58 protein-coding genes and 5 pseudogenes (1 of these 63 running past the window's edge) are annotated in these 54,851 nt (G+C 60.3%); 35 read left to right on the forward strand and 28 right to left on the reverse strand.

Features of this window, described 5'->3' with window-relative positions; translation table 11 throughout:
- The 5 genes from ACQKPZ_RS01710 to ACQKPZ_RS01730 all read right to left on the reverse strand — a co-directional run.
- Positions 1-374, reverse strand: a 374-nt coding sequence (locus tag ACQKPZ_RS01710) for an electron transfer flavoprotein subunit beta/FixA family protein (protein WP_427535176.1), incomplete at its 3' end; no start/stop codon positions are given.
- A gap of 53 nt (positions 375-427) precedes the next feature.
- Complete coding sequence (locus ACQKPZ_RS01715) at positions 428-1,624, reverse strand: CaiB/BaiF CoA transferase family protein (protein WP_427535177.1); 1,197 nt, start codon at positions 1,622-1,624, stop codon at positions 428-430.
- A gap of 55 nt (positions 1,625-1,679) precedes the next feature.
- Positions 1,680-2,843 (reverse strand): acyl-CoA dehydrogenase family protein, encoded by a 1,164-nt coding sequence (locus ACQKPZ_RS01720; protein ID WP_427535179.1) that lies wholly within the window; start codon positions 2,841-2,843, stop codon positions 1,680-1,682.
- 71 nt (positions 2,844-2,914) lie between these two features.
- Positions 2,915-3,511: a thiamine pyrophosphate-dependent enzyme gene (locus ACQKPZ_RS01725; protein ID WP_427535180.1), complete on the reverse strand. Its 597-nt coding sequence runs from the start codon at positions 3,509-3,511 to the stop codon at positions 2,915-2,917.
- Positions 3,499-4,029: a thiamine pyrophosphate-binding protein gene (locus tag ACQKPZ_RS01730; RefSeq protein WP_427535181.1), complete on the reverse strand. Its 531-nt coding sequence runs from the start codon at positions 4,027-4,029 to the stop codon at positions 3,499-3,501. The genes ACQKPZ_RS01725 and ACQKPZ_RS01730 overlap by 13 nt, the downstream gene beginning before the upstream one ends.
- A 508-nt stretch (positions 4,030-4,537) precedes the next feature.
- Between ACQKPZ_RS01730 and ACQKPZ_RS01735 the strand changes: the two genes are divergently transcribed.
- Positions 4,538-5,461: a LysR family transcriptional regulator gene (locus ACQKPZ_RS01735; protein ID WP_427535183.1), complete on the forward strand. Its 924-nt coding sequence runs from the start codon at positions 4,538-4,540 to the stop codon at positions 5,459-5,461.
- Between the two features lie 277 nt (positions 5,462-5,738).
- Entirely contained in the window at positions 5,739-7,109 is a 1,371-nt protein-coding gene (locus ACQKPZ_RS01740; protein WP_427535184.1) for an MFS family transporter, read from the forward strand.
- 39 nt (positions 7,110-7,148) lie between these two features.
- Here the strand turns inward: ACQKPZ_RS01740 and ACQKPZ_RS01745 are convergent, their stop codons facing one another.
- A complete protein-coding gene (locus ACQKPZ_RS01745) occupies positions 7,149-7,463 on the reverse strand; it encodes a DUF7693 family protein (protein ID WP_427535185.1) in 315 nt (104 codons plus the stop codon).
- 124 nt (positions 7,464-7,587) lie between these two features.
- Between ACQKPZ_RS01745 and ACQKPZ_RS01750 the strand changes: the two genes are divergently transcribed.
- The 3 genes from ACQKPZ_RS01750 (at position 7,588) to ACQKPZ_RS01760 (ending at position 9,298) form a co-directional block, all read left to right on the forward strand.
- Positions 7,588-8,409: an NADPH-dependent oxidoreductase gene (locus ACQKPZ_RS01750; RefSeq protein WP_427535187.1), complete on the forward strand. Its 822-nt coding sequence runs from the start codon at positions 7,588-7,590 to the stop codon at positions 8,407-8,409.
- A 216-nt stretch (positions 8,410-8,625) separates the two neighbouring features.
- Positions 8,626-8,922: a hypothetical protein gene (locus tag ACQKPZ_RS01755; RefSeq protein ID WP_427535188.1), complete on the forward strand. Its 297-nt coding sequence runs from the start codon at positions 8,626-8,628 to the stop codon at positions 8,920-8,922.
- Positions 8,923-8,977: 55 nt separating this feature from the next.
- Entirely contained in the window at positions 8,978-9,298 is a 321-nt protein-coding gene (locus tag ACQKPZ_RS01760) for a hypothetical protein (protein WP_427535190.1), read from the forward strand.
- Positions 9,299-9,661: 363 nt separating this feature from the next.
- On the opposite strand, the gene ACQKPZ_RS01765 is transcribed toward ACQKPZ_RS01760, so the two are convergent.
- Together ACQKPZ_RS01765 and ACQKPZ_RS01770 are read right to left on the reverse strand one after the other, a co-directional pair.
- Positions 9,662-10,363: an MOSC domain-containing protein gene (locus ACQKPZ_RS01765; protein WP_427535191.1), complete on the reverse strand. Its 702-nt coding sequence runs from the start codon at positions 10,361-10,363 to the stop codon at positions 9,662-9,664.
- Positions 10,360-10,926, reverse strand: coding sequence for a MarR family winged helix-turn-helix transcriptional regulator (locus ACQKPZ_RS01770; protein ID WP_427535192.1), 567 nt, complete (start codon positions 10,924-10,926; stop codon positions 10,360-10,362). The genes ACQKPZ_RS01765 and ACQKPZ_RS01770 overlap by 4 nt, the downstream gene beginning before the upstream one ends.
- A gap of 115 nt (positions 10,927-11,041) precedes the next feature.
- Here ACQKPZ_RS01770 and ACQKPZ_RS01775 point away from each other — a divergent pair, with 115 nt between their 5' ends.
- The 3 genes from ACQKPZ_RS01775 to ACQKPZ_RS01785 are packed head-to-tail and all read left to right on the forward strand — an operon-like array spanning position 11,042 to position 11,828.
- Positions 11,042-11,272 (forward strand): thioredoxin family protein, encoded by a 231-nt coding sequence (locus ACQKPZ_RS01775; protein WP_427535193.1) that lies wholly within the window; start codon positions 11,042-11,044, stop codon positions 11,270-11,272.
- Positions 11,273-11,282: 10 nt separating this feature from the next.
- On the forward strand, positions 11,283-11,534 hold the full coding sequence (locus tag ACQKPZ_RS01780) for a DUF2024 family protein (protein WP_427535194.1): 252 nt from the start codon (positions 11,283-11,285) through the stop codon (positions 11,532-11,534).
- Between the two features lie 15 nt (positions 11,535-11,549).
- The gene (locus ACQKPZ_RS01785) at positions 11,550-11,828 is read left to right on the forward strand and encodes a Rho-binding antiterminator (RefSeq protein WP_427535195.1); all 279 of its coding nucleotides are present in this window, start codon (positions 11,550-11,552) and stop codon (positions 11,826-11,828) included.
- Between the two features lie 8 nt (positions 11,829-11,836).
- Here ACQKPZ_RS01785 and ACQKPZ_RS01790 read toward each other — a convergent pair.
- Positions 11,837-12,060, reverse strand: a pseudogene (locus ACQKPZ_RS01790) (SDR family NAD(P)-dependent oxidoreductase); the annotation flags it as partial.
- 4 nt (positions 12,061-12,064) lie between these two features.
- Here ACQKPZ_RS01790 and ACQKPZ_RS01795 point away from each other — a divergent pair.
- A pseudogene (locus ACQKPZ_RS01795) lies at positions 12,065-12,163 on the forward strand (GlxA family transcriptional regulator); the annotation flags it as partial.
- 21 nt (positions 12,164-12,184) lie between these two features.
- Here ACQKPZ_RS01795 and ACQKPZ_RS01800 read toward each other — a convergent pair.
- Complete coding sequence (locus ACQKPZ_RS01800; protein ID WP_427535197.1) at positions 12,185-12,832, reverse strand: HAD family hydrolase; 648 nt, start codon at positions 12,830-12,832, stop codon at positions 12,185-12,187.
- Between the two features lie 928 nt (positions 12,833-13,760).
- Here ACQKPZ_RS01800 and tnpA point away from each other — a divergent pair.
- The 6 genes and pseudogenes from tnpA (at position 13,761) to ACQKPZ_RS01830 (ending at position 18,016) form a co-directional block, all read left to right on the forward strand.
- Entirely contained in the window at positions 13,761-14,081 is a 321-nt protein-coding gene (gene tnpA, locus ACQKPZ_RS01805; protein WP_400728269.1) for an IS66-like element accessory protein TnpA, read from the forward strand.
- Positions 14,078-14,413 (forward strand): IS66 family insertion sequence element accessory protein TnpB, encoded by a 336-nt coding sequence (tnpB, locus tag ACQKPZ_RS01810; protein WP_400728266.1) that lies wholly within the window; start codon positions 14,078-14,080, stop codon positions 14,411-14,413. Before tnpA ends, tnpB begins: the two co-directional genes overlap by 4 nt.
- Before the next feature lie 63 nt (positions 14,414-14,476).
- Positions 14,477-16,024, forward strand: a pseudogene (gene tnpC, locus ACQKPZ_RS01815) (IS66 family transposase).
- Positions 16,025-16,137: 113 nt separating this feature from the next.
- Positions 16,138-16,668, forward strand: coding sequence for a DMT family transporter (locus tag ACQKPZ_RS01820; protein WP_427535198.1), 531 nt, complete (start codon positions 16,138-16,140; stop codon positions 16,666-16,668).
- Positions 16,669-16,811: 143 nt separating this feature from the next.
- Positions 16,812-17,531: a hypothetical protein gene (locus ACQKPZ_RS01825; protein WP_391125969.1), complete on the forward strand. Its 720-nt coding sequence runs from the start codon at positions 16,812-16,814 to the stop codon at positions 17,529-17,531.
- Positions 17,532-17,593: 62 nt separating this feature from the next.
- On the forward strand, positions 17,594-18,016 hold the full coding sequence (locus ACQKPZ_RS01830; protein ID WP_391137251.1) for a VOC family protein: 423 nt from the start codon (positions 17,594-17,596) through the stop codon (positions 18,014-18,016).
- 7 nt (positions 18,017-18,023) lie between these two features.
- On the opposite strand, the gene ACQKPZ_RS01835 is transcribed toward ACQKPZ_RS01830, so the two are convergent.
- Entirely contained in the window at positions 18,024-18,929 is a 906-nt protein-coding gene (locus ACQKPZ_RS01835) for a LysR family transcriptional regulator (protein ID WP_427535423.1), read from the reverse strand.
- Positions 18,930-19,067: 138 nt separating this feature from the next.
- Between ACQKPZ_RS01835 and ACQKPZ_RS01840 the strand changes: the two genes are divergently transcribed.
- Positions 19,068-19,292, forward strand: a complete 225-nt coding sequence (locus ACQKPZ_RS01840; protein WP_427535425.1) for a hypothetical protein — start codon at positions 19,068-19,070, stop codon at positions 19,290-19,292.
- Between the two features lie 50 nt (positions 19,293-19,342).
- Here ACQKPZ_RS01840 and ACQKPZ_RS01845 read toward each other — a convergent pair whose 3' ends face one another.
- From ACQKPZ_RS01845 to ACQKPZ_RS01855, 3 genes are all read right to left on the reverse strand, one after another.
- Positions 19,343-19,654: a hypothetical protein gene (locus tag ACQKPZ_RS01845; RefSeq protein WP_427535199.1), complete on the reverse strand. Its 312-nt coding sequence runs from the start codon at positions 19,652-19,654 to the stop codon at positions 19,343-19,345.
- A 20-nt stretch (positions 19,655-19,674) separates the two neighbouring features.
- On the reverse strand, positions 19,675-20,610 hold the full coding sequence (locus ACQKPZ_RS01850; protein WP_427535201.1) for a hypothetical protein: 936 nt from the start codon (positions 20,608-20,610) through the stop codon (positions 19,675-19,677).
- 100 nt (positions 20,611-20,710) lie between these two features.
- Positions 20,711-22,702, reverse strand: coding sequence for a KAP family P-loop NTPase fold protein (locus ACQKPZ_RS01855; protein ID WP_427535202.1), 1,992 nt, complete (start codon positions 22,700-22,702; stop codon positions 20,711-20,713).
- Positions 22,703-23,525: 823 nt separating this feature from the next.
- Between ACQKPZ_RS01855 and rfaD the strand changes: the two genes are divergently transcribed.
- Complete coding sequence (rfaD, locus tag ACQKPZ_RS01860) at positions 23,526-24,557, forward strand: ADP-glyceromanno-heptose 6-epimerase (RefSeq protein WP_427535203.1); 1,032 nt, start codon at positions 23,526-23,528, stop codon at positions 24,555-24,557.
- 118 nt (positions 24,558-24,675) lie between these two features.
- On the opposite strand, the gene ACQKPZ_RS01865 is transcribed toward rfaD, so the two are convergent.
- The 4 genes from ACQKPZ_RS01865 to paaY form a co-directional block, all read right to left on the reverse strand.
- Positions 24,676-25,890, reverse strand: a complete 1,215-nt coding sequence (locus ACQKPZ_RS01865; protein ID WP_427535205.1) for a type II toxin-antitoxin system HipA family toxin — start codon at positions 25,888-25,890, stop codon at positions 24,676-24,678.
- Positions 25,890-26,234 carry a helix-turn-helix domain-containing protein gene (locus ACQKPZ_RS01870; RefSeq protein ID WP_427535207.1) on the reverse strand — a complete coding sequence of 115 codons (345 nt, stop codon included), beginning with the start codon at positions 26,232-26,234 and terminating at the stop codon, positions 25,890-25,892. Before ACQKPZ_RS01870 ends, ACQKPZ_RS01865 begins: the two co-directional genes overlap by 1 nt.
- 133 nt (positions 26,235-26,367) lie before the next feature.
- Positions 26,368-27,291: a phenylacetic acid degradation operon negative regulatory protein PaaX gene (gene paaX, locus ACQKPZ_RS01875; RefSeq protein ID WP_427535209.1), complete on the reverse strand. Its 924-nt coding sequence runs from the start codon at positions 27,289-27,291 to the stop codon at positions 26,368-26,370.
- A gap of 77 nt (positions 27,292-27,368) precedes the next feature.
- Positions 27,369-27,968 (reverse strand): phenylacetic acid degradation protein PaaY, encoded by a 600-nt coding sequence (gene paaY, locus ACQKPZ_RS01880; protein WP_391125602.1) that lies wholly within the window; start codon positions 27,966-27,968, stop codon positions 27,369-27,371.
- Between the two features lie 345 nt (positions 27,969-28,313).
- On the opposite strand from paaY, the gene paaF reads away from it, so the two are divergent.
- The 16 genes and pseudogenes from paaF (at position 28,314) to ACQKPZ_RS01960 (ending at position 44,410) form a co-directional block, all read left to right on the forward strand.
- Positions 28,314-29,087 (forward strand): 2,3-dehydroadipyl-CoA hydratase PaaF, encoded by a 774-nt coding sequence (gene paaF, locus ACQKPZ_RS01885; protein ID WP_391125605.1) that lies wholly within the window; start codon positions 28,314-28,316, stop codon positions 29,085-29,087.
- 33 nt (positions 29,088-29,120) lie between these two features.
- A complete protein-coding gene (gene paaG / locus ACQKPZ_RS01890; RefSeq protein ID WP_427535211.1) occupies positions 29,121-29,912 on the forward strand; it encodes a 2-(1,2-epoxy-1,2-dihydrophenyl)acetyl-CoA isomerase PaaG in 792 nt (263 codons plus the stop codon).
- Between the two features lie 2 nt (positions 29,913-29,914).
- A complete protein-coding gene (gene paaH / locus ACQKPZ_RS01895) occupies positions 29,915-31,432 on the forward strand; it encodes a 3-hydroxyacyl-CoA dehydrogenase PaaH (protein WP_427535213.1) in 1,518 nt (505 codons plus the stop codon).
- Complete coding sequence (gene paaI / locus ACQKPZ_RS01900) at positions 31,425-31,865, forward strand: hydroxyphenylacetyl-CoA thioesterase PaaI (RefSeq protein WP_391125614.1); 441 nt, start codon at positions 31,425-31,427, stop codon at positions 31,863-31,865. Before paaH ends, paaI begins: the two co-directional genes overlap by 8 nt.
- Positions 31,858-33,078: a 3-oxoadipyl-CoA thiolase gene (gene pcaF / locus ACQKPZ_RS01905; protein WP_427535215.1), complete on the forward strand. Its 1,221-nt coding sequence runs from the start codon at positions 31,858-31,860 to the stop codon at positions 33,076-33,078. Before paaI ends, pcaF begins: the two co-directional genes overlap by 8 nt.
- Positions 33,079-33,199: 121 nt before the next feature.
- A complete protein-coding gene (gene paaK, locus ACQKPZ_RS01910; RefSeq protein ID WP_427535217.1) occupies positions 33,200-34,519 on the forward strand; it encodes a phenylacetate--CoA ligase PaaK in 1,320 nt (439 codons plus the stop codon).
- 277 nt (positions 34,520-34,796) lie between these two features.
- Entirely contained in the window at positions 34,797-35,786 is a 990-nt protein-coding gene (gene paaA / locus ACQKPZ_RS01915) for a 1,2-phenylacetyl-CoA epoxidase subunit PaaA (protein WP_427535218.1), read from the forward strand.
- Between the two features lie 25 nt (positions 35,787-35,811).
- Complete coding sequence (paaB, locus tag ACQKPZ_RS01920; RefSeq protein WP_004374528.1) at positions 35,812-36,093, forward strand: 1,2-phenylacetyl-CoA epoxidase subunit PaaB; 282 nt, start codon at positions 35,812-35,814, stop codon at positions 36,091-36,093.
- Between the two features lie 8 nt (positions 36,094-36,101).
- Positions 36,102-36,860, forward strand: a complete 759-nt coding sequence (gene paaC, locus ACQKPZ_RS01925) for a 1,2-phenylacetyl-CoA epoxidase subunit PaaC (protein ID WP_427535220.1) — start codon at positions 36,102-36,104, stop codon at positions 36,858-36,860.
- The gene (gene paaD / locus ACQKPZ_RS01930; protein ID WP_427535222.1) at positions 36,847-37,380 is read left to right on the forward strand and encodes a 1,2-phenylacetyl-CoA epoxidase subunit PaaD; all 534 of its coding nucleotides are present in this window, start codon (positions 36,847-36,849) and stop codon (positions 37,378-37,380) included. The genes paaC and paaD overlap by 14 nt, the downstream gene beginning before the upstream one ends.
- 15 nt (positions 37,381-37,395) lie before the next feature.
- Complete coding sequence (paaE, locus tag ACQKPZ_RS01935) at positions 37,396-38,472, forward strand: 1,2-phenylacetyl-CoA epoxidase subunit PaaE (RefSeq protein ID WP_391125632.1); 1,077 nt, start codon at positions 37,396-37,398, stop codon at positions 38,470-38,472.
- A gap of 230 nt (positions 38,473-38,702) precedes the next feature.
- A complete protein-coding gene (locus ACQKPZ_RS01940; protein ID WP_012272262.1) occupies positions 38,703-39,011 on the forward strand; it encodes a DUF485 domain-containing protein in 309 nt (102 codons plus the stop codon).
- Positions 39,002-40,570: pseudogene (locus ACQKPZ_RS01945) on the forward strand (cation acetate symporter); the annotation flags it as partial. The gene ACQKPZ_RS01940 and the pseudogene ACQKPZ_RS01945, both read left to right, overlap by 10 nt.
- Before the next feature lie 39 nt (positions 40,571-40,609).
- Positions 40,610-41,842, forward strand: a complete 1,233-nt coding sequence (locus tag ACQKPZ_RS01950) for an OprD family porin (RefSeq protein ID WP_427535427.1) — start codon at positions 40,610-40,612, stop codon at positions 41,840-41,842.
- Positions 41,843-41,879: 37 nt separating this feature from the next.
- Complete coding sequence (gene paaZ / locus ACQKPZ_RS01955; RefSeq protein ID WP_427535224.1) at positions 41,880-43,934, forward strand: phenylacetic acid degradation bifunctional protein PaaZ; 2,055 nt, start codon at positions 41,880-41,882, stop codon at positions 43,932-43,934.
- 176 nt (positions 43,935-44,110) lie between these two features.
- Positions 44,111-44,410 (forward strand): hypothetical protein, encoded by a 300-nt coding sequence (locus ACQKPZ_RS01960; protein WP_427535225.1) that lies wholly within the window; start codon positions 44,111-44,113, stop codon positions 44,408-44,410.
- Positions 44,411-44,434: 24 nt separating this feature from the next.
- Here ACQKPZ_RS01960 and ACQKPZ_RS01965 read toward each other — a convergent pair whose 3' ends face one another.
- Entirely contained in the window at positions 44,435-46,057 is a 1,623-nt protein-coding gene (locus tag ACQKPZ_RS01965) for an ATP-binding response regulator (protein WP_427535226.1), read from the reverse strand.
- Positions 46,058-46,173: 116 nt separating this feature from the next.
- Between ACQKPZ_RS01965 and ACQKPZ_RS01970 the strand changes: the two genes are divergently transcribed.
- Entirely contained in the window at positions 46,174-46,800 is a 627-nt protein-coding gene (locus ACQKPZ_RS01970) for a LuxR C-terminal-related transcriptional regulator (RefSeq protein WP_427535227.1), read from the forward strand.
- A gap of 21 nt (positions 46,801-46,821) precedes the next feature.
- On the opposite strand, the gene ACQKPZ_RS01975 is transcribed toward ACQKPZ_RS01970, so the two are convergent.
- The 7 genes and pseudogenes from ACQKPZ_RS01975 to ACQKPZ_RS02005 all read right to left on the reverse strand — a co-directional run bounded on the left by ACQKPZ_RS01975 (position 46,822) and on the right by ACQKPZ_RS02005 (position 52,056).
- A complete protein-coding gene (locus ACQKPZ_RS01975; RefSeq protein ID WP_403201927.1) occupies positions 46,822-47,091 on the reverse strand; it encodes a DUF6555 family protein in 270 nt (89 codons plus the stop codon).
- A 122-nt stretch (positions 47,092-47,213) separates the two neighbouring features.
- Positions 47,214-47,765: an ATP-dependent Clp protease proteolytic subunit gene (locus ACQKPZ_RS01980; RefSeq protein ID WP_427535229.1), complete on the reverse strand. Its 552-nt coding sequence runs from the start codon at positions 47,763-47,765 to the stop codon at positions 47,214-47,216.
- Positions 47,766-47,873: 108 nt separating this feature from the next.
- Positions 47,874-48,461 (reverse strand): nucleosidase, encoded by a 588-nt coding sequence (locus ACQKPZ_RS01985; RefSeq protein WP_427535230.1) that lies wholly within the window; start codon positions 48,459-48,461, stop codon positions 47,874-47,876.
- Positions 48,462-48,577: 116 nt separating this feature from the next.
- Positions 48,578-48,703 (reverse strand): annotated as a pseudogene (locus tag ACQKPZ_RS01990) (general stress protein); the annotation flags it as partial.
- 203 nt (positions 48,704-48,906) lie between these two features.
- A complete protein-coding gene (locus tag ACQKPZ_RS01995) occupies positions 48,907-50,190 on the reverse strand; it encodes an NTP/NDP exchange transporter (protein WP_427535429.1) in 1,284 nt (427 codons plus the stop codon).
- A gap of 4 nt (positions 50,191-50,194) precedes the next feature.
- Positions 50,195-51,103, reverse strand: coding sequence for an aldo/keto reductase (locus tag ACQKPZ_RS02000; RefSeq protein WP_427535231.1), 909 nt, complete (start codon positions 51,101-51,103; stop codon positions 50,195-50,197).
- A gap of 89 nt (positions 51,104-51,192) precedes the next feature.
- Positions 51,193-52,056 carry a Dyp-type peroxidase gene (locus ACQKPZ_RS02005; protein WP_427535233.1) on the reverse strand — a complete coding sequence of 288 codons (864 nt, stop codon included), beginning with the start codon at positions 52,054-52,056 and terminating at the stop codon, positions 51,193-51,195.
- 184 nt (positions 52,057-52,240) lie between these two features.
- On the opposite strand from ACQKPZ_RS02005, the gene ACQKPZ_RS02010 reads away from it, so the two are divergent.
- The gene (locus tag ACQKPZ_RS02010) at positions 52,241-53,140 is read left to right on the forward strand and encodes a bile acid:sodium symporter family protein (RefSeq protein ID WP_427535234.1); all 900 of its coding nucleotides are present in this window, start codon (positions 52,241-52,243) and stop codon (positions 53,138-53,140) included.
- Between the two features lie 112 nt (positions 53,141-53,252).
- On the opposite strand, the gene ACQKPZ_RS02015 is transcribed toward ACQKPZ_RS02010, so the two are convergent.
- A complete protein-coding gene (locus ACQKPZ_RS02015; RefSeq protein WP_427535235.1) occupies positions 53,253-53,720 on the reverse strand; it encodes a sterol desaturase family protein in 468 nt (155 codons plus the stop codon).
- Positions 53,721-53,892: 172 nt separating this feature from the next.
- Positions 53,893-54,851, reverse strand: partial view of a sensor domain-containing diguanylate cyclase gene (locus ACQKPZ_RS02020; protein WP_427535237.1) — the 3' portion only. 610 nt of this gene lie beyond the right edge of the window; only the last 959 of its 1,569 coding nucleotides appear in the window; its start codon lies beyond the right edge, outside the window — the gene reads right to left on this strand; the stop codon is at positions 53,893-53,895.

Below are 54,851 nucleotides of genomic sequence, written 5' to 3' on the forward strand. Positions count from 1 at the left end.
TTGTTGTCGCTGTCGATGGCCTGCTTGCCGAGGATGACCAGCTGCGGCTGCTCCTTGTCGACAACGGCTTTCAGCGCCTTGGCCACGGCCAGGGAGTTCAGTTCGTCAGCGGCTTCTACCAGGATGGCGCGGTCGGCACCCAGGGCCAGGGCAGTACGCAGCTGCTCCTGGGCAGTGGCCGGGCCAACGGAAACGACGACGATCTCGGTCGCAACGCCCTTTTCCTTCAGGCGGACAGCCTCTTCCACGGCGATTTCGCAGAAGGGGTTCATGGACATCTTGACGTTGGCAAGGTCGACGCCGGAGTTGTCCGCCTTGACGCGAACCTTGACGTTGTAGTCGACCACTCGTTTGATTGCGGCGAGCACTTTCATAGGCAGGGATACTCTGTGTTCAAGCGATGGCAACAGGCGCGAAAAAAGAGGGGTCAGATGACCCCTGAAGCGCGCAGTTGCTGAATACGTTCATGGGGCAGGCCGAGCTCGGCAAGGATGTTTTCGCTGTGCTGGCCCAGCGCGGGGACCGGGCCCATGCGCGGTGCATAGGCGTTGCTGGTGGCTGGTGGCAACAGGCTGGGTACTGACCCGGCGGCGGTGTCGATCTGCCGCCAGCGGTCGCGGGCCTTCAGTTGCGGGTGGGCCCAGACACCCTGCATGTCATTGACCTTGGCATTGGCGATACTGGCCCCATCGAGGCGCCCGATTACCGTGCCGAAGTCCAGCGCAGCAAAGGCCTCGACAATCAGCCCGCGCAGCGCATCGCGATTGGCCACCCGCTTGAAGTTGGCACTGAAGCGCTCGTCCTCGGCCAGTGCCGGCTGCTGTAGCACGTGTTCGCAGAAGAGCTGCCATTCGCGCTCGTTCTGCAGGCCAAGCATCACGGTACTGCCGTCGCCCACCGGGAAGGGGCCGTACGGATAAATGGTGGCGTGCGCCGCGCCGGCACGTGGCGGTGGTGCGGCACCCTCGTACGCGTAGTACAGCGGGTAGTTCATCCACTCCACCAAGGCCTCGAGCATGGACACTTCGACCTGGCTGCCGATGCCGGTCTTTTCCCGCAGCAGGACCGCCGAAAGGATACCGGTATAGGCATACATGCCAGCGGCGATATCGGCAATCGAGTTGCCGGCCTTGGCCATGCCGTCTTCCCCCGGCCCGCCGGTCACCGACAGGAAGCCGCCTTCGCTCTGAATCAACAGGTCGTAGGCTTTTTTCTGTTCATAGGGGCCGCCCGCACCGTAACCGGAGATATCGCAGACGATCAGCCGTGGGAATCGCGCGTGCAGCGCCTCGAAGCTCAACCCCAGGCGGGCGGCCGCACCCGGTGCCAGGTTCTGCACCAACACATCGGCCTGCTCTAGAAGTTGGTCAAGAATATCGCCGGCAATTTCCTGCTTGAGGTCCAGGGCGAGGCTTTCTTTCGAGCGGTTGGTCCACACGAAATGCGAGGCCAGGCCGTTGACACGCTGGTCGTAGCCCCGGGCGAAGTCGCCACTGCCGGGGCGCTCTACCTTGATGACCCGGGCGCCCAGGTCGGCCAGCTGGCGGGTGCAGAAGGGCGCCGCGATCGCGTGTTCGAGGCTGATGACGGTAATGCCGTCAAGGGGGCGGATGGGCTGGCTCATGCTGGTTGTCTCTCTTGTTATGGCAGGCCCCCGTAGGTCACGGGGGCGGTGCGGATCAGAACGAGCGCGGCAGTTCAAGCAGGTGTTCGGCCACGTAGGACAGGATCAGGTTGGTCGAGATAGGGGCAACCTGGTACAGGCGGGTTTCGCGGAATTTGCGCTCGACGTCGTATTCATTGGCAAAGCCGAAGCCGCCGTGGGTCTGCAGGCAGGCGTTGGCCGCCTCCCAGCTGGCCTTGGCGGCCAGGTACTTGGCCATGTTGGCGGCCGCCCCGGCGTTACGCCCGCTGTCGTATTCGGCGCAGGCGCGCCAGCGCATCAGGTCGGCGGCTTCGATCTCGATGTGGGCCTCGGCGATGGGGAATTGCACACCCTGGTTCTTGCCGATCGGCCGGCCGAACACCTCGCGGTCACGGGCGTACTGGCTGGCTTTTTCGACAAACCAGCGGCCATCGCCGATGCACTCGGCGGCAATCAGGGTGCGCTCTGCGTTGAGGCCGTCGAGGATGTAGCGGAAACCTTTGCCTTCTTCACCAATCAGGCTACTGGCCGGGATTTCCAGGTTGTCGAAGAACAGCTCGTTGGTTTCGTGGTTCACCAGGTTGGCGATCGGCTGCACGGTCAGGCCGTTGCCGATGGCTTCGCGCAGGTCGACCAGGAAGATCGACATGCCATCGACCTTTTTCGTCACCTCGGCCAGCGGGGTGGTGCGTGCCAGCAGGATCATCAGGTCGGAGTGCTGCACACGCGAGATCCACACCTTCTGGCCATTGACCACATACTTGTCGCCCTGGCGAACGGCGGTGGTCTTGATCTTGGTGGTGTCGGTGCCGGTAGACGGCTCGGTAACGGCCATCGATTGCAGGCGCAGTTCGCCGCTGGCCAGCTTGGGCAGGTAGTACCGCTTCTGCTCGGCGCTACCGTTACGCAGCAAGGTGAACATGTTGTACATCTGGCCGTGGATGGTGCCGGAGTTGCCGCCGCAGGCATTGACCTCTTCGAGAATTACCGAAGCCTCGGCCAAGCCCAGGCCGGAACCGCCGAACTCCTCGGGAATCATCGCCGACAGCCAACCCTCGTCGGTCATGGCCTTGACGAAGGCTTCAGGGAAGCCCTTTTCCTCATCGATCTTGCGCCAGTACTCGGCGGGGAAGTCGCCACACAGGGCACGCACACCCTCACGAATGGCGTTGAGTTCTTCGTTGTTGTTGTCGTTCATCATCATTCTCCAGGGTGGGCCGGGCCGGCAGCGTCATCGTGGTTCGGCCGCCGGCCGGCCCTTTAACACGGTCAGATGGGCTGCAAGCCCAGGGCGGCGCGGAAGCGGTTCTTGATGTAAAAACCATCGCGTGGTGGCAGTACGCGGGGCGGGTTCTCGGCCTTGATTTTCACCGTCGCCAGCTTCACGCCATCACGGGTGGCGAAACGCTCGCGCAAGGCATGCACCCCGTCCATCTCACGGATCTCCTGAGTCCAGGAAAAACCGCAGGTATCGGCGACCCGGTCCAGCTGGATGCCGAACCCGGCGTGGCTGACCTGCATGCCGGTCTCACCGAAGTGGCCGTTATCCAGCACCACGATGGTCAGGTTCTTGGGCTGCTGCAGGGCAACCGTGGCCAGGGCGCCAAAGCCCATCAGCAGTTCGCCGTCACCGGTGACCACCACCACGCTTTTGTCCGGCTGCGCATTGGCCAGGCCCAGGCCCACGGTGATGGCGCTGCCCATGGCGGCCCACAAGTAGTAGTTGTTGTCGTGATCGCCTGCGGCCATCACATCATAGGAGGCCGAACCCAGGCCGGTGACCACGAGCACATCGTTGCGGTCGGCAAGCAAGGTACGGACGACTTCACGGCGGCAAAGCACGTGGTTGGCGCTTACTTGACCCATTTCTTTTCTCCGATCAGGCGCTGGCCGAGCAGCAGGGCAGTGGCGGCATCGCCATTGAAGGCCATGGTGGCGGCACCATGGAGCAGGGGCGCCACATCCTCAGGCTTGTCAGCGCGCCAAGTCATCACCTTCATCAGGTTCAGCGAGGCTTCGGTGGCCTGGCCCATGGGGTTCTGCCAGGCATTGAACTCGGCCCAGTCGCCGCGCATGGTCACCACCATCAGCAGCGGGAAGCCGGCGCAGTTCTGCAGGGCGAGGGTGTTGATGCAGTTGCCGACGCCGCTCGATTGCATCAGTAAGGCGCCCCGTTCACCGCCCAGCCATGCGCCGGCCAGGTAGCCGATGCCTTCTTCTTCGGTGGTGAGTACCACGGCCTTGATATCGGGGTCGGCGTAGGACATGCGGATGGCTGCCGAGTGGCCGGCATCCGGGACGAACACGACGTGTTTGACGTCGTGGGACTTAAGGACACGGAACACGTCCTCTTGCCAGTTCTGTTCAGCTTCTTGCGATGACATGGGTATCTCCCGGCAGTGCTGCTTTTGTTTTTCCACATGATGGGGGGAGTTGCGGTGCACGACGACTACCGTTTTTTTCTTTGAGATATGCCGGGTCGGCATAGGTTGGCTCGTGGGATGGCGGGTCAGCGTTCGGCGCGACCAGCTGCCGCATAAAGTCAGGCATGGCTCGCGCAGGAGAGGTTGCCTCTATAGAAAGCGGGCATAGCTGATAGACATATGTAGCGCTTATGGGCCGGTGGCGATGACGTTAGGTTGTGCATTCGGTTTCGCTGCAGACCTCGGCGTTTATCCTCAAGGCCGTTGTCACCCACCTGTACCCAGCTCATTCCGGGCGTGGAGGCAACTCCGCGCGCTACTGTCCCGCAAGCAGACAAGCCAATGGCTTGAGCCAGGCGCCCAGGTTCTAACTGCTATGCTCAAATGCTATAGCTGCTGACGGACGCTGTCTTTAGACTGCCTGATACGCCGCTCCAGCGGCTTCCCTTTCCCTGCCAGTGGTTGATCAATGGACGTAACGCAACTTAAAACCCTGATCCATGTGGCGGAACTTGGCAGCTTGAGCAAGGCATCGGACCGGCTGCATGTAGCGCAACCGGCATTGAGCAGGCAGATTCGGCAGCTGGAAAAGGAGCTGGGCGTCTACCTGTTCGAGCGCCATGGGCGTGGGATGGAAATCACCGCGGCGGGGCTGGAGGTGCTTGAGCGGGCCACCCGCATCATGAACGAGCTGGAGTCCATTCGTACTTCGGTAGCCGGCGGGCGGGCGGCATTTCGCGGCATGGTCGCCATCGGTACCACGCCGACGATCGCCGAGATCGTCACGGTGCCGCTGGTCAAGCGCATCAGTGACACCCACCCGGATCTCTCCATCCGTTTTTCATCGGCATTCAGCGGCTATCTACTGGACTGGTTGCAGCGGGGCGAACTGGAACTGGCCATCTCCTACGACCCGCAACCGTTACATACCCTGCGCATCGAACCGGTGATGATGGAGAACCTGGTACTGGTTGGCCCTGCCGATTCGGGGCTCAACCTCGATACAGCGATCCCTTTCGCACAGTTGGCCAGTGAACCGATGGTCTTGCCCAGCCCCCGTCATGGGCTGCGCAAGATCATGGACCAATGTGCCCTGGAGCGCGGCTTCAAGATCACCACCAGCGTCGAGGCGGATTCGTTCGGCGCAATGATCGACCTGGTGCGCAATGGCTTTGGCTACACCGCGTTGCCCTTGGCGTCGATCTACTCGCGCTTGAACGACGGCACACTGTGCGCGGCGCCGCTGGTCGACCCCACGCCCATGCGAAAACTGGTGCTGGTGCTGCCGGCCGATCGCCAGGTGAGCCCGGCAACCCGCTACGTCGGCCAAACCTTCGTCGACATTGCCTCGGAGCTTGTGGCCGAACGTATTTGGGCTGGGCACATGCTCTGATGCAGCAGCCAAGCTATTCAATCCCGGCATAGCTGCTAGAGGTTAGCGGGTCTGGCCGCTATCCAGGCGAGGGCGTAGTTTTGCTCGGGAATAAAAGCCAGTGCGCTTTCGCTGACTTGTAAAATAATAGATCCCAGAAGGTACCCCCATGATGCGCGTTTCATCGCCTTGCGTTTTGCCGCCTGTTTTTTCCCACCACAACTCCAAGCCGATCAATCGAACGTAAACCGACGCTGTCGTTCCTGCCTTGCGTTTACATTAGATCTGGAGTTGCCCCATGCACGCCAACAATAACAATCCCGCTGCGCCTGATATCCATAACCTGACCAACCGCCAACGGATCCGCGCCATTCTCGGTGCCTGCTCCGGCAACCTGGTGGAGTGGTACGACTTCTTCATCTACGCCTACACCTCAATCTACTTTGCGGCCCTGTTCTTCCCCCAGGGCGACCAGACCACGCAGTTGCTGGCGACCGCCGGGATCTTCGCCGTAGGCTTCTTCATGCGGCCGTTGGGTGGGTGGATCTTCGGCTACCTGGCCGACACCCGTGGTCGCAAGTTTTCCATGATCATCTCTGTGTTCCTGATGTGTGGCGGCTCGCTGATGATCGCCGTACTGCCCACTTATGAGTCCATCGGCATGGCAGCTCCGGTGCTGCTGCTGGTAGCCCGCCTGATGCAGGGGCTTTCCGTCGGTGCTGAATACGGCACCGGGGCCACCTACATCAGCGAGATTTCCCGCAAGGGCAAGCGCTGCTTCTTTGGCTCGTTCCAGTACTTCACCATCATTGCCGGCCAGTTGCTTGCGCTGCTGACGGTGGTGGTGCTGCAGAATGTGCTGCCGATTGAAGAGCTCAAGGCCTGGGGCTGGCGGATTCCGTTCTTCATCGGTGCGGTCAGCGCACTGGTAGTGGTCTACCTGCGCCGCTCAATGTTGGAAACCGCCCATGCCCAGAGCGCCAAACACAAGGAAGCTGGCTCGATCAAGGCGCTGATGAAGCACAAGAAAGCCTTGCTGCTGACCATTGCCATCACGGCCGGTTGCTCGCTGCACTTCTACACCTTCTCCACCTACATGCAGAAGTATCTGGTGGTGTCGGCCGGCTTCGATCCTTCGACCGTCAGCTTCATCATGACAGCTGCGCTGGTGGTGTTCATGTGTCTGCAGCCGGTGTTCGGGATGATGGCCGACCGTATTGGCTCGCGTAACAGCATGATTGCCTTCGGCGTGCTGTCGAGCGTGTTGATCGTGCCGTTGCTCACGGGCCTGAAGAGCGTCAGCAACCCGTACGAGGCCTTTGCGCTGGTGATGCTCGGGCTGCTGATTGCAGCGTTCTATACGCCAGTGACCGGTGTGCTCAAGGCTGATCTGTATCCCGCCACCGTGCGCGCATTGGGGGTAGGCTTACCTTATGCACTGGGCAATGCGCTGTGTGGCGGCACGGCCGAATACGTGGCGCTGTCGTTGCGAGGCGCGGGGGTGGAATCGTACTTTTATTACTACGTGGCGGCGATGAGCGCCATCACCCTGTTGGCTGCCGTGCTTATGCCTGACTTGCGTAAGCATGGCTATCTTGACGGTACCGGCGCGGTTGAGGAGAACACCGGCCTGCGCGGCGGACCTGCTTATTCCGACGCTCGGGGGTGAGGCCGCCTTGGGCCGCCTCAGCCGGTCTCACATGGCGGCCTACGCGGCACCCAACAGCTTTTCCAGTTGCGCATGCTCCCAGGTGCTCAGCAGCTCTACAGGGTCGGTACTGTACGACTGCAGCGAGTCGAAAATGTAGGCACGTCCGTCCGGGCTGTAACAGCTATCGCAATAGTCGAGCGTGTCACAGTCGTTATAGAACGTGAGCACCCAGCCATCGGCCTCCACTGCCATCAAACCGCAGTGGATTTCAGCCCACGACTGCTGACCTAGTCGGCGTACGCTACGAACCCCGAGAGCGATGTCCCGCAGGATCTGATAGGCCTCGCGGGCTGTGAGTGGTTTTGCTTCCAAAAGAACGGTACCTGTATCTGGGTGTTGTCGGTCTATCCGCGTCGGACCTCGGCTGACCGAATAGTAAATGAAAGTGTTGCGCGGACATCAATTTGGTAGCCTTCGGCTTTTTTGGAGCACACTCATGACAGCCAACGCACAGTGCAAGCTCAACGCCCGCTACGGCGCGCCGGACATTTCACCGGTCACGCAATGGAATGAGGTCATCGAGCAACTGCTTGATCATCGGAGCGTCCGGGCGTTCTCTGATCAACCTCTGCCCGGAGGCACAATCGAGACGCTGGTCGCAGCCGCCCAGTCCGCTTCTACGTCTTCAAACCTCCAGGTCTGGAGTGTTGTCGCTGTTCAAGATCTCGATCGTAAGAAGCGCTTGTCGGCGTTGGCGGGCAATCAGGCCTATATCCATCAAGCCCCGTTATTCCTGGTCTGGCTTGCAGACCTGTCCCGGGTTTCGCGCATCGCGGAGCAAGCAGGGGTCGAGCTGGAGGCGTTGCCGTATCTGGAAAGCGTGCTGCTTGGTACGATCGACGCAGCTTTGGCCGCTCAGAACGCTGTGGTTGCTCTGGAGTCGCTGGGGCTTGGCAGCGTCTACATCGGCGGCATACGTAATGACATCGAAGGGGTCGCCAAAGAGCTGGCGCTCCCGCCCCAGATCTATCCCGTGTTCGGCCTGTGCGTTGGCTATCCATCACCTGACCGACCTGCAAAGGTAAAGCCGCGGCTGCCGCAGCAAGCCGTACTGCATCATGAAACCTATACGATCGCCGGCGAGGAGGGCGTCCTCTCGGAATACGATGCGCGCTTGGGTGCGTTCTATCAACGTGAGGGAATGAAAGCTTCGGGCTGGTCGGAGCAAGTGATCAGCAGACTGCGGGATGTTTCGAACCTGCATGGGCGTGAGGCGCTTCTGGGTGAGCTGGCGCGGATGGGCTTCGGGCTTCGCTGATGCTTTAGGCTCCCCGCGAATGTACAGCCCTGCTTCAGCTGAGCATTGGGGCAACTATTGACAAAAATGGCGATGCTCCGATTACGACGAAAGTGTTCTACATGAGCGGGGCCGCCCAAGTAGTGCAGCATGGGGTACATTTGTACTCACCCGAGGATTCGTAGCTCGCGATCTGAGCCTGGCGGCATCCCTGCGAAACCTCAAAAGGAGGGCATCATGCTCACCGCGTCGGAGTTGTCGTCATTGGCCATCAGCGCACACCAGGATCTGCCATCCTGGGCCAGGTTCGTGGCGCTGACTGAGTTTGCTTGGCAAGATCGAGCTGTGGTCTCAGATGCCGCTGAGTGGCAGGCGCTCTGGTTTGAGATGGAAATCGTCAATGCCCTCGCATTAGCCGAGTGGGAAGAAGAGGGGGCTCCTCCTGACTGGCTCACCCAGTGGAACGCCGGCTACCAAACGGACGCGCAGATCCTGGTTTTTAAACTTCGTCGTCTGATTGAGAGGCAAGAATAATTTGTGCCAATCCACAGGAACCGAGACACGGGAAACGGCCAATATAGGAGGCACCATGGATTTTTCATATGACGAATTGATCGACAGGGCGATGTATCTAGGCGTGCACCAGATCGCATACCCGATTGATGTCTTAGAGACCGCTAGGTTGTTAGCAGAGCACATATCCGGGGGCGATGACTTCGAAAAATTACTTGTACTGGTTTCAGACCCCGAGAACCATTTTACCCGTTGGGCGGCCATAAGGGCCATTGTCATTATAGGGCCCTCCGCTGTCGCCAAAGCACGGCCAACGCTGGAAGCCCGAACGACGCTTGAAGATTTCCCCCTCGCTAAACAAGCACTTTATAGCGCCCTGGATTCACCAGGTGAGTGAGGGGGGCAGATTTCAGAGCCAAGATATTCGACGGCGATAGGGCAAAAGCGGCTAGTCCTGAATGTCCGCGTTCGACCAAAGCAGTTCCTCAGAGAGCCGCATGTGGCCAAGCACGGTCAACACCACTGCTCCGCTCGGCCTCATTTGTGAACAATCAAGCAAGCGGAGCGCGCAGGCCCCGATGGGCCATAGGCGTGAGGATGGAAGCCCGCGAGGGCCGCAACCTGGCGAAGCCGAGTAACGCGCTTCACCGGTAGTCTGCTAAAGCCCCCTGATGAGGGCTTTTTCTATAGTAATCCCGTTAGGTTGTTACCAGGTGGGTTAGCTTATCCAAGGCGCTAAATAAGAGGATGGCAGGCACGGCTAAAGATAACTGTCCTTGCCTTGCAAGCGCGGACTCCAGTCCTCGACCTCACGCTGATTCAATCGTTTTTCAAGAGTGCGACGCCAAGACGCGGTCAGCGGCAGGGCTAAGCACTCGCGTAGCAGTCGCAAATCGATTTGTTTGTTGAATAGCACCTCCGCCAACCGCGCCAGTGACCAGTCACCATGAGTGCGTGCGACCAGTTGCAGGCTGCTGCCCGCTGCTATCGTCCCCTCTTCCAGCACGCGGTAGTACCACCCAGTACGCCCGGACTGCTGCATACGCAGGGCCAGATCCGTGATGCCGAAGCGGTCGCTGAGCTTCCAGCATGGCATGCGTCCTTGGGACACCTCCAGCAGCGCCGTCCCGGCCCGGATACGATCACCTAAGCACACGTCTTCCTCAGTCCAGCCCACAGTGCTGAAGTTCTCGCCAAAAGCACCCGCTCTTGTGAGCAAATGATGATCGCCCAGCTCGATGGCCCAGCTTGAGTAGTGTTCGCGTGGGTAATGATGTATGGCCTTGTCTACGCCACCATGAATCCTTGTGTCACCCTGTTCATCGTCCGCTACTCCGAGGGTGGAAATCCGCAGTTCTTCTCGGCGGGGCGACTTGGCGATGGCACTGCGCGAACCAGGTCGGGTGAAATCTTGCGCGCGGCCGGTGAGCAGTGTGTCCAAATGAAGTACGGTCAGGCTCATGCTACCTCCTTCGCAGCGTGTTCAACGCATATCAGCTCAACATCGCTGTGCTGCAAAGGTTGCTGGGTCAGGCCACAGAACGGCAGGCCATCGCGCTGCTGGTGAAAGCGGCAGGTCTTGCACAGGCCGAATCCCGGTACATCTTCGTCACGCTGGATCTGCCGGAGCAGATGTGTGAACAAGAGTTCCAACAACTGGCCCTGCTCGCCCATGCCCGCCAGTGCCGTGGCCAGAAACTGCGGCGGCGCTACCGCCTCCAGCAATGAGCACGCCGGCGCGGTCAGCTGTAGATGCACGCTGCGTCGATCCAGCAAATCTTGCCTCTTCTCGATCAGGCCTTTGGCTTCAAGCGCCTTGAGCGACTGCGAGACTGTGCCCTTGGTCAATCCTAGGTATTCGGTGACTGCCAGCGGGGTGTCCGAGTAGCGGTTGCAACGTGAAAGATAAATCAACGCGCTGACCTGAATGGGCTGCAAGTCGGACAGCAGAGGGTGCTGGCGATTCCAGATTCGCATCAGGCTGGTCAGGCGTTCGAGCAGGTCAAAAAAAGTAGTCGCGGTCATGTCATCACCCCTGTCGAACATAGTATCGAATAAAAACTATCTTGACAAAGCGTGACGCAGGAGTAGCCTCTAAAACCGTATCGACTCGATACCAATCGCCCAGGAGAAACTAGAGATGACTAATGCACGCTTCTACCACGCTGGCTGCTCCGTTTGCGTTTCTGTCGAGGAGACCTTGCTCAACCTGCTGGACTCTCAGGTTAAGGTCGAGGTTGTGCACCTAGGTGAGCAGCCACAACGAGTTGCCGAAGCCGAGCAGGCAGGGGTCAAGTCGGTTCCTGCATTGGTGGTCGAGGGCCAGGTGCTGCATCTGAACTTCGGCGCTTCCATTGACGCGCTGAAGTGAGGAGGTACCTGTGAAAGTCCAGGTCTTCGATACCCATGTGCGCACGACTGACGGGGGCTATCTGCACTTCGATGTCCTTATCGAAAGCGACGACCCTGCGCTAGCCGCCCGCTACGCTCGTGACTGGCTTGCCACCCGTGGCGTTGCCCAGGCGGATGTATCGCAAAGTCGTTGCCATTTCTGTCACAGCGAACCTGCTCACCCGGATGTGGCGGGAGCGATTGCCCTGCAGGGCTACTACATCATTCCGCTGCAAGGCTAATTGGAGAACCTCGCCATGACCACGTACCAGCCCCTGAACTGTGATCTGCATGACTTTTTGGAAATCGCTTGCATGCATGGCTACTGCCTGCAGGTCGAGTTGATCGAAGGCCAGCGCTTCATCGCCAGGGCGCTGGATACGCGCACTGCTCCCAGCAAGGAAGAATATCTTGTGCTGCAAGGCGACACTGGCAAGCAGGAAGTACGGCTGGATTGTCTGCTGGCAATCACGCCGGTGGACGCTGACGCAAGCTTCGGACGTATCGAGTTAGCCGGTAACGATTGCGTGGTTTAACAGGCGTAGCCGCATTTGTGGATCAGGCGGGTATCGATCCATGACGGTGTGATTTGCCGTACTTTGACGCTCGTGTCACGCAGGGTGAAGCGCTGCGATAGGGAGTAGGAGGAATGGCTGCCTTGGTCGCCGATTAAAGCGCAGTGGCTGCCAGTGGCAGGTGGGCCGGCACGGAACTGTTGTTGATGATGTAAGCGTCCGGCTGGCGCTTGAGATGCTCAACGAAGGCAGCACCTTTCAGGGGGCGCCGCCATCTGCGAGAGGTTTTTACCCGCGGATTTGGTGTACCGCCTCAAGCCGTGCGGAGGGATGCCCGACGGGTCGTATCTGCCTGACTGAGGCAGTTTTAGCCCTTTCTAAGAAATCAAACGGCCTAAAAACTGATCCAGAGCACTGTAATCATGGCAATGGTGGAAGTTCGCCTCACCGACAAACCTGGAAAAGTCTGTATCTCCATAGCCCGCCACATGGCAGCCCGCGAGCAGTCCTGCCTCAACACCAGACAAGCTGTCCTCTACCACCAGGCACTTGTCGGCTGGGAACCCCAAATGCTCGGCGGCATGCAGCATGATTTTTGGGTCGGGCTTCCAGGCCTGTACCTCATACGCACTGATGATGGCGTTCTCAAAGGCCGGGTATAGGCCAACTGCTTTGAGGCAGGTTTCGATCTTGATGCGAGGCCCATTGGAAGCCACACATGCAGGAATTTTGAGCGCCTCTACAAACTCGATTGCGCCCGGCATAGGCTCCAAGCTCCCTTCAAAGAGAGGGATGCTCCGCGTGCGAAATCCAACAGTGAGAGCCTCGGAAGAAAGCGTGGGGTAGTGGTCACGCAGACCATCTACGAAACACTGGAATTGGACACCCCGAAATCGGATGAGTACCTCGGCAGGTGACATCTCAACATCCTGCTCTCCCAGCAACTGACTCAACAGCTGCGCAGCAAGGCGTTCGCTGTCTACCAAGGTGCCGTCGCAGTCGAAAATGATGCCGTGAATCGTCATAGGTATTTCTCTAGCTCCTCTTTGACCAGCTTACCGAGCACCTTTTCTCAGGCGAAAATGAGCTCATCCTAGGCACTGTGCTTCAACAAGTGCCATGCCTCATATCCAGTCGGGTATACCACACTGAAGGCGCGTACTCTCGAGAGCAATCCCGGCCAGCCACGCGCACTGATAGCCGATTGAGTGTGCGGGTTAGATCAAGCCACGCGTTAGGAGGGCGTTCCCAGGTTTACTTCCGCAAAAACTTTTTAGCTCGCATGCTTGGTAGCCAATAGCGCTTATCGTCCTTAGCCATCGACCAAGGATCAAAAAATTCACGCAGGTGAGGTAACTCTTTGTCTGGGTCTTGGGCAAGCCGCTGGCGTACAGAGTGTCGATAGTTCCTATGCCAGACCCGCTTGTCAAATCCCTCACTAGTGGCGGTGGTGATACCGCATATGGTGTTTTTGCGTCGGCTTCTGCTCATATGGGGCCAGCGTTAATGAAGCACGCAGGTTCGCATTCTTGCTCTGAACTGCAGAACAGACCAGGTTAACACGAGAAGCCTCAGATCCCCCCATCGAGCGGCTGCCCGGGCGGATCTGACTGCTTGGTCGTAAGGAGTACAAATGTACTCACCACCTAGCTGCAGTCTTCGAACCGTTTTGAATGTCCGTCATGTAACAACACACTAGATCTGCCCGATGCATCCAACAACACCAGACGGTCGCTACTTCGTAGTCAAAGGTCAGCTCTGGCGCTGCAGCAACCCCGCGCTGCCTGATGAGGAGCGTCAGCACCTGGTGCACGACTTGATGGAAGCCCGGCGAGCCGTGAAGGAAGCCAAAGGTAAGCGTCCGGCGAACTCACCTTCCGAACTCCAGCATTAAGGGTGATGGTGTCCGCGTATTTTTTAGCGGACGCGATCACCCTTATCGCCAGGATTTCCATGCGCCAACGAACCTCTTATCCAAAACCATTCAAAGCCCAAGTCGTTCAGGAATGCCTGCAACCTGGCGCAACGGTGTCCAGTGTCGCCATCAGCCACGGCATCAATGCCAACGTCATCCGCAAATGGCTGCCGCACTATCGAGACCATACCGCAACACCTTCACTGCCGGCATTTGTCCCGCTGAACGCCGCACCTAAACGGCTCGCCGAATCGTCAGTGACAATTGAATTGCGTACGGCTGGGCAATTGATCACGGTGAAGTGGCCAGCCTCTGATCCCGAGGGCTGCGCGCAATTCATTCGGGCTGTCGCTCAATGATCCGCATCGATGCCATCTGGCTGGCCACCGAGCCGATGGACATGCGCGCCGGTACCGAAACCGCCTTGGCGCGAGTGATATCGGTGTTCGGTGCGGCGAAACCGCACTGTGCTTATCTATTCGCCAATCGCCGGGCCAACCGGATGAAAGTGCTGGTGCACGATGGCGTCGGCGTTTGGCTTGCAGCGCGTCGACTGAACCAGGGCAAGTTCCACTGGCCCGGCATTCGCCATGGCGGCGAGGTCGAACTCGATAACGACCAACTTCAGGCGTTGGTACTGGGCCTGCCGTGGCAGCGAGTTGGCACCGGAGGTGTAATTACTGTGCTGTAGACGCCGGCCCTTTGGCCGGTCTACTTGTCGTCGTCCTGCTTCTGCTCTGGGACAATCGGCGGCATGACTTTCTCGCCCAACCTCGACCAGATGACCCCGGAACTGCTTCGTGCCTTAGCGGCACAGGCGTTGCAGTTGCAGTCCCAGGTCTAGGCGATGAGCAGGAAGATCCAGAACGATCAAACCGTCATTGAGCAGCTCACTTACGAAATTGCCCTTCTCAAACGGCACAAGTTTGCCAAGCGCAGCGAGCAGATCAGCCCGGCGCAAAGTAGCTTGCTGGATGACCTGCTCGACATAGACATTGAAGCTATCGAGGCCGAGCTACAACAGCTCCTTCCAGTTCCGCCACAAGCCGAGCCACGGCAATCCCCGAAACGTTTGCCATTGCCGCCGCAGTTCCCGCGCACGGTGATTCGCCACGAGCCTGAAAATACCCAGTGCGCTTGTGGCTGCCAGCTTCAACGCATCGGCGAAGACGTCAGCGAGAAGCTGGATTACACGCCGGGCGTGTTTACCGTCGAGCAACATGTACGTGGCAAATGGGCCTGTCGCCAATGCGAAACCTTGATCCAGGCACCGGTGCCAGCCCAGGTCATCGACAAAGGTATCCCGACCGCAGGCCTGCTGGCCCACGTGATGGTGGCCAAGTTTGCCGATCACTTACCGCTATACCGGCAGGAGAAAATCTTTGGTCGCGCCGGACTGGCAATTGCTCGTTCGACCTTGGCCCAGTGGGTCGGACAAACCGGCGTACAGCTCCAGCCGTTAGTCGATGCTCTGCGTGAAGCGGTGCTGAACCAGGGCGTGATCCACGCTGACGAAACACCGGTGCAGATGCTTGCGCCAGGCGAGAAGAAAACCCACCGGGCCTACGTCTGGGCCTACAGCACGACGCCGTTTTCGGCGCTCAACGCGGTGGTTTACGACTTCAGCCCAAGCCGTGCTGGCGAACATGCGCGCAACTTCCTGGGCTACTGGAACGGCAAGCTGGTCTGCGACGACTTCGCTGGCTACAAAGCTGGTTTTGAACAAGGCATCACTGAAATCGGCTGTATGGCCCACGCCCGTCGCAAGTTCTTTGATCTGCACGTGGCGAACAAAAGTCAGCTGGCTGAACAGGCACTGCATTCGATCAGCGGCTTGTACGAGGTCGAGCGCCAAGCGCGGGATATGAGCGATGAAGACCGCTGGCGAATACGCCAGGAAATGGCGGTGCCGATAATCAAAACACTGCATGACTGGATGTTGGCTCAGCGCGACTTGGTGCCCAACGGGTCAGCTACGGCCAAAGCCCTCGATTACAGCCTGAAACGCTGGGTAGCGCTGACGCGCTACTTGGACGATGGGGCAGTGCCCATCGACAACAACCAGGTTGAGAACCAGATACGGCCATGGGCACTCGGACGCTCGAACTGGTTGTTTGCCGGGTCGCTACGCAGTGGCAAGCGGGCGGCTGCAATCATGAGCCTGATCCAATCGGCGCGTATGAATGGGCATGACCCGTATGCCTATCTCAAGGATGTGCTGACGCGGCTGCCGACGCAGCGAGCAACAGCAATATCACAGCTTCTTCCGCATAAATGGATTTGCTTGACCAAGGACGGATAACTCCAGAAATCATTCGCTAGGCGAATGTGCGACGTGCGAACTATCGATTTCCATTCATAGACCATATACATCAACATCGATCTCATCCAAACCGAGACACGAGAGGTGCGGTTATGTTTGGGAAGATTTCGATACTCGCATTGGCTCCGATGGGGTTGGCATTACTCGCCGGAGCACTGATTCCGCTCCAAGCCTCAAGCAATGGCGCACTGGGCCGCGAGTTAGGTCATCCACTCTGGGCGGCGCTTACTTCGCTGATCGTCAGCTCAGCGGTGCTGATAGCGACCATCGCTGTACTTCGCATACCTCAGCCGAGTATCGCAGAAGCTTTACGAGGCCCTTGGTGGCTGTGGATTGGCGGATTCAGCGGCGCGGTGTATGTCGCGATGGCCACCTTCCTGCCACCTAAGCTGGGTGCTTCGAACTACATCTTACTCGTCATGGTGGGCCAGGTGATTGCCGCCATGCTCATCGACCACTTCGGTCTCCTGGGCCTAGCAGTGAAGCCCATCAACGTCATTCGGCTGGTCGGGGTACTCATCGTTCTGTTTGGCCTGATTGTGGTTCAGATAGGCTCAAACAGAGCGCCTGCGTCGGTGTTGACCAACACAGCATCGCACCCCGTGACCGCAGCCCTCAAGTAAACAGATCCTCCCTTTCGGCTGGTTGTCGCTCCCTTGTGGCCAGCCTTTTTTATTCAGGTCGATGCGGTTCGCCGAATCGTCCACCGCACGGTGCGTTTGAACAATGGTTCAGCACCCTATTTCCGTAAAACTGGAGAAGCGCTATGAACATCGTAAAATTGCAATTCAGCGATGGCCGTCCAAATGCTGTAGGCCTGGAAGACGTAAATGCTGTACTCCGAACCGTAGGTGTTCGTGCCAGCACTGTCGATATCCCTGACGCTGCCAAGCCAATCCTGAAGGCATCACAGTCGCGGACTGTAACAGAAGCCGAGCAAGAAGAACTGATCAAGCTCTTCAGCCTGAACCGCGCAGAGCTTCTGGAACAGATTGAACTGGCTGGCCGAGTACCTGAAACGCCACGGGGCGGCCTGCTCAGCACCCGCCAACCCAATGTCGCTCCTTACCCAAAGGTTTACGACATGTTGGCCATCCCTGACGATTACCGCGCCACAGTGCTGGAAACTTTCGGTCGCTTCCACGTGAACATGGCTCAAAACGGCGTAGGTATCGATGAGGTGATGACAGTCGTTTCGGGTGGGCCATTCACCTGGATGTTCGCGCTCCCGGACAGTGTCGTAGTACGGCTCACAGTAGGCCCGGCGAGTGAGGAAACAGCGATCCGCTTGAGTTATCCAGGCATGGGCATCCACGCCGGTTACATGGATGCCAAGCAAGGGCTGGTCGTGGCGTATGCTCATGGCCCCGAGGAGTTCGACATCCACTACGACGAGCCAACAGCTCCCAACGCGCAACTGTTGAACACCAATCCCTGGGTGGATTTCTCCGGCGACATGCCCACCCTGTTCGACAAGATCAACTAATCACGTTGTACCCGCCCTCGCACCGAAGGTACGGGGGCGCTTTCTGCCTGAGGAGCAACCCAGTGTCTATTTTCAAAGTTCAACACATTGACCACGTTGTTCTGCGCGTTGAAGACATGGAGCGAAGTCTAGAATTCTACATAGAGGTGTTGGGATGCTCGATCAAGAAGCGAAATGAAGAATACGAGATGATCCATCTCGCGGCGGGGAATTCGATGATTGATCTGGTAGATATCCATGGCCCACTCGGTGCGATGGGCGGCGGTGCGCCAGGGAAGGAGCGTCGCAACGTCGATCATTTCTGTCTTCGCGTCGAGCCCTTTGATGAGGATGCGATCCTTACTCACTTGGAGGGGCACGGCATCGCTGCCGATAACGCGGTAACTCGCTATGGAGCACAAGGTGTCGGCCCCTCGATCTACTGCTTCGATCCGGACGGGAATCAAATTGAGCTTAAAGGCCCGGCACAACCAGGAACAGCATGAGCCATAGTCAGGTGCTCTGACTGCAATCCAGGCTCGCTTTTCGAAGCCATTGATTCGCGGGATCTGCCTCTTTACGCACGTGCCAGGCTTGCTGATATGACAGGACGGGGAGATCCAGAGGGGCCTCGAATGTTCGTAGTGTCGGATATCTGTCGAGCCCGCTCACAGCCCAACTCGCTACCGTCAAAATGAGATCTGTACCTGCTATCAGTTCGATTGCAGCGCTCCAGTGAGGAAGCGCAACGGCGATTCTTCGCCGGACACCCAGGTTGGCAAGAACTCTTTCGATCTCGTCATTAGCGTCAGGACGCAGGGCTAGCATCACATGAGGACGGTTTAGCCATTCCTCGAATGTGAGCTGTCCGCATTCTGGGAGCGCGCTTTTATCGGCGAGACTCACAAAGCGTTCTGGAAACAACTCTTGCACCTGGATGCCTTCGGGATACTCCGGAAAGATACCGAGGGCTACATCGAGTTCACCATCAGCCAGCTGCGCCATCATAGTCTCACGGCTCGCCTGGCTGACGGCCAGATCCACTCCCGGCGCTACGCTTCGGACATGACGCACCAAGCTTGGAAGTACACGTCGCGTGGCATAGTCCGACAGAGACAGCCGGAACCTCGCTTGCGATTTCCCTGGATCGAATTCTGAAGCTCCTAAGAGATCGTTGAGGTGCCTCAGGGCCTGCTCAAGCGGGGCCAACAAGCTTTGCGCTCTAGCGGTCAGTACCAACTGGCCATCGCGACGAATCAGCAGCTGGTCGTCGAAGTGCGCCCGGAGCTGGGCCAGCGCATGACTGACGGCTGGCTGGCTCTTGTGCAGCCGAACCGACGCACGAGTCACATGTCGCTCCAGCAACAGGGCATGGAGGGTCAGTAGCAGATTGAGGTCGATTCTACGTAGCTCTTCCAGCATTTGGCTCGAATCTTTGCGTTGGGTCAAAGGAGCCTATCAAACGGTAGCGAACGATGACAGATCGTTGCTTCGTAGCTGGATAAAGCTTCCGCGTCGATGGGGTACCCCATTTTGCGTTGCTGCTAGCAGTACGCAATTTCTGCCTGGTTTGGTAGGTGTCTTTACCGGACGGTTACAGCCAAAGCACTGGATGATGAAGACAAGCTGCATGCCGCTCGAGCAGCGGTGGACTTGGCGAAAGTGGCACTAGGGGAGAGGGGCCCGGTGTGGTGGGATGACGGTAGCCCGGACTACAACAGCCACAAGGCGATCAACACGCCCTACGCTGACTGGTATCACCTAATCGATGAGCAGCGGTGAACATGCTTGCGGATTTAGCAGGCCTGATAATACAAGCCTGCACAGCCCAATTATCGATCGTAGGTGTTGCCACCGGTACTGATCTTGTAGATGGTCTCGGAGTAGGGCAGACGCGCAATGATGGTGGTAGCGTTCACCACAGCCCCCATCGTCATGCCGCGGCAAAGCAGGTTCACATAGCCCTGAATACGAACGCACATCGCATCAGCGCTATCGATGAAATTCGTCTTGTTGAGACGAAGCATGATGACTGTCCGCCCTTCTGGTACCGCCCCAATTGGCGGTACTGCGAAGATCGTAATCTGGGTGTAGATGACCAAGCAGAGCAGGGCGATGCCCGCTGCGATGAAAGCCTTCTTCATATGCGCGTCCTATCTCAGTGTCAATCAATACGCTTAACAATGCCGAACCGGCCTTCTTTGAAATCGCTAGCCCGGAGCACAGCGGGAGCTGCTTGGTCACAGCTGTAGGTCGAGTAGCTCACCGGCGGATTACCGAATCGATCCGAGCTACGATCAGCGCACCCTGAAGACGAGGCTACGATGTACAGAGGCTTGGTGATCGCTTCATTCGGGACTTGAAGACCCATTGAGAATCTGATGCTTGCCTTGTGAGCAAAATCGTTGGCGTCGTCGTGGTAGTTACCCAGGAAGGTTGCATAGCTGCTCCAGCTAACGAACTCGAAGCCCATAACACCAAGCCGCTTAAGCTCGCCACCGTTTGATGCGTAAACGATCAGAGGAGCCAGGCGGGGATCTTTGCTCTTGGACGAGTAGGTCACCTTCGCGGTGATGTATCGAGAGCCGCGCTCAGCTGATCGGTACTCATACTCATCACCGTGGTCATTGAAGCTCCACTGGCCGGCTACTTGAGCAGACTGAAGCGAGACAGCGCTGTCGTCCGCGGTGAACGAACCTTTGACCGGGATCGCTTTCATACCAAGAGCCGCCAGACGGCGCTCTTCTTGTTCCTTAGCTTCGCGATCCTTGACCATTTTTTGCAAAAGGCCATTTCCGATCGCGGCTTCGGCGGAGTCAGCGTAGCGGGATGTTAACGATGCCAAGGCTGCTTTCGCGGTTGCCTCGTCCCCGGCATCCACAGCTTTTCTTATCTGGGCTAAGAACACTGCCGGGGTTTCTTTGAGAGTATTATTTTCCTGTTCGAGCTGGGTGATCCTGGTTTTCGCAGCTGCAATCTGTGCTTGCAGAGTACTGACTTCCCCGCTAAGGCTCTCCGCCTGCTTTCTGTAGGCTTCGCTACCATCTCCACATCCCGTGAGGGAAAGAGCCATCCAAGAAACCAGCAAACCATTCCTCACGAAACACTCCTTGGGCATTCCTCGCATCAGGAATGGCAATTTAACATCATTCCGTAACCACCGAAACGAAATGGTGTTCCTAGAGAGGAACCCCAGTTAATCATCTGCTTGCGTCGGTACCGTCCACGCCATAAAGGGGCTTGCCATCTAGCACCGATTGCCATGCTGCACGCGCTGGATAGGCTAGTGTTTCATCTGCGAGTCGCTTGGAAGCATGCTGACGCAGGGTCTTCAGTGGGCAAAATGCTTTGGTCACTTCCTCATCACTTGGCAAGGCGTATGTCGCATTCAGCACGTTTTGAGCAAAGGCTTGTATCACAGCGTCCTTGTTGTCCTGCTCAAGCAAAAGATCGCTGTCGTACCTCCTTTGATTCGGTACGTAGCTCACTCGAAGCAACTCGGCCGCGCAGCTCAGTGCGTATGGGTCAATAGCCACTTGGGTGTAGATTGCTGAGGCGCTCATGGAGTCAAAGGAAGCTGTAAGCAGCTTAATCTGTCGCAAGGCGAGGTCGTCAGGGCTCATTCCAAAGACCCCATCACGGTGTCTTTCACGCTTTACAAAAACGGATGAATCAACAAGCCGAGCGAGCGATACACAAACACTTGAAATATCGTCGAGTTGATCGCTCGGCAAAGAGGAGCCGATTTGGCCGAGCATGTCCATAAATTCATGGCACACTTCAGGAGTGAGAGCCGCAACTATGTTCTCCCGCTGGGCGGGATTTTCTAGATACTGTCGAGCCGTCTTGATGCTCACATCACCATCTGTTATGCCCAACTGCAGCGCGACGAGTAGCCGTGAAGGATCTGAAATCACTCCATCAGTGTACTTACCGTCGCCCATTGAGAAGCCTTCTTCTGCCGCTGCCACCTCAGGAAACAGGAAATGAACGACTTTCCGAATTGCGTCAGTGCGTCCGTGTGCATAAGCAGTTGTTCGCTCAGCTGAGCCTTCAGCGACAAGCTTTGTAGAATCACCAGGCCCAATCTCACTTGGCAGACGTCCCACGAACAGCTGTGGCTTAGCCCTCAACAGGTCATACACCTGCGGGGCTTTCACCGACAATGCTGCTAGCCCAAGGATGTCAGCAAACACAATCTCACCTCGTAGAAGGGGCTCAATCATTCGCACAGCATTGAATACCCGGGCAAGATCACGGGGCTGCTCCAACAGGTCGCGTAACCCTAGTTGATACAGGAAGCCCAGCCGCTTGGTTTGCCCCTCGAAGTACGTTTGGATCGCCTTCGGATCAAGATTCCCGACAGCCGAGTCAAACAGCTTTGCCCGGGCGCTCAAGGATAGGTTTGGCAGCGGCATCCTGACTTGAACGATCTTGTCCAGGTACGAGCTCGATTGAGGAACCTTGACGCTAGAGAGAGCTGCAGTAACGTAAGCGGAATCCCAAGCCACGACATATCCGACCCTTGGCAGTCCCCCGACTGCCTTGATGATTCTGATCATCTCAAATACTTCAGCAGGGAAAAGGCGGTCGACATCATCGATGAATACAATGACAGGGCGATCAAAGCTCCTAAGCGCAGCCTCGACCCGATCCTTTTGCTCCTCAAGGTCGGGCGCTTTGTATTCCGCAACGGCGTCACTGGCATCGCCTGCAGCATCCATCACCGACTTAACCAAGGACACCCACGGCTCCACACCTGGTATGTGTTTTAGGACATCAAAAACCTTTGAGTAAGCTTTGAGCTCTCTGGCTACCTTCCGGCCATCCTTGCTGTGATCGCTTAATTTAACGGCCTTAGCGATGCTGGCTAGAAACTGGCGGAGCAGGGCATCCTTGTCGCCAACCAGCCAAGGGTTGAAATGCACAATAACTGGCTGACGCTTCTTGTCCTCACGGTTGAGCAGGGCCTGAATCATCGCGAGAACTGAGCTTTTTCCGCTTCCCCATGGGCCTTCGATTGACAGCACGAAGCCCGACGTAGAAGGGACTTTACGAAGCGAGGCAGTAGCGATTTCAGCGAACCCTACTCGGGATAGCTGATCGGTGTCGATAGCAGATTCGGGTAGGAGAGGGATGTCGAAATCAATTCCCTCAACATGCGATGCCCCTACTGCGTGCTGCTTGCCCATATTTGCTCCTTTCAGGAGCGTGGAGGCCCCATGCGCGAAATCAAAAGGCCAGCATAGGGTATTTGGGAAGCAGTCGACAGTAGAGCAGACATACGACCTAGCCGAATGTTCTGTCTGCCGAAGGTTGGCCTCTAGATTCTGACGTTTGCTGCGCGCTGCTCCGAAGTTCACAGCCGAGGGCCTTGCCGTAGGATATTTTGTGTCAATCGCACCTTCGGGCTCGTAGAGACCGGCTAACCATCTAGATTTTATGACTGACCACTGCTCGGTATGGCACGCGAAAATTCAGGAAGTCCTGGCTGCGCTTCTTGGCCACCACACCTACAGTGCACTGAAACAGGAAGAGGATGATCAAGAGCTTGAGCATCATCCGTCTTCGAGCTTCCGGGTGAGGTGGTACCCAAGAGCATCGCGGCGCTAGAGGAATGCCTGCCAGCTCGGGTTCTCCCAAACTAGGAAGACTACGCCAATGGCAGCGTTCTTCGTAGCGGTAACGCTCTCGGACGAAGCTTCCTGTGTGAGTGCCATGATGCAAGCTAAGGATGAACCGCTCATCACTGAGTTAGTGAACCAAGGCCTAGCTCACGAAAAGATGGTTAAATCAAGGAGTTGTCAAGAGTGACGGTCGCGCCCAAATACTAAATTTAACATAATACTCATTATGCGCTAATTCGTATTTTCGCCTGAACCCATGGGCTACCAGATTTAAAGCCAGCCCAAGCCTTCCATTCATCAAAACCGGCCCGGTCGTTGACCCAGATTAAGGTTGCCTCATTTTCTCTTGTTTAAAATGCGGGCTCCGCTTCCTCACGGGGATTCTGGCATGACCATCATCGTAACCGGCGCCGCTGGTTTCATCGGCAGCAATCTCGTCCAGGCGCTTAACGAAAGAAATGAATCTGAGATTATCGCCGTTGACGACCTGACCGATGGCGATAAATTCCATAATCTGGCCGACAGCGAAATTGCCGACTACCTGGGCAAAGACGACTTTCTCGATCGTTTTGGTCGTGGTCAGTTTGGCAAGGTGCGCGCTGTACTGCACCAAGGTGCGTGTTCAAGCACCGTCGAAGCTGATGGCCGTTTCATGATGGATAACAATTATCGATTCAGCCGTGAGTTGTTGACAGCGGCTCAACAGCAGCAGATTCCGTTGTTATATGCGTCATCGGCGGCCGTATACGGCGCAGAACGGGGCTTCCGCGAACAGCGCGACTGTGAACGCCCGCTGAACGTCTACGGCTATTCCAAGTTCCTGTTCGATCAACAGGTACGCCGGCAGTTGAAAAGCGCTCGCAGCCAGATCGTTGGCTTGCGTTATTTCAACGTTTACGGCCCCCAAGAACAGCATAAAGGTCCGATGGCGTCTGTGGCCCTGCACTGCTTCGGCCAGTACCAGGCCCACGGAAAAGTCAGCCTGTTTGGCAGTTATGGCGACTATCCCAGCGGTGGCCATCTGCGAGACTTCGTCTCTGTTGATGATGTGGTCAAGGTCAATATGTTCTTCCTTGAAAATCCACAATTGAGCGGGATTTTCAATGTTGGCAGCGGTCGCGCCCAGCCCTTTAATGACGTGGCTTTGACTGTAATCAATCGACTGCGCGAGCAACAAGATCAACCGCCGATTTCGCTTGAGGTAGCCTTGCTTGAGGGCATACTCGAGTACAGCGATTTCCCTGATCATTTGCGTGGCAAATACCAGTGCTATACCTGTGCCGACCTGGAGCGCTTGCGCGCTGCCGGTTACAAGGCACCGACGTTGACAGTCCAGCAAGGCGTAGCCCGCTACTGTGACTGGCTATTGAGCATCGAAAGCCCGCCGCCTGCTCCATTCAAGCAGGCGGCGGTAGCTTGAATTGCTGATATTGGGGGAAGTCCGGCTGCTTTATCACGGATTTGGCCTGTTTTTGCCGTGTTCTGCTAATAACTACACTAAATAGTCATTTAGCGTAGTTATAAAAGCATGCCGCTATTCACATCATCATACGTGCTGAGCTGACTGCATCACAGGCCATGTCCAAGTCGTCACCTGAGAGGAATTGCGCGTAATGATCTTTCAATTCCTGTTCCCATCCCGCGACCTCTTCGAGTAGTTGTTCGGCCTGATCCCTTGCGAGAGCAAAATGTGCATGGTGGCTAAGCAGGTTGCCCCGGCTGACCTGGCTGCCCTCGCGACCAACCGACATGGCCAAGGCTTTAGCGGGGCCCTCATCAAGCATGGGTAATACGTCGTACATTGGTGAAAGTCGCCACTTCCCGCCAATCCAGATTACGGCATGGTTACGCGGGTGATCATCAGAGTTGCCAACTAGGGCGTTGTAGCACATGCGCTTGAACAGTTCGTGCAAGTCGGCTTCTGGAACGCCCCTCCGACGCATCTCGTCTGCCATGGCGGCATAGCGCCAATCCCTATGGTGCGGGCCATTCCACTCCGAATCAAGCAAGGTCAAGCCGCTGAGCATTGGGATGCGCCGGGCGCCCTCCGCAATCGGCGTACGGTCAAAGCGTTCAACCAGCAAAGTGGAAGGGCTTTCAGCATGTAGTGCGGTGCGGGCCACATTGATGCCCTTCCCCGCCGCAAATGTCATACACGCATACTCGATTGTCGGTAAGTCGTAGTGGTCAAATCGATCACGTGGCTTGGCCAGAATGAGCATCCCGTTGTCCTGAAGGGTGCGTTTCGGCCGCGCGCCACCTAATGCGGAACGTTGTTGACGGATATTCAGCGTGGCGGCCGACTCATGGTCAATTTGCCCGTCATACACCGCTTCGCAAGCAGCAATGAACTTTGCCAGGCCCTTCAGGTTCGGGATCGCACCCTCGCCGATGCCTTCGGCAGGGGTTGTGGCACTGCCGGCCATCAGGTTGCCTACTCGGTCGTTGTTTGGTGACCTGAGCAAAAAGTCGATCGTGCCCAAGTCCCGGCCATACGCGCGGTGCAGCAAACGCTCACCCCAACCATCGGGCATGGCGTCGTTGATGAAGCCAGGTATTCCGCGGTTTTTGGAAATACCTGAGTAAGCCTCCCTACGCAGCGGGTAGTTGATCGGGTCGGGTATCCAGCCTCCACGTGCCACCTGATCAGGGGCATACAGGAACTCGCCCAACTTGCCCTTGAGCGTGAGCCGGCCCAGGGTCATGACCTCACCCGTTTCCGGGTGCTCCATATAAATGTAGGCTCGGGACATCAGAACTCCTCGGGCTTGGGTTTCGCCAACCGCACGCGCCTGGCCGCGATACCCTGATGTACATCGTCATCCGAGGTAAAGCGGGTGATCTGAGAGCTTGTTTCCAGGTCCTCCAGCGATGAGAACAGCGTATCGCTGATGCCAAGCCGCCATAGCACCAGCATGAATGAACGCAGATCAACCAGCTCAGAGCCGCTCTCGATCTTGCGCAGGGTGTGCGCCGAAACGTCGATGGCTGCCTTGAGATCGGCCTGGCGCAGGCCTAGGGCGAGTCGACGTGCCTTCACCAGAAGCCCGATCTTATTGAGTGTATCGGCGCATGCGACTGGAAAATAGCCGGGCATAATGGTCACCATCGTTAACACTAACTGAATTAAGGTTAACAGTAGCACACATTATGTATGACTATTTCAAGTTAATGTGTACGATGGTGAGCATTAACAAGGATAAGGTTGACATGGCTTAGCATTAATTGCTTCAAGACAACCCACCAAAACGCCTATAGAAGCTCTCGTTAACATCCGGCAAAGGCCCATCCGCCGTCTCCAGTGCAGCGTTCAGCCATTCTTCTGCCTTGGCAAACACCAGCCGATAAAGATTGCGGCACAACTGTCGGGCAGCCCTTCCCTCCCAATCCCCTGGCAGCAACTCATCCGGTAGTTGCGGATCGCGCAACAGCAAGCGCCGGTACTCATGGATCAGCAGTGTGCGCGCCAGGAAGCAATCTTGTGCATCAAGCACCTGCTGCTCTTTCAAGCCCTGCCACAGCGGCCTGAACAGCTGGATGAACTCGCTGTACTGCTGCCCCAGTTCCTCGATACGCCAGCTTTCCCGTACCTGGGCGCGCATGGCCTTGGAGGCGAGTACTTCCTGGGTGTGGGTTTCAAAGACGATGCTGTCGTCGCTGGCCTCCAGATCGCGTAGCGTGGCAGCCAGGTCAGCCCGGTCAGCCCGGGGGCATCCCAGCAGGTTCGGCGCCATGACGCCAAACCCCTGCCATTCCAGTTCTTCACGCACGGCCTTGCGTTTGCCGGCCTCGAGTTGCGACAGCAGCACCAGCGTCCAGGCGCCATCCCAGGCCGGTTGGCTCTGGCTGTAGACACGTTTGAAGGCTTTTTCGAAGCGTCGGCGGCCGGTGCCCGTGAGGCTGTAGTAGCTGCGCCGGCCTACTTTTTCAGCAGTGAGCCAACCTTCTTTGGTCAGGCGAAAGATCGACGTGCGGATCAACCGTTCATTGATACCTATCGGCTCCAGCAGGTTGATGAGGCTACCCAGCCAGACGGTCCCGCCGTGGGGCTCGATGGCATCGCCATACAAGGTGATGATCAGGGAGCTGGCGCGGATCGGGGTCTGTTCCTGGAAGCGAGTGATCAGGTTGTTCAGGGGGGCAAGATTGCTCATGGGCGAACTGTGCGCGGATAAAGCACCGACTATACCTGTGCGGCGGGCCGCCTGGCCATTGCGTGACGCGACAGCACTCATGCGGTGACCTGGCCTTTGGGTCTGACGCCGGTATCTTCCATGCGCGGCCGCTGCGGTTCGGCTTCGGTCAGTGGCGGGCATTCGACCATGGTGTTCATGCAGCGCTGGGCCAGCTGCTGGTACTGCGCCGTGCCACGCTGCTTCCAGGCCAGCTCCTGTTCGCTCAGGCGCCGTTTCACCTGGGCCGGTGAACCCATCACCAGGCTTTGCACCTCGCATTCAAAGCCGGCTTTGACGAACGCGGTCGCTGCGACGATGCAGCGCGGCGCCACATGGGCTCCGTCCATCACCACCGCGTTCATGCCGATCAGGGCGTCTTCACCCACTCGGCAGCCGTGCAGCACGGCACCATGGCCAACGTGCCCGTTGCGTTCCACGACCGTGTCGCCTCCCGGAAAGCCATGCATCACACAGGTGTCCTGGAGGTTGGCCCCCTCCTCCAGCACGATTCGGCCGAAATCCCCGCGCAGTGATGCGAGTGGGCCTATGTAGCAGCGTGGGCCGACAATGACATCGCCGATCAGCACTGCACTGGGGTGCACGTAGGCAGTCGGATGCACCACGGGCGTCAGGCCGTCCAGTCGATAACAAGGCATGGCAAAGCTCCTGAAATGATTTGAGATGCCAATGGATCTTGTATCACAACGTAAATGCTCGTCAATTGTGTATCGCTTTTGTCGTGACCGGAAGCGTGCAAGAAAAATGACAAAATCCATCGAAAACTCATAGATGAAACCTTTAATCACTCTATATCTGCCCGTAGTCAGTAGTGTCACGATAAAAATAAAGGATACATAAACAAAGCACCAAGCTTGCTAAAGTGTATCGCGTAATGCATATACTGGTCTCACCTGGTCGCGGTCCAGCATCGCGCCCCTGCAAACAATTCCAAGAAATGCCGGCCCCACGATGTGCCGTGCGTGCAGCCAGAGGAACCCCACATGCCGCGATATCTCGATGTGCAGGTGCCGGAAAACGGTGTCCAGCTCATTACCCTGCAACGGCCCGAGGCACTGAACGCCCTGTGCACCGAGTTACTGGAAGAGCTGGCTGCTGCGCTGGATGCGGCCGCCCAGGATGACCAGGCTGGTGCTGTAGTCATTACCGGCAGCCGCAAGGCGTTCGCCGCAGGGGCCGACATCCGCGAGATGGCCGAGCGCGATATGGTCGGCATCCTCAATGACCCTCGTGTAGCTCACTGGCAACGCATTGCCGCATTCGCCAAGCCGCTGGTTGCGGCAGTCAACGGTTACGCCTTGGGCGGTGGTTGCGAACTGGTGATGTGCGCCGACATTGTCATCGCCGGCACCGACGCCCGTTTCGGCCAGCCAGAAATCAACCTGGGCATCATCCCTGGCGCAGGCGGCACCCAGCGCCTGGTCCGGGCTGTAGGTAAGCCTCTGGCCATGCAGATGGTGCTCACCGGCGAAGCCATCACTGCCCGCCACGCCCAGCAGGCCGGCCTGGTCAGCGAAATCACCGAGCCCGAATTCACTGTGGAGCGCGCCATGCAGGTGGCTCGCAGTATCGCCGCCAAGGCGCCGCTGGCCGTACGCCTGGCCAAGGAAGCACTGCTCAAGGCCGGGGATACCGACCTGGCCAGTGGCCTGCGCTTCGAGCGCCATGCATTCACCTTGCTGGCCGGCACCGCCGACCGCAACGAAGGCATTCAAGCCTTTCAGGAAAAGCGCCAGGCCCGCTTCCAGGGCCGCTGATCATCTCCCCTCGACTGACGGAGCGAGTCTGTCATGACTTTCCAGCACATCCTGTTTTCCATTGAGCACGGCGTTGCCCTGCTTTCGTTGAACCGCCCCGAGCAGCTGAACAGCTTCAACACCGCCATGCACCTGGAAGTGCGCGAGGCACTCAAGCAAGTCCGCCAGAACGGCGAGGTGCGGGTGCTGCTGTTGACAGGCGAAGGCCGTGGTTTTTGTGCGGGGCAGGACCTGTCCGACCGCAATGTGGCGCCAGGTGCCGATATGCCCGACCTGGGCGCATCCATCGACAAGTTCTACAACCCGCTGGTGCGCACCCTGCGCGACCTGCCGTTGCCGGTGATCTGTGCAGTCAACGGCGTTGCTGCCGGCGCGGGTGCCAATATCCCGCTGGCCTGTGACCTGGTGCTGGCCGCTCGTTCGGCCAGCTTCATCCAGGCCTTCTGCAAGATCGGCCTGGTGCCGGACTCTGGCGGTACCTGGTTGCTGCCACGCCTGGTCGGCATGGCAAGGGCCAAGGCTCTGGCCATGCTGGGTGAGCGCCTGGGCGCCGAACAGGCCCAGCAATGGGGGCTGATCCACCGCGTGGTGGACGATGCTGCACTGCGTGACGAAGCCCTCGCCCTCGCCCGCCAGCTTGCCACTCAACCAACCTATGGCCTGGCCCTGATCAAGCGCAGCCTCAACGCCAGCTTTGACAACGGATTCGATCAGCAGCTGGAGCTGGAGCGTGACCTACAGCGCCTGGCGGGGCGCAGCGAAGATTACCGTGAAGGCGTAAGCGCCTTCATGAACAAGCGCACGCCAGCATTCAAGGGGCGCTGAACATGAGCGCACTCGCAAGCAATGTGCAGGTTGCGGTGATCGGCGCCGGCGCCATGGGGGCTGGCATCGCCCAGGTCGCCGCCCAGGCCGGTCACCCTGTTAAGCTCTATGACAACCGCCCCGGTGCCGCCACCCAGGCTGTGGCCGGCATTGGCCGGCAGCTCGACCGGCTCGTGGAAAAAGGCAAGTTACAGGCCGCTGACCGGGAAATGATCAGCCTGCGGTTGTGCCCGGTCGATACGCTCGAGGCATTGGCTGATGCCGGCCTGGTGATCGAAGCCATCGTCGAGAACCTGCAGGTCAAGCAGGCGCTGTTCAGTCAGCTGGAAGCCTTGTGCGGCGCTGATTGCATCATCGCCAGCAATACTTCGTCGCTGTCCATCACCAGCCTGGCTGCTGGCCTGGCTCGCCCGCAGCAAGTGGTTGGCATGCATTTCTTCAACCCGGCACCCCTGATGGCGTTGGTTGAAGTGGTATCGGGGCTGGCAACCGCTCCCGCCGTGGCCGCGTGTATCTACGACACCGCCCAGGCCTGGGGCAAACAGCCGGTGCACACGCGCTCTACGCCGGGCTTCATCGTCAACCGTGTGGCACGCCCTTTCTATGCTGAAAGCCTGCGGCTGTTGCAGGAAGGTGCAGCCGATTGTGCCAGCCTGGACGCGTTGCTGCGCGATGCTGGCGGATTCCGCATGGGCGCTTTCGAGCTCACCGACCTGATTGGGCACGACGTCAACTACGCCGTCACCTGCTCGGTGTTCGATGCGTTCTATGGGGATTTCCGCTTCCAGCCTTCACTGGTGCAAAAAGAACTGGTAGATGCCGGCCGCCTGGGCCGCAAGACTGGCCAAGGCTTTTATAGCTACAAAGAAGGCGCCGAGCGCCCAGCGCCGGCCGAACTGCACAGCCACGCCAGCGCCGAAACCTGCGTCATCGAGGGGCACCTGGGTGTGCTGCAGCCTCTGGTCGAGCGCCTGCGCTTGAACGGTATCGCCATAACCCAGCGCGCCGGTAGCGGCCTGATTCAGGTCGGCGATGCCACGCTGGCGCTGTCCGATGGCCGCCTCGCCAGCCAGCGCGCCCGTGAAGACGGCCTGCGCAACCTGGTGCTGCTTGACCTCGCCCTGGATTACAGCACCGCCACGCGCATAGCCGTCAGCTGGTCTGCCGACACCACCGACAGCGCCCGCGACCAGGCCGTGGCGTTGCTGCAGCGCGCCGGTCTCAAGGTGACCGCAGTTGCAGACTTGCCGGGCCTTGTGGTGTTGCGCACCGTGGCAATGCTCGCCAACGAAGCCGCGGATGCTGTGCTACAGGGCGTTGGCAGCGCTGCTGACATCGACCTGGCCATGCGTGCAGGTGTCAACTACCCCTGCGGGCCCCTGGCCTGGGCCGCAATGATTGGCATCCCGAATACCCTGCGGGTGCTCGACAACCTGCAGCGCAGCTACGGCGAGAGCCGCTACCGCCCTTCCCTGTTGTTACGTCGCTGCGAAGCCAAAGGAGGCACCCTGCATGACTGAAGTCGAACTGGCACAAGCCTGTGCCGACGCCATGTACGCCCGAGACCCGGCCACCCAGGGCCTGGGCATCAGCCTGCTGGATGCCGGCCCTGGCCGGGCAAGCCTGCGCATGCCCGTGCGCGCCGACATGATCCAGGGCCATGGCACCTGCCATGGCGGCTTCCTGTTTGCCCTCGCCGACTCGGCGTTTGCCTTTGCCTGTAACAGCTACGACCAGGCCACGGTGGCGCTGGGCTGCAGCATTGATTACCTGGCGCCAGCGCTGCGCGATGACGTGCTCACTGCCGACGCCAGCGAGGTCAGCCGCAAAGGGCGCACCGGCCTCTACGACGTGCGCATTCAGAACCAGCGCGGTGAGCTGGTGGCGATGTTCCACGGCAAATCCTACAAAGTGCGCGGCACCGTGCTGGCGCAGGAGACGCAAGATGACTGATAACACCCTGGCCGATGCCTTGATCATTGATGCCGTGCGCACGCCCATTGGCCGCTACGCCGGGGCCTTGAGCGGCGTGCGTGCCGACGACCTCGCCGCCATCCCGCTAAAGGCGTTGATCCAGCGCCACCCCGAGCTGGACTGGAAGGCCGTCGATGACGTCATCCTCGGCTGTGCCAACCAGGCTGGCGAAGACAATCGCAATGTGGCGCACATGGCCAGTTTGCTCGCCGGCTTGCCGATCGAAGTGCCCGGCACCACCATCAACCGCCTGTGCGGCTCCGGCCTGGACGCCATCGGCAACGCTGCGCGCGCCCTGCGCTGCGGTGAGGCCGGGTTGATGCTGGCCGGCGGTGTGGAATCGATGTCGCGTGCACCGTTCGTGATGGGCAAGTCGGAGCAGGCGTTCGGGCGCTCGGCCGAGCTTTACGACACCACCATCGGCTGGCGTTTCGTCAACCCACAGATGAAGGCCCGTTACGGCACCGATTCAATGCCGGAAACGGCCGAGAATGTCGCCGAGCAATTCAACATCTCACGCGCCGACCAGGACGCTTTCGCCCTGCGCAGCCAGCACAAGGCAGCAGCAGCCCAGGCGCGCGGTCGCCTGGCGCAGGAAATCGTGCCGGTCGAGATCCCCCAGCGTAAAGGCCCGGCCAAGGTGGTCGAGCATGACGAACACCCTCGCGGGGATACCACGCTGGAGCAACTGGCCCGCCTCGGCACCCCGTTCCGCGAAGGCGGTAGTGTCACTGCAGGCAACGCATCCGGCGTCAACGACGGCGCCTGCGCCTTGTTGCTTGCCAGCAGTGCCGCCGCCCGCCGTCATGGCCTCAAGGCCCGCGGCCGTATCGTCGGCATGGCTGTAGCCGGGGTCGAACCGCGGCTGATGGGCATCGGCCCGGTGCCGGCAACCCGCAAGGTACTGGAACTTACAGGCTTGTCGCTGGCCGACCTGGACGTCATCGAGCTCAATGAAGCCTTTGCCGCCCAAGGCCTGGCAGTGTTGCGCGAGCTGGGCCTGGCCGACGACGACCCCCGGGTCAATCGCAACGGCGGTGCCATTGCCCTGGGCCATCCGCTGGGCATGAGCGGTGCCCGCCTGGTCACCACGGCCCTGCACGAACTGGAGGAAACCGCCGGGCGCTATGCCCTGTGCACCATGTGCATCGGGGTTGGCCAAGGCATTGCCATGGTCATCGAACGCCTCTGAGCGGATCCGGCCATCCGCCTGTTACCGAACCGAACGCAGCCGTATATGCTGCGCTCATGACACTCACCGCACGGCCTGCAACCGGTACCGTGCGGCGTACAAGAACAATTCGAGTGAAGCCATGAACATGTACCATGATGCCGATCGTGCCCTGCTGGACCCTATGGAAACTGCCAGCGTCGACGCCCTGCGCCAGCACCAGCTGGAGCGCCTGCGCTGGAGCCTGAAACACGCCTACGACAACGTGCCGCTGTACCGCAAGCGCTTTGCCGAGTGCGGCGCCCACCCCGACGACCTGCAATGCCTTGAAGACCTGGCGAAGTTCCCCTTCACCGGCAAGAACGACCTGCGTGACAACTACCCCTATGGCATGTTTGCCGTGCCCCAGGAAGAGGTGGTACGCCTGCATGCCTCCAGCGGCACCACCGGCAAGCCGACCGTGGTCGGCTATACGCAGAATGACATCGACACGTGGGCCAATGTGGTGGCCCGCTCGATCCGTGCGGCCGGCGGGCGAAAAGGTGACAAGGTGCATGTCTCCTACGGCTATGGGCTGTTCACGGGTGGCCTTGGCGCGCATTACGGCGCCGAGCGCCTGGGCTGTACGGTAATCCCGATGTCCGGCGGACAGACCGAGAAGCAGGTGCAGCTGATTCGCGACTTCCAGCCAGACATCATCATGGTCACCCCGTCCTACATGCTCAACCTGGCCGACGAGATCGAACGCCAGGGCATCGACCCGCACAACCTCAAGCTGCGGCTGGGCATTTTCGGTGCCGAACCGTGGACCGACGAGCTGCGCCGCTCAATCGAGCAGCGCCTGGGTATCAACGCCCTCGACATCTACGGCCTGTCGGAAATCATGGGCCCAGGGGTGGCGATGGAGTGCATCGAGACCAAAGACGGCCCGACCATCTGGGAAGACCACTTCTACCCCGAAATCATCGACCCGGTTACCGGAGCGGTTCTGCCAGACGGCCAGTTGGGTGAGCTGGTGTTCACCTCGCTCAGCAAGGAAGCGCTGCCGATGGTGCGCTACCGCACTCGCGACCTCACGCGTCTGCTGCCCGGCACCGCCAGGCCGATGCGACGCATTGGCAAGATCACCGGCCGCAGCGATGACATGCTGATCATTCGCGGAGTCAACGTGTTCCCGACCCAGATCGAGGAGCAGGTATTAAAAATAAAACAGCTTTCTGAGCTTTATGAGATTCATTTGTATCGCAATGGAAACCTGGACAGTGTCGAGGTGCATGTTGAGTTACGCGCAGAATGCCAGCACCTGGACGAAGCACAGCGCAAGCTGCTGACCGGGGAGCTGACCAGGCAGATCAAGACCTACATTGGCATCAGCACCCAGGTGCACCTGCAGCCCTGCGGTACGCTCAAGCGCTCCGAGGGCAAGGCTTGCCACGTATTCGACAAACGGTTGGCCAGCTGATTCATTCAGCTGCCTTTTCGGCCCCGGCATTGCCCGGGGCTTTTTTTTGCTTGTGAGAATGCTGGGGGGCGCTTTGCGCCCCTTTCGCGACGCAAGGCCGCTCCTACACGGGTCCGCGATCTCCTGTAGGAGCGGCCTTGCGTCGCGAAAGGGCTGCGTAGCAGCCCCATAGGGCAGCAAAGCGATACACAAATCTTATTTGATACACATAAAACTGTTTGACGTTATGTTTTGTATCGCTTACAAATGACTCATGCCTTAGCAGGAGTCGCAGCACATGTACGCACAGCTAGTGGAAACCGGTGTCAAGCGCGTCAAGGCGCTGGAAGAGATGTCGCCCGAAGAGCGCAACTTCCAGGAAAAGATCGACGCCGAAATCAAGATCGAAGCCAAGAACTGGATGCCCGAGGCTTACCGCCAGACCTTGATCCGGCAGATCTCCCAGCACGCCCATTCGGAAATCGTCGGCATGCTGCCAGAAGGCAACTGGGTCACCCGCGCCCCCAGCCTCAAGCGCAAGCTGCAACTGATGGCCAAGATCCAGGACGAAGCCGGCCACGGCCTGTACCTGTACAGCGCCATGGAAACCCTGGGCGCCGACCGTGACGAAGAAATCGCCAAGCTGCACAGCGGCAAGGCCAAGTATTCGAGCATCTTCAACTACCCCACCCTCAGCTGGGCCGACATGGGCGCAGTGGGCTGGCTGGTGGATGGCGCCGCCATCGTCAACCAGGTGGTGTTGCAACGCACCTCTTACGGCCCCTACTCCCGCGCCATGATCCGTATCTGCAAGGAAGAGAGCTTCCACCAGCGCCAGGGCTACGAAATGCTCCTGACCATGATGCGTCACGGCACCCAGGCCCAACGGGATATGGTGCAGGACGCCATCAACCGCCTGTGGTGGCCTTCGCTGATGATGTTCGGCCCCAGCGACGAACACTCCCCCAACAGCGCCCAGTCCATGGCCTGGAAGATCAAGCGCCAGACCAACGACGAACTGCGCCAGCGCTTCATCGACCAGACCGTGCCGCAACTGGAGTTGCTCGGCTGCACCGCCCCTGACCCTGACCTCAAGTGGAACGCCGAGCGCGGTCACTACGACTTCGGCGAAATCCAGTGGGACGAGTTCTACGAAGTACTCAAGGGCAACGGCCCGTGCAACCAGGAACGTGTCGCCACCCGGCGCAAAGCCATCGAGGACGGCGCCTGGGTTCGCGAGGCCGCCGTCGCCTACGCACGCAAGCAACAGAACAAGAACGCCGCCTGAGCGGCGATTGATGCGGAGATCGAAAATGTCTGTCTGGACCCTCTACGAAGTGTTCGTGCGCAGCAAGCACGGCCTTAACCACAAGCACGTTGGCAGCGTTCACGCCGCCGATGCTGCCATGGCTATCGAAAATGCCCGTGAGCTGTACACCCGCCGCAGCGAAGGCGTCAGCCTGTGGGTAGTGCCTTCGGCACTGATTACCGCCTCGTCCCCTGACGAAAAAGACCCGCTGTTCGCCCCTTCGGACGACAAGGTCTACCGCCATGCCAGCTTCTACGAACTGCCCGACGAAGTCGGACACATGTGAGGTTGGCCATGCACAACGAAGCCCTTATCCCCTACCTGCTGCTGCTTGGCGACAGTGCCCTTGTTCAAGGCCAGCGGCTGTGTGAATGGTGTGGCCACGCCCCGGCCATTGAAGAAGAACTGGCCCTGATGAACGTTGGCCTCGATCTGGTCGGCCAGGCGCGCAACTGGCTGGAATACGCAGCCGAGCTGCTGGACGATGGCCGGGACGCCGACGCGTTGGCCTTCGGCCGGGACCAGCGGGCCTACCGCAACCTACTGTTGGTCGAGCAGCCCAACGGCGACTTCGCCGTGACCATGACCAAGCAGTTCCTTTACGACGCCTGGCACTTCGCCGTGCTGAAGGGCCTGGCCGGTTCGTGCGATGAACGTATCGCCGGCATCGCCGCCAAGGCACTCAAGGAAGTCACTTACCACCTGCGCCGCTCCAGCGAGTGGGTGCAGCGCCTGGGCGACGGTACCGAAGAAAGCCGCCAGCGCATGCTCGCTGCCATCCCGGCGCTGTGGCGCTTCACGGTCGAGCTGGCCGCAGGCAGCGACAACGAAATGCAACTGGCCGAAGCCGGTATTGCTGCCGACCCGGCTGCCGTCGGGGCTGCCTGGCTGAAACAGGTGAGCGAGACCTTCGCTTCGGTCGAGCTGCCGCTGCCCAAGGCTGCCAGCCACTTCTACCTCGACGGTCGCAAAGGCTTGCACACCGAGCACCTGGGCCTGCTGCTGGCCGAGATGCAGTTCCTGCCAAGGGCCTACCCCGATGCAACCTGGTGAGCTGATTACCGGCGACCGTGGTGCGCGGGCGCCACGCGGCGATGACCTGGCCCGGGCCTGGGAGGTCCTGGCCCAGGTCATGGACCCGGAAGTGCCCGTGGTCAGCGTGGTCGACCTGGGGATTGTCCGCGATCTGGACTGGCGCGCCGGCCACTTGCACCTGGTGGTGACCCCGACTTACTCGGGCTGCCCGGCCACCGAAGTGATCGAAGGCGATATCCGGCAAGCACTGGAGCAGGCGGGTTTTGCCGCGCCGGACCTGGAGCGGCAGCTTACACCAGCGTGGAGCACCGACTGGATCAGTGCGCTGGGCCGTGAACGCCTGCGCGCCTACGGCATCGCCCCGCCGCAAGGCAGCGCCAGCAAGCGCAGCCTGCTTGGTCACGCGCCGCAGGTGTGCTGCCCCCAGTGCGGCTGCGCCCATACCGAATTGCTCAGCCAGTTCGGCTCCACCGCGTGCAAGGCGCTATACCGCTGCCGCGAGTGCCTGGAGCCGTTCGACTATTTCAAATGCATTTGAGCCGTGGAGAACGCCATGAGCCAGTTTCACAGCCTGACCATCAAGCAAGTCCGCAACGAGACCCGTGATGCGGTGTCGATTGCCTTCGACGTGCCCGAGCACCTGCAAGCACAGTTTCGCTTCACCCAGGGCCAGTACCTGGTCATGCGTACCCAGCTGGATAACGAAGAGGTCCGCCGCTCCTACTCCATTTGCAGTGCCGTGCAGGACGGCGAGCTGCGCGTGGCCGTCAAGCGTGTGCCAGGCGGGCGCTTCTCGGCGTTTGCCAATGAAGTGCTCAAGGCAGGCCAGCAACTGGACGTGATGCCGCCCTCTGGTAGCTTCTACGTACCGCTGGACCCAACCCGCCAGGGTAATTACCTGGGCGTGGCTGCTGGCAGTGGCATTACCCCGATCCTGTCCATCATCGGCACCACGTTGGCCAGCGAGCCGCACAGCCGCTTCACCCTGCTGTATGGCAATCGCTCCAGTTCGGGAGCCTTGTTCCGCGACAAGCTCGAGGACCTCAAGAACCGCTACCTCGACCGGCTGAACCTGATTTTCGTGTTCAGCCGCGAGCAGCAGGATGTTGACCTGTACAACGGCCGCATCGACGCCGACAAGTGCGGCCAGCTGTTCTCGCGCTGGCTGGACGTGCCAGGCCTGGACGCCGCCTTCATTTGTGGCCCGCAGGCAATGACCGAAACCGTACGCGACAGCTTGCAGGCCAATGGCCTGGGCAAGGAGCGCATCCATTTCGAACTGTTTGCCGCGGCCGGCAGCGAAGCCCGCCGTGAGGCCCGTGAAGCAGCGCGTCAGGTGGACTCGGCGCTCAGCCATATCACGGTAATCAGCGACGGCCGCGCCCTCACCTTCGACTTGCCACGCAATACCCAGAACGTGCTGGACGCCGGCAATGCCATTGGCGCCGAGCTGCCCTACTCGTGCAAGGCTGGTGTTTGCTCTACCTGCAAGTGCCGGGTAATCGAGGGCGAAGTGGAAATGGACAGCAACCACGCGCTGGAGGACTACGAAGTGGCAGCCGGGTATGTGCTGTCGTGTCAGACCTACCCGGTGAGCGACAAGGTAGTCCTCGACTTCGATCAGCTTTAAGACCAAACCCTGCTCGGACTGCGAGTGCGATCGCTGTAGGAGCGGCCTTGTGTCGCGAAAGGGCCGCAACGCGGCCCCAGGATCTTGGCGCTGATCACAGATTGTCGGGGCTGCTGTGCAGCCCTTTCGCGACACAAGGCCGCTCCTACAAGGATCGCACCCGCAGTACCGGCAAGCAGCACCCGCGTGACCTCACATACAACAATTACAACACCCAGAGATCGCAACCCATGACACCCGAACGCATAGAAAGCATCGCCAACCACCCCGACTTCCAGCACCTGGTGCGGCGCAAGCGCCGCCTCAACGGCAGCCTGACCCTGGCGATGCTGGTGATCTACTACGGCTTCGTCCTGCTGGTGGCGTTCTCCCCCAGCACCCTCGGCCAGTCCCTCAGCGGCGGCGTGACCACTGTCGGCATGCTGGTGGGCGTGCTGATGGTGCTGCTGTCCTTCGCCCTGACGGGTATCTACGTACACCGCGCCAACAACGTACTCGACCCGCTCAACGACAAGGTCAAGCAGGAGTGCGCACAATGAACTGGACTGCCATCTCGATGTTCATGGTGTTTGTCTGCTTCACCCTGCTGGTCACCCGTTGGGCGGCCCTGCGCACCCGCTCCGCCAGCGATTTCTATACCGCCGGCGGGGGCCTGACCGGCATGCAGAACGGCCTGGCCATCGCCGGCGACATGATCAGCGCCGCGTCTTTCCTGGGCATTTCCGCGATGATGTTCATGAACGGCTATGACGGCCTGCTGTATGCCCTGGGCGTGCTGGCCGGCTGGCCGATCATTCTGTTCCTGATCGCCGAACGCCTGCGCAACCTGGGCAAGTACACGTTCGCCGACGTGGTCAGCTATCGCCTGGCGCAAACCCCGGTTCGTCTCACGTCGGCGTTCGGCACCCTGGTGGTCGCGTTGATGTACCTGGTGGCGCAGATGGTCGGCGCCGGCAAGCTGATCGAGCTGCTGTTCGGCATCAGCTACCTGTACGCGGTGGTGCTTGTGGGTGTGCTGATGGTTGCCTACGTTACCTTCGGCGGCATGCTCGCCACCACCTGGGTGCAGATCATCAAGGCGGTGATGCTGCTGTCGGGCACCAGCTTCATGGCCTTCATGGTGCTCAAGCACTTCGGCTTCAGCACCGAAGCCATGTTTGCCAGCGCCGTGGCCGTGCATGCCAAGGGCCAGGCGATCATGGCACCGGGTGGCTTGCTGTCCAACCCGGTGGATGCCATTTCCCTGGGCCTGGGCATGATGTTCGGCACCGCGGGCCTGCCGCATATCCTGATGCGCTTCTTCACGGTCAGCGATGCCAAGGAAGCACGCAAGAGCGTGTTCTACGCGACCGGTTTCATTGGTTACTTCTACCTGCTGCTGATCATTGTCGGCTTTGGCGCCATCGTGATGGTCGGCACCGAGCCGTCCTACCGCGATGCCACCGGCGCGATCATCGGCGGCGGCAACATGGTCGCGGTACACCTGGCCCAGGCGGTGGGTGGCAACTTGTTCCTTGGGTTCATCTCTGCCGTGGCGTTTGCCACCATCCTGGCGGTAGTCGCCGGCCTGGCGCTGTCGGGTGCGTCGGCCGTGTCCCACGACCTGTATGCCTGCGTAGTGCGTCAAGGCAAGGCCACCGAACAGGAAGAAATGCGCGTGTCGCGTATCGCTACCCTGCTGATCGGCCTGCTGGCGGTGTTGCTCGGCCTGATGTTCGAGTCGCAGAACATCGCCTTCCTCTCCGGCCTGGTGCTGGCGGTCGCTGCCTCGGTCAACTTCCCGGTGCTGTTGCTCTCGATGTTCTGGAAAGGCCTGACCACCCGCGGCGCGGTGTGCGGCAGCATGGCCGGGCTGGTATCGGCGGTAGTGCTGGTGGTACTGGGCCCGGCGGTGTGGGTCAACGTACTGCACAACGAGAAAGCGCTGTTCCCGTACAGCAACCCGGCGTTGTTCTCGATGAGCCTGGCCTTCCTGAGTGCCTGGGTGTTCTCGGTTACCGACAGTTCGGAACGCGCCAGCGAAGAGCGCGGCCGCTACCTGGCCCAGTTCATCCGCTCCATGACCGGGATCGGCGCCGCCGGCGCCAGCAAGCACTGACCTCAAGGACGATCAACCATGTCGGGTAAAACAACAACAATGAACCGCACGCACTTCATGTCAGCCGCCTGGCTGGCCACCCTCGCCCTGCCTTTGCCGGCAATGGCAGACTTCATCGGCGACAGCCACGCACGCCTGGAACTGCGCAACCACTACATCAACCGCGACTTCCGCCAGAGCAATGCGCCCCAGGCCAAGGCCGAGGAATGGGGCCAGGGCTTTACTGCCAAGATCGAGTCGGGCTTCACCGAAGGCCTGGTCGGCGTTGGCGTCGACGCCATGGGCCAGCTGGGTATCAAGCTCGATTCCAGCCGCGATCGCCGTAACACCGGCCTGCTGCCCTTCGGCCCTAACAGCCACGAACCGGTCGACGATTACAGCGAGCTGGGCCTCACCGGCAAGGTCCGCGTATCCAAGAGCACCTTGCGCCTGGGCACGCTACAGCCGATCTTGCCGGTGGTGGTCTACAACGACACCCGCCTGTTGGCGTCCACCTTCCAGGGTGGCCTGCTTACCAGTCAGGACATCAATGGCCTCACCTTCAACGGCGGCCGTCTGACCAAGGCCAACCTGCGCGACTCCTCGGGCCGCGACGACATTGGCTACGGCGCCGCAAGCAGCGACCACCTGGATTTCGGCGGTGGCAGCTACGCCATTACCCCGCAAACCAGCATCAGCTACTACTACGCCAAACTCGAAGACATCTACCGCCAGCAGTTCGTCGGCCTGATCGACACCCGCCCCTTGAGCGAAGGCGTGAGCCTGCGCAGCGACCTGCGCTACTTCGACAGCCGCAATGACGGCGCCGAACGTGCCGGCAACATCGACAACCGCAACTTCAACGCCATGTTCACCCTCGGCGTACGGGCGCACAAATTCACCGCCACCTGGCAACAGATGTCGGGCGACAGCGCCTTCCCGTTCGTCAATGGTGGCGACCCGTTCACCGTCAACCTGGTCACCTACAACACCTTCACCCGCGCCGGGCTCGACTCGTGGCAAGTGCGCTACGACTACGACTTCGTGGCCATGGGTATCCCCGGCCTCAGTTTCATGACGCGCTATACCGATGGCCGCCATGCCGAAACCGCCACCGTCAGCAATGGCCGCGAGCGTGAACGCGATACCGATATCACCTACGTCATCCAGAGCGGCCCGTTCAAGGACGTGAGCCTGCGCTGGCGCAACGTCACCTTCCGTTCTGGCAATGGCCTGACCAACGCCGTGGACGAAAACCGCCTGATCATCGGCTACACCCTGGCGCTGTGGTAACAGCGCCCCCCTAAATTTGAACAGCATGGAGAACAGCATGTCTGCCGCCCCTACTCTGCAAAGCTTCATCGCCGGCCGCTGGCTGGGCCAGCACGGCGCCCAGGCCCTGCGCAGCGCCCTTGATGGCCACGTCCTGGCCTACAGCCACGAGGAGCGCCCGGACTTCGCCGAAGCCGTGGACTTCGCCCGTGCCCGTGGCCTCGCCAGCTTGATGGCCATGGACTTCCAGCAACGCGCTGCACGGCTTAAAGCGCTGGCCCTGTACCTGGCCGAGCGCAAGGAACAGCTATACGCCCTGTCGCACCACAGCGGCGCCACCCGTGCCGACAGCTGGATCGACATCGAAGGGGGTAACGCCACGCTGTTCGCCTATGCCGGCATCGGCAGCCGTGAGCTGCCGTCGGGCAACCTGGTGCACGAAGGCCCGGCCATCCCGCTGGGCAAACAAGGCCATTTCGCCGGCAGCCACATCCTGGTGCCACGTGCAGGCGTTGCAGTGCACATCAACGCCTTCAACTTCCCCATCTGGGGCATGCTGGAGAAATTCGCGCCGACCTTCCTGGCCGGCATGCCTTGTATCGTCAAGCCAGCGACTTCCACCAGCTACCTGACCGAGGCCGTCGTCCGCCTGATGAACGCCTCCGGCCTGCTGCCAGAGGGCAGCCTGCAACTGGTCATTGGCAGCACCGGCGACCTGCTGGAGCGCCTGCAGGGCCAGGACGTGGTGACCTTCACCGGTTCTGCCGATACCGCCGCCAAACTGCGCGTCACGCCGAACCTGATACGCAATTCGGTGCCGTTTACCGCCGAAGCCGACTCGTTGAACTGCGCCATTCTCGGCCCGGACGTCACCCCGGACAGTGAAGAGTTCGACCTGTACATCAAGGAAGTGGTGCGGGAAATGACCACCAAGGCCGGGCAGAAATGCACCGCCATCCGCCGTGCCATCGTACCGGCCAAACACATCGACGCAGTTGCCACGCGCCTGCGCGAGCGGCTGGGCAAGGTAGTGGTCGGTGATCCGTCGGTGGAAGGCGTGCGCATGGGCGCCCTGGCCTCCCACGACCAGCAGCAGGACGTGGCCGAGCGGGTGCGCAGCTTGCTGCAAAGCTGCGATCAGCTGTTCGGCGCCAGCGATGGTTTTGCGCCGCGCGGCGAAGGTGTGGCTGAGGGCGCATTCTTCGCCCCGACCCTGTTGCAGGCTCGCAACCCGCATGCCGAAGGCGGTGCCCACGATATCGAAGCGTTCGGCCCGGTCAGCACCCTGATGGCCTACGATGACCTTGACGAGGCACTGGCCCTGGCCGCACGTGGCAAAGGCAGCCTGGTGGCGACCCTGGTCACCGCCGACCGCAGCGTGGCCGCCAAGGCCATTCCAGTGGCTGCCGCCTGGCACGGCCGCCTGCTGGTGCTCGACAGTGAAGCCGCCAAGGAGTCCACCGGCCACGGCTCGCCGCTGCCACAGCTCAAGCATGGCGGCCCGGGGCGTGCGGGTGGCGGTGAAGAGCTGGGCGGCCTGCGTGCGGTCAAGCACTACTTGCAGCGTGCCGCGGTGCAGGGTTCACCGAGCATGCTCACGGCGGTGACTGGCGAGTATGTGCGTGGCGCTGAAGTGATCGAGACTGAAGTGCACCCGTTCCGTCGCTACTTCGAGCAATTGCGCATCGGCGAGTCGCTGCTTACCCACCGCCGCACCGTGACCGAAGCCGACCTGGTCAATTTTGGTTGCCTGTCGGGCGACCATTTCTACATGCACTTTGACGAAATTGCTGCCAGGGAATCGCAGTTCGGCAAGCGCATCGCCCACGGCTACTTCGTGCTGTCGGCGGCAGCCGGGTTGTTTGTATCACCCGGCGCGGGGCCAGTGCTGGCCAACTATGGCCTGGATACCCTGCGTTTCATCAACCCGGTGGGCATTGGCGACACCATCCAGGCGCGCTTGACCTGCAAGCGCAAGATTGACCAGGGCAAGACCAGCCCGCTGGGCCAGCCGCAGGGTGTGGTGGCATGGGATGTGGAAGTGACTAACCAGCTGGGCGAACTGGTGGCCAGTTATGACATCCTGACCTTGGTGTTGAAGCAGCCACTGTAATGGTTTGAGCCCACTCCCACGGGGACCGCACATCCCTGTGGGAGCGGGCAAGCCCGCGAAGAGGCCCGCACAGGCCACATAAAGGCCAAAGGCCACCTCGTACATCCGCCCTAATCGCCCCTCACCCCCCTCGGCGTTATAGTCCAGCGATAACAACGCCAAGGAAGCCCCCTATCATGCTCCCCTTCAAGCTAGTCCTGAGTACCGCCCTGCTGCTCGGCGTCGCCGGCTGCCAGACCATCAAGCCCTCTGAAGACACCCTCAAGCAGCGTACCGAGTTCATTCTCAACACCAAGGTGTCGAAAGTTGCCGATGTACGTAATGACAGCACCCTCACCTACTACACCGCCACCACCGCCAAAGGCCAGTACGAGTGCCAGATGCCCAGCGGTGGCATCGTCGCGGTAGCCGGCATGGGCCTGTATGAGCCAACGCCGACCTGCATGAAGGAAGGCCAGGCCCTGATCCTGCAATAAACCCACCCCGCGCCCCGTGCCGGCCTAGTTGGCCGGCGCCGCCGTTTCCTCGCGCAATGCGCGCAAGGCCGCACGCAGTTCAGCTGGGCGCACCGGTTTGGAAAGCACAGCGATATTGCGCTCATGCACTACTGCCTGGATTTTTTCCGTGTCATGCCCCGTCATGATCAGCGCGGGCACGTCCCACCCACGCTGCGCCCTCAGTTGGTCGATGCAGTCGACCCCGGTTGCCTCCCGCCCCAGGTCGTAATCGGCGACGATCACCTCACAATCACTGCTCAGTCCCACGGGCGAGCTGTGCGCATCCACCTCGCAGCCCCAGCGCCGCAGCAGTGCCGTGGTTGCCCTCAGCACGTTGTGGTCGTCTTCCACCAGGCACACACGCAAGCCGCCGAGCAGGCCCGGTGCTGCATGCGCACGATCAACCGGCACCTGCGCCGGTTGCGCGGACAGCCGTGGCAGGCCCTGCAAGCTTACCGCCGTGCCGTGCCCTGGCCGCGAGCGCAACTTTACCTCCAAGCCCATCAGGCGCCCAAGCCGGCGCACGATCGACAGGCCCAGCCCTACGCCTTCGACATCAGTGTCACGCACCTGGCGCACCCGGTAGAACTCTTCGAATACCAGCCGCTGGTGGGCTTCATCAATGCCTCGGCCCTGGTCGTAGATTACGATGGCCAAACCCTCGGCACAGCGCCGCACGCCCAGCAGCAGGGGGCGATGTGCTGCATATTTGAAGCTGTTGGACAACACGTTCTGTACCATGGTGGCCAACATGCCGCGGTCGGCTCGGGTCCAGTAACGGCAAGGCCGCAAGCGAATGGTCACGCCCGCCCAGCGGGCGGCCTCGCGGTTCTGTTGCAGCAGCTCAGCCAGGAACGCATTCAGGGCAAACACCTCGTACCTGGGCTGTGCACGCCCGTTGTCCAGTGTGTACAGGTCGAGAATCGAGCGAAACAGCTGCGACACGTTGAGCAGCGAGCGGTCGATGCTGTCCACCAACCGACGCTCCTGCTCGCCCAGTGGCGCATCGCGCAGGCAGGCCGTAAACAGGCCGATCGAATGGATCGGCTGGCGCAGGTCATGGCTGGCCTGGGCCAGGAAGCGCGATTTTTCGCGGTTGGCCGCAGCGGCCAGCTCCGAGGCCTTGCGCGTGCGCTCCAGCAACAGATGCGCATAGATCGGGATCACCGTGCTGGTGGTGAGCAGCATCAGCACCATGAACGGGTTGGCTTGCCAATAAGGCGTGATCTGGTACACCACCAGCAACGCCGCCAAGGCCAGCACCGTGGCAATTGCCAGGTAGCGCGAGCCAAAGCGCATGCCATTACCCAGGTTCACCCACACCATCACCGCATAGATCGGCAGCGCCGCATCGCCACCGACCACCAGGCCGAAGCAGGTACCGGTGTAGTCATGCACCATGCCCAGCACGCGTCGCCAGGGGTAATGCCCGGGCCAGTGGGCGATGGCCTGGCGCAAGCCGATGGACACCAGTATGAAGACCGCGATGTAGTAGATGATCGGCAGGTGAGGCGCATGCGAGCGGCCCGGGAGGAAGCCCAGCATGGTGATGTAGGCAAGCGCGCAACAGGCAACGATGACGCGCAGGTTGGCTTGATCGAGTTCGTTGTTCTTGTCCAGGTCCATGGCCAGTGTCCTTGTGCACAGGGTCGCATTACTGCCCTCCATGGGCAGCGCCCTCCCTGCGTGGCTGCTAAATTAGCATGCTCCGGTCCACCTACGGCTACAGGGAGTTGCCAGGCGTGACGTGTCGCATCATCGTGGCGGATGACCATCCGCTGTTCAGGGAAGCCCTGTCGCGCACCGTGCTGCGTGTGCTGCCGGGCGCCCGCGTGGAAGAAGCCGGTTGCCTTGATGAGGTGTTGCTGCTGGCCAGCACCGGCGAGGCAGCCGATACCCTTATCCTCGACCTGCGCTTTCCCGGGCTGGTAGATATCCCGTGCCTGGCTCGCTTACGTCAACAGCTGCCCCGCACCACCCTGATCATTGTGTCGATGGTCGATGACCCCGCCATCGTCGAACAGGTCATGCAAGCCGGGGTGGACGGGTTTGTCGGTAAAAGCATTGCGGCAGAGGAAATGGGCGCAGCCATCCTGGCCATTCGCGATGGCGAAGTGCTGGTCAGGTATGCGCCCTCGGGTTTCTTGCCGAATCGTGGTGGTGGGCCTGGGGGTGAGTGTGCAGTGGAACAGCTCACGCAGCGCCAGCACGACGTGTTGCGGCTGATCGCCCAAGGCAAGACCAACAAGGAAATAGCCAGGGCCCTGGACATTTCGCCGTTTACCGTGCGCATTCACGTGTCTTCACTGCTCAAGGCGCTTGGCGTCAGCTCGCGTACGGCGGCGGCCGTGAAGTACACCGGCAGCTGACGCCGGTGCCCGCTCTGCCGGTCAGACCACTGCCGCCGGGTCCTGTGCCGACGGGTTCGGCCTGCTGCCCGATACCCGCCAGGTTACAGCGGTGATCCCGTAGCGCTCGGCCATCGGCCGGCTGATCTTCCTGATTTTCTCCCGCCCGAACTTGGGGATGATACCGATGCCCGCATCGCAACTTGCCCAATGCCAGGCCTCGGCGTTGTCCAGGCGCTCAAGACGAATGATGAAACTGCGCGGCTGGCCATGCAGTTGGTAGTCGATGATGTACAGCTGTGGGCTAGGCATCGCAGGGGGCCTCCTCTTCTCCATGGATGACACCCTGATTGATTCGGGCACGGCGAGAAGATTCAAAATTTTGTCGAATAACCGGAATCAATGGCATTCGCTACCCTGTGCACGGGTACCCGCTATGCATGCACACTCCACTGAACCGCCTGCGTTTCGATCGGCATTTCATCGATGGCATGGATCATCCCGTTCTCCAGCGCCTCCCGTGGCCCCAGTATCCGTGGATACGCCATCAGATAACGCGGCACATCCAGCACCTCGGTGGCGCCCTGGGTGCGCTCGGCCACGATCTGTGCATACAGGCGCAAATCGTAATCCAGGCTCATTGCATATTCCGCCATCCGTGAATGGTCCACCGAACCGTGCAGGGTCCAGTGGAATGGATGGAACAGGAACTTGCTGTAACTGCATGCCGTGCGCCGTTGCCCCGCCAGGAACAGGATATTGCCCATGGACTCGACCGTGCCCAGGTTATGGGTATGCACCTCTACCGGCAGTGCCCGCAGGAAGTTGTACAGGGTAAACCCGTAGCTGCACTCGCCACCCATGGTGGCGATGTTCAGTTGCAGGATCTCGGCCCCCTGTTGCAACGCCCGCGAACAGGTGTTGATCAGGTTGCCGCAGGTCGACGAGTTGATCGGCCCGGTGAAGTGAATGATATGTCTGGCCATGCTTGCCTCCAGGGTTATGCGGTGGAAACGTCAGCAGCCGCAAAGTTCAACCCGGGATGAGCAAAGCGCGGAATCGTTCCTGACCGTGAAGGTGTTATTGGGCCGCACTCACGCCTGGCTGAAAAGCACCCGCTTGAACGCTTCTGCAGCCAGGTGTACCTGCACCGCCCAATCCACCGCGGCATCGCTGCCTGCATCATCGGAGATGTATTTCAGGCACACGAATGGAATGCCTTCACTGCGCGCTATCAACGCCAGCACGTAGGCTTCCATGTCGACCACGTCATAAGGCGCGTCACCATGGTTGACCTCGAAGGTGTCACCGCTGCCACAGGTTTCCAAGGGCAGGCCCGGAATGACCGCCCCGTGTTCCAACACTACCGGGGTATCGGACAACGGCGTCTGGTAACGTTCGAAGCCCAGTGGGGTCACATCCATGTCGCGCTGAACGAAGCGGTTGCAACACACCACACTGCCCTTGCCGTGGCGCTGGCTGCCAGCCGATCCAAGGTTGACGATCAACTTGGGCTTGCGCTTCGCAATCGCCTTGGTCAGGGCAATGGCAGCATTCACTTTGCCGATACCGGTGAACACCGTGTTCACCTCAGTGAATACATCGCCCGCCTCGGCTTCGAGGGCGAAGACAAATAGCGTGTCATCCAGGGATGTGTCGGGGAATTGCTGGGTCAGCATCATGGAGCAAGGATTTCCGAGTGGCTGCAAGGGGCGCGGCCATTGTCGGCCAACCCCGGGTAAATGCAACCCCTTGCCCCTTGCAGTGCCAGGTCGCCCCGGCACTGCATGTAGGTCAATTACGAGCGGCCACCCTTGCGGCCGGACTCGCGATCATGCGGCATGTTGCTGCCAGAGGACTGGCCGCCCTTGCGGCCGGCTTCGGAGGCCTTTTCACGATCATTGGCGAAGTTGCCTGGGTTCTTGTTGCCGCCTTGGCTGCCTTGTTGGTTACCGGTGCGGCTGTTGTCTTTGTTGGCCATGGTCTTCAAACCTCATATGACTTCGGATTGCACGGCAGCTGCCGTACACAAGTTCGGAGTTCAGCCATAGGGAGGGATTCGTTTTATCGCCATGGGTTCGGACCGGTGGCATTAAATAAGCGACAACGCCATATTTGGTGCGCCTGTCAGTCGTGCGATGGGCTATCCAGGCGAGCCTGACGGCGGCCCAGCCAGCCACCCGTCGCGGCCCACCCCAACGCAATCAGCGCGCCAATGAGCATGGCCAACTGCGGGTGCTCGCCCATCACGTCCAGGGCCCGTTTGATCCAGCCGCTTAAGGCATCGCCACCCCGGTAGACCACCGTGTCGATGAAGTTCTTGGCCTTGTACTTGTCCTCTGCCGGTAGCACGGTAAACAGCATTTCCCGCCCAGGCCGCACCAGCGCGTACTCACCGGCCCGGCGTACCACCATCACCACCACGAAGACCGCGAACACGGGCGCCAGTGCCAGCCACAGGAAGCCTGCGGCCATTACCAAGGGCACTGCCACCAGTAACACCCCCACGCCCAGCCGGCGGGCCAGGCGGCCGGTCAGGAACACCTGGGTGAGAATGGCCAGGGCTTGCACCACGGTATCGATCAGGCCGAATACCTGGGTTTGTCGCGTACGGTCGGTGAAGGTCTCGCTGACAATGCGCGCCTGCTCGAAGTACAGAAAGGTGCTAACGCTGGCCAGCAGCACCACGAACAGGGCAATGCCCAGCAGGTACGGGGAGCGCAGCACGGCAGTGGCGCCGGCAAACGGGTTGCCGCCCAAAGGCCGCGAATCCGCGCGCTCAGAATGCGCCTGCATGGGTTGCTTTACTCGCCAGCGTTGCAGGAACAGGGTCGCGCCGATACTGCCAAGCAAAAAGGCCGCCGCCAGCACCAGCAACCCTGCATGGCCCAGTGGGGCTACCAGCAAAGTACCGAGTATGGGGCCACTCAGCCCGCCCAGGCTGGCCCCGGCCGCCAGCAAACCGAACAGGCGCTTGCCCTGCGCGCTAGAAAACAGGTCGGCGAGCACGCTCCAGGCCAGGGAAATGGTCAGCAGGTTGAATACCGACAGCCAGATGTAGAAGGCCCGGGCGGTCCACAAATTGTCCGCGTTGCTGGTAAACAGCACGGCGAAAAGCAACAGGTTGCTGGCGAAGAACCCGTAGGTCCAGGGCAGGATGTGCCTGCGCTGCACCTTGGACGCCAGCCAGCCGAACAGCGGCAGGCATGCCAGGGTGGCGATGAAGGTGCCGGTGAACAGCCATTGCAGGTTGTCCACGCCACCGGCGATGCCCATGGTTTCGCGTACCGGGCGTAGCATGAAGTAGCCGGTGAACAGCAGGTAGAACAGCAGCAGGCCGGCGACTACCGCGGGGGCTTCGCCGGGCTGGATGTTCAGCCCCTGGTCCAGGCGCCGCCGCCACGCCTGCATGATGTCAGGCAAACTGCTTGATCAGCGCCTGTTGCTGCGCCTGGGTGAGCAAGGGGTCATGGCCAGCCTTTAGCTGGTCGAGCTGCCGGTCGGGCCGCCCGGTCGCAGGAATGACCGTGGTCACCGCCGGGTGGCTGATGGCGAACTTGAGAAACAGCTGCGCCCAGCTGCCGATCCCCGCCTCTGCCGCCCAGCCAGGCAACGCCTGGTCCTTGACCCGGGCGAACAGACGGCCATCGTCGAAAGCCCGGTTGATCAGCACCGCCACGCCTTTGTCCTGGCACAGTGGCAGCAGTTCACGCGCGGCATCAGGCGCGTTCACCGAGTAGTTGATCTGGATGAAGTCCAGTGGCTGGCTGCGCACGATTCGGGCAACTTCGTCCTGGCCGCTGTTGAGGTAGTGAGTGATGCCCACATAACGGGTCTTGCCCTGCTGCTTCAGCTCGCGGGCGTAAGGCAGTTGGGTCTGCCAGTCGCGCAAGTTGTGGATTTGCAGCAGGTCGACCTTGTCGGTACGCAGGCTCTTCAGGCTGCCGGCCCATTGCACCTGCGCGTCGGCCCGGCTGTCGGCGGCGATCTTGGTGGCAATGAAGCACTGCCGGTGCCAGCCGCCCTCTTCCAGCAGTTGGCCCAGAATGCTATCGGCACCCCCATAGTTGGGCGAGGTGTCGATCACCCGTCCACCGCCGTCGAAAAACGCCTTTAGCACGCTTTTAAGCTGCTGATACTGGGCTGAGCCTGCGTCTACTTCAAAGCTGCCGGAAGTACCGGCACCGATCACCGGCAGCGCTTCCCCTGTGGACGGTATCTTACGGGTCAGCAAACCTGCCGGGGCGGCGGCGTGCAGCCAGGGGCTTGCGGCCAACAAGCCCAACGTTGCGCCCGCGCGTAGGACATCACGACGTGCGTACATGGAAAAGCTCCCGTCATGAATCGGAAGCTTTCAAGGCTAGCCGCTCTGGCCCGCACTGCCGGGTGATTCTGTATCTGGATGTTTAGTTATCAGGCGTGCAACAGTTGGCTCAGGTCGACACCTGCCTCGCCCATTGGCGGGCACCAGTAATAGCCGCCGGTCAGCGGCCGGCTGAAACGGTACAGGCCGTCGATGATGCCATCCTCAAGCCCGCTCATGCGCCGCAGCTGCACTTCGAACGCATCGAAGCTTTGACCCAGGGCTACGAAGGCCAGGCCGGCGCCGCGCTGGTCGGCCCAGGCCACCGAACGACGGACCATGAACGCTTCGGGGTCGAAGCTTTCCTGGGCAGTACGCTTGACGTGCGCGGACTCGGGAGCGTCATCCAGTTCTTCGTTGTCGCTGAGGCGGCGGCCAATGATGTTGTCCTGGTCGGCCTGGGGCAGCGACTTGAAGTACTCCAGGTCGTGCTTCCACAGCTGGAATGCAGCAAAGCTGGAACCGTCGGCAGCAATGGCCGCTTGCACAGCATCCTCGTCCACCGGGTTTTCGGTGCCATCTTCATAGCCTGTCAGGTCGTGGCCACCCCGGTGCAGGAAGCCATCAACGCTGTCTGCCAGGCGCAGTGCCGGTGCCAGCGCCTTTTCCAGGGCCTGGGCGCGCAGCAGCAGGTCACCACGTTCGTTACCGCGCAGCCACAGCCACAGGGCGTGCTGGGTGCTTGGGTTTTCCACGGCGGCATCCAGCAGCGGGAAGGCGCGCAGGCCTGGCACTGCACGGCCCAGGGCCTTGGCCAGCGGGGCACCGATACCCAGGATCAGCTGTTCGCCATCGACCTGTGGCAGCAAGGCATCCAGTGCGCCAGGCAAAGCCTCGGGCGACTGCAGGGTGAAGAACAGGTGGCGGGCGTGGGCCGGCACCGGGTTGGCAAGCAGACCTTGCTGGAACGGCATGACAGGCTAATCCTCGGTAAAAACCGAAATGCTACTGCGCCTGCAGCCCTACTGCAATGCGGCATGCAGCCTCGGTAACCGCTGCACGCGGTAACAAACAGTTACCAACAGCTGGCCCTTTGCGATTAGCTATCAATCAGCGCCCGCCTACACTCTTCGGGATCCTTCGCCCGAGAGACCGCCCATGACCGCCTCGCCCTTGCTCACTGCCTTTCTGCCGCTTGCCCTGGGTATCATCATGCTTGGCCTCGGGTTGTCACTGACCCTGGCCGACTTTGCTCGCGTGGTTAAATACCCCAAGCCGGTGGTGGTGGGCCTGGCCTGCCAGATCCTGCTGCTGCCGCTGGTGTGCTTCCTGATCGCCAACGGCTTTGGGCTGGAGTCTGCCCTGGCGGTAGGGCTGATGTTGCTGGCCGCCTCGCCGGGCGGCACCACGGCCAACCTGTTCAGCCACCTGGCCCACGGTGATGTGGCGTTGAACATCACCTTGACGGCCGTCAACTCGCTGATCGCGATCCTGACCATGCCACTGCTGGTGAACCTGTCGCTGAGCTGGTTCATGGCCTCGGACCAGGCCATCCCGTTGCAGTTCGCCAAAGTCCTGCAGGTGTTTGCCATTGTCCTGCTGCCGGTGGCATTGGGCATGCTGATTCGCCATTTCGCCCCGGCCTTTGCAGCGCGCATGGAAAAGCCGATGAAGCTGGTGGCTGCGCTGTTCCTGGCCTTCACCATCGTCCTGGCACTGGCCAAGGACTGGCAGACCGTGGTCGAGTACGCACCGCTGGTTGGCCTGGCGGCGCTATTGTTCAACGTGCTGAGCCTGGCCGTGGGCTACTGGGTGCCACGGCTGTTGAACATTCCTAAACGCCAGGCAATTGCCATTGGCATGGAAATCGGCATACATAACGGCACCTTGGCGATTGCCTTGGCGTTGAGCCCTTCACTGCTGAACAACGCGACCATGGCGGTACCGGCGGCGCTGTACAGCCTGATCATGTTCTTTACTGCGGCGGGGTTCGGCTGGTGGGTAAGCCGGGGGCATGTGGCGGCCCAGCCTGAAGGCGGAACTGTGAATCAGGGCTGATGGCCTCTTCGCGGGTAAACCCGCTCCCACAGGTTCTTGTGGCCACCACCTGTTAGCCCTGATGCGGTCTCTGTGGGAGCGGGTTCACCCGCGAAGGGGCCCGATCAGACTGTCACGAAGGTTTGCGGTTACTTCGCAGCTGCCGTTTCAACACCTTCAACGGCGGCGCATAGAAAAAACCGAACGACACACTCCCCGTGCGCCCCTTCACCGCATGGTGCAACTGGTGCGCACGGTGCAACCGCTTGAGGTAGCGGTTGACCGGCTTTGGCTTTTGCGGCCAATGCCTGTGGAAGAACCCGTCATGGGCCACGACATACAACATGCCGTACCCCGCCACACCACCACCCACCCACTGCAAGGGTGCGTAGCCACTCTTGCCCAAGGCCACCAGCGCTGTGGCGATCAGCCCCAGGGCCACCAGGTACAGGTCGTTGGTTTCGAGCATGCCCAGCTGGGGCTCATGGTGCGAGCGGTGCAGCCACCAGCCCCAGCCATGCATGATGTACTTGTGAGCCAGCGTGCCAACGCCCTCCATGGCCACCAGGGTGCCGAACAACACGGCGAGATTGAACAGCATGGAACGGTCCGGGTGATGGCGAAGGAAGCCGCAAGGGTACCGATTGCCTGCGGTTTTTTCCATGCAGGCGTGACCGGCTGTATGCATGGGCCCGATGAAGCTATTGGCATGCTTTTGCTCTTGACCTCGGGATTTTGCCTGGGTCACTAGCAGCTTGGGGCTTGAAAGCCGCTTACGGGCCGACATCCGCCACCACTTCGCCTGCCACACAGTACCCGTCACGCCCCCGTCGCTTGGCCTGGTATAACGCCGCATCCGCTGCCGCCATAAGGCCTTCTGCAGTGCAGCCCTGCCGCGCCAGGTCGCCCACCGCGATCCCTGCGCTGAAAGAAACGCGGCCGAGCGGGCTACCCGCATGCTCCAGCATCAACCGCCGTAACAGCTGTTGCAGGTCTTGCACCAACACTTCTGCCCCGCGGGCATCGGTATCGGGCAGCAACAGCGTAAATTCCTCACCGCCATAGCGCACGGCCAGGTCTGCCGGGCGCTTCAGCGCCTGTTGCAGCAGTTCGGCAAAGCGCCGCAGGCATTGGTCACCGGCTGGGTGGCCATAACGGTCGTTATAGGCCTTGAAGTGATCAAGGTCGAGCATCACCAGCGCCAGCGGGTAACCCTGTCTGCGTGCGCGTCGCAGTTCTGGTTCGAACACCGCATCCAGCCGCCGGCGGTTGCCCAGCCCGGTCAGGCTGTCGGTCAGGGCCAGCGCTTTCAGTGTCTGGTGCGCCTGGTGCAGTGCCCGTTCGATGATGATGCGTTCGCGCAACTGCCTTAGTACCACACCGCCAAACGCCGCCAGGCCCACCAGCAACAACAGCAGCACAGCCACAGACTTGATTGCGTCGTGCCGCCAAGGCGCAACGATTGATTCCCGCGACAAACCTGCCTCCACCACCAGTGGGTAGCTGGAAAGTGCCCGGTAGCCATAAAGCCGGGTGGTGCCATCGACCACGGCAACGGCCTCGGCAACCCCTTCCGAGGCGTACGGCAAGTGATTGCGGAAGATCTCGCTGTTGGCCAGGCTACGGCCTACCACCTGCTCCACGAAAGGCCGGCGTACCAGAATGGTTCCGTCGCGTTTTGCCAGCACCAGTGCGCCACGCTCGTCAATCTTGAAGTCGCCGTAGTAACGCA

The sequence above is a fragment of the Pseudomonas sp. NPDC089547 genome (assembly GCF_050280665.1).
Classification (GTDB): domain Bacteria; phylum Pseudomonadota; class Gammaproteobacteria; order Pseudomonadales; family Pseudomonadaceae; genus Aquipseudomonas.

Bases quoted from the DNA above. Each gene is read 5' to 3' on its own strand.
- ACQKPZ_RS01855 (WP_427535202.1), bottom strand. From the start codon at position 22,702: ATGGGCAAGCAGCACGCAGTAGGGGCATCGCATGTTGAGGGAATTGAT.
- ACQKPZ_RS01820 (WP_427535198.1), top strand. From the start codon at position 16,138: ATGTTTGGGAAGATTTCGATACTCGCATTGGCTCCGATGGGGTTGGCA.
- ACQKPZ_RS01760 (WP_427535190.1), top strand. From the start codon at position 8,978: ATGGATTTTTCATATGACGAATTGATCGACAGGGCGATGTATCTAGGC.
- ACQKPZ_RS01755 (WP_427535188.1), top strand. From the start codon at position 8,626: ATGCTCACCGCGTCGGAGTTGTCGTCATTGGCCATCAGCGCACACCAG.
- ACQKPZ_RS02005 (WP_427535233.1), bottom strand. From the start codon at position 52,056: ATGCCGTTCCAGCAAGGTCTGCTTGCCAACCCGGTGCCGGCCCACGCC.
- ACQKPZ_RS01995 (WP_427535429.1), bottom strand. From the start codon at position 50,190: ATGCAGGCGTGGCGGCGGCGCCTGGACCAGGGGCTGAACATCCAGCCC.
- ACQKPZ_RS01800 (WP_427535197.1), bottom strand. From the start codon at position 12,832: ATGACGATTCACGGCATCATTTTCGACTGCGACGGCACCTTGGTAGAC.
- pcaF (WP_427535215.1), top strand. From the start codon at position 31,858: ATGACTGATAACACCCTGGCCGATGCCTTGATCATTGATGCCGTGCGC.
- tnpA (WP_400728269.1), top strand. From the start codon at position 13,761: ATGCGCCAACGAACCTCTTATCCAAAACCATTCAAAGCCCAAGTCGTT.
- ACQKPZ_RS01865 (WP_427535205.1), bottom strand. From the start codon at position 25,890: ATGTCCCGAGCCTACATTTATATGGAGCACCCGGAAACGGGTGAGGTC.
- ACQKPZ_RS01845 (WP_427535199.1), bottom strand. From the start codon at position 19,654: ATGAAGAAGGCTTTCATCGCAGCGGGCATCGCCCTGCTCTGCTTGGTC.
- ACQKPZ_RS01720 (WP_427535179.1), bottom strand. From the start codon at position 2,843: ATGAACGACAACAACAACGAAGAACTCAACGCCATTCGTGAGGGTGTG.
- ACQKPZ_RS01975 (WP_403201927.1), bottom strand. From the start codon at position 47,091: ATGCCTAGCCCACAGCTGTACATCATCGACTACCAACTGCATGGCCAG.
- paaD (WP_427535222.1), top strand. From the start codon at position 36,847: ATGCAACCTGGTGAGCTGATTACCGGCGACCGTGGTGCGCGGGCGCCA.
- ACQKPZ_RS01730 (WP_427535181.1), bottom strand. From the start codon at position 4,029: ATGTCATCGCAAGAAGCTGAACAGAACTGGCAAGAGGACGTGTTCCGT.
- paaC (WP_427535220.1), top strand. From the start codon at position 36,102: ATGCACAACGAAGCCCTTATCCCCTACCTGCTGCTGCTTGGCGACAGT.
- ACQKPZ_RS01980 (WP_427535229.1), bottom strand. From the start codon at position 47,765: ATGGCCAGACATATCATTCACTTCACCGGGCCGATCAACTCGTCGACC.
- ACQKPZ_RS01775 (WP_427535193.1), top strand. From the start codon at position 11,042: ATGACTAATGCACGCTTCTACCACGCTGGCTGCTCCGTTTGCGTTTCT.
- ACQKPZ_RS01940 (WP_012272262.1), top strand. From the start codon at position 38,703: ATGACACCCGAACGCATAGAAAGCATCGCCAACCACCCCGACTTCCAG.
- ACQKPZ_RS02015 (WP_427535235.1), bottom strand. From the start codon at position 53,720: ATGCTGTTCAATCTCGCCGTGTTGTTCGGCACCCTGGTGGCCATGGAG.
- ACQKPZ_RS01785 (WP_427535195.1), top strand. From the start codon at position 11,550: ATGACCACGTACCAGCCCCTGAACTGTGATCTGCATGACTTTTTGGAA.
- ACQKPZ_RS01735 (WP_427535183.1), top strand. From the start codon at position 4,538: ATGGACGTAACGCAACTTAAAACCCTGATCCATGTGGCGGAACTTGGC.
- ACQKPZ_RS01740 (WP_427535184.1), top strand. From the start codon at position 5,739: ATGCACGCCAACAATAACAATCCCGCTGCGCCTGATATCCATAACCTG.
- paaE (WP_391125632.1), top strand. From the start codon at position 37,396: ATGAGCCAGTTTCACAGCCTGACCATCAAGCAAGTCCGCAACGAGACC.
- ACQKPZ_RS01870 (WP_427535207.1), bottom strand. From the start codon at position 26,234: ATGCCCGGCTATTTTCCAGTCGCATGCGCCGATACACTCAATAAGATC.
- paaY (WP_391125602.1), bottom strand. From the start codon at position 27,968: ATGCCTTGTTATCGACTGGACGGCCTGACGCCCGTGGTGCATCCGACT.
- paaK (WP_427535217.1), top strand. From the start codon at position 33,200: ATGAACATGTACCATGATGCCGATCGTGCCCTGCTGGACCCTATGGAA.
- ACQKPZ_RS01725 (WP_427535180.1), bottom strand. From the start codon at position 3,511: ATGGGTCAAGTAAGCGCCAACCACGTGCTTTGCCGCCGTGAAGTCGTC.
- rfaD (WP_427535203.1), top strand. From the start codon at position 23,526: ATGACCATCATCGTAACCGGCGCCGCTGGTTTCATCGGCAGCAATCTC.
- paaF (WP_391125605.1), top strand. From the start codon at position 28,314: ATGCCGCGATATCTCGATGTGCAGGTGCCGGAAAACGGTGTCCAGCTC.
- ACQKPZ_RS01960 (WP_427535225.1), top strand. From the start codon at position 44,111: ATGCTCCCCTTCAAGCTAGTCCTGAGTACCGCCCTGCTGCTCGGCGTC.
- ACQKPZ_RS01715 (WP_427535177.1), bottom strand. From the start codon at position 1,624: ATGAGCCAGCCCATCCGCCCCCTTGACGGCATTACCGTCATCAGCCTC.
- ACQKPZ_RS01770 (WP_427535192.1), bottom strand. From the start codon at position 10,926: ATGACCGCGACTACTTTTTTTGACCTGCTCGAACGCCTGACCAGCCTG.
- paaH (WP_427535213.1), top strand. From the start codon at position 29,915: ATGAGCGCACTCGCAAGCAATGTGCAGGTTGCGGTGATCGGCGCCGGC.
- ACQKPZ_RS02010 (WP_427535234.1), top strand. From the start codon at position 52,241: ATGACCGCCTCGCCCTTGCTCACTGCCTTTCTGCCGCTTGCCCTGGGT.
- ACQKPZ_RS01825 (WP_391125969.1), top strand. From the start codon at position 16,812: ATGAACATCGTAAAATTGCAATTCAGCGATGGCCGTCCAAATGCTGTA.
- paaA (WP_427535218.1), top strand. From the start codon at position 34,797: ATGTACGCACAGCTAGTGGAAACCGGTGTCAAGCGCGTCAAGGCGCTG.
- ACQKPZ_RS01965 (WP_427535226.1), bottom strand. From the start codon at position 46,057: ATGGACCTGGACAAGAACAACGAACTCGATCAAGCCAACCTGCGCGTC.
- tnpB (WP_400728266.1), top strand. From the start codon at position 14,078: ATGATCCGCATCGATGCCATCTGGCTGGCCACCGAGCCGATGGACATG.
- ACQKPZ_RS02000 (WP_427535231.1), bottom strand. From the start codon at position 51,103: ATGTACGCACGTCGTGATGTCCTACGCGCGGGCGCAACGTTGGGCTTG.
- paaZ (WP_427535224.1), top strand. From the start codon at position 41,880: ATGTCTGCCGCCCCTACTCTGCAAAGCTTCATCGCCGGCCGCTGGCTG.
- paaB (WP_004374528.1), top strand. From the start codon at position 35,812: ATGTCTGTCTGGACCCTCTACGAAGTGTTCGTGCGCAGCAAGCACGGC.
- paaI (WP_391125614.1), top strand. From the start codon at position 31,425: ATGACTGAAGTCGAACTGGCACAAGCCTGTGCCGACGCCATGTACGCC.
- ACQKPZ_RS01950 (WP_427535427.1), top strand. From the start codon at position 40,610: ATGAACCGCACGCACTTCATGTCAGCCGCCTGGCTGGCCACCCTCGCC.
- ACQKPZ_RS01765 (WP_427535191.1), bottom strand. From the start codon at position 10,363: ATGAGCCTGACCGTACTTCATTTGGACACACTGCTCACCGGCCGCGCG.
- paaG (WP_427535211.1), top strand. From the start codon at position 29,121: ATGACTTTCCAGCACATCCTGTTTTCCATTGAGCACGGCGTTGCCCTG.
- ACQKPZ_RS01985 (WP_427535230.1), bottom strand. From the start codon at position 48,461: ATGATGCTGACCCAGCAATTCCCCGACACATCCCTGGATGACACGCTA.
- paaX (WP_427535209.1), bottom strand. From the start codon at position 27,291: ATGAGCAATCTTGCCCCCCTGAACAACCTGATCACTCGCTTCCAGGAA.
- ACQKPZ_RS01750 (WP_427535187.1), top strand. From the start codon at position 7,588: ATGACAGCCAACGCACAGTGCAAGCTCAACGCCCGCTACGGCGCGCCG.